Raw genomic sequence first — 56283 nt, 5'->3', positions numbered from 1 at the left:
TCCCGTCGGAACGCTGGCCATCGGCAAGGCCGGTGCGACCAACGCTGCACTTCTGGCTGCCGCCGTGCTCGCGCTTTACGACGACAAGCTCGCCACACGGCTGGATGCCTGGCGCGCCTCGCAGACCGCCAAGGTCGCGGTCGAACCGACGGATGCAGCGTGAGCCTGCCCGCCGGATCGACCATCGGCATCATTGGCGGCGGCCAGCTCGGCCGCATGCTGGCGATGGCGGCTGCTCGCCTTGGCTACCGCACGGTGGTGCTGGAGCCGCAAGCGGATTGCCCGGCAGCACAGGTCGCCAACCGGCAGATAACGGCTGCCTATGACGACCCGGCCGCACTTGCCGAGCTGGCGGCGGCGAGTTCCGTCATCACCTACGAGTTCGAGAACGTGCCGGTTGCGGCTGCGAGCGCACTGGCCGCCAAGGTTCCGGTCTATCCGCCGGCTCGCGCGCTTGAAGTCGCGCAGGACCGGGTGAGCGAGAAGACATTCCTCAATGGCATCGGCATTGCCACCGCGGATTTCCGCCCCGTCGACAATGACGACGAGCTGACGGCGGCGCTGAAAGCATTCGGCGGCAGTGGCATATTGAAGACACGCCGCATGGGCTACGACGGCAAGGGCCAGCGCGTCTTCCGCAACATGGAGGCTGGCGGTTTCGCCGGTACTTGCGAGGCGATGGGCAATGTACCGCTGATCCTGGAGAGCTTCGTGCCGTTCGAGCGCGAGATTTCGGTGATCGCGGCGCGAGGGCTGGACCGCGCCGTCGCCGCCTACGATCCGGCCGAAAATGTCCACCGCAAAGGCATACTCCACACATCGACCTTGCCGGCCGCCATTAGGCCCGAGACAGCCGTCGCGGCACAGGCGGCAGCATCGAAGATATTGTCGGCGCTCGACTATGTCGGCGTCATCGGCGTCGAGTTCTTCGTGCTGGCCGACGGTTCGCTGCTGGCCAACGAGATCGCTCCGCGGGTGCACAATTCCGGCCATTGGACGGAAGCCGCCTGCATCGTCTCGCAGTTTGAGCAGCACATCCGCGCCGTCGCCGGCTTACCGCTGGGAGACCCGAAACGCCATTTTGACTGCGTGATGGAAAACCTGATCGGTGACGATGTGCTGCGCGTCGCCGAATTGCTCGCCGAGCCCGATCTGATGCTGCATCTTTATGGCAAGGCCGAGGCCCGGCCCAGCCGCAAGATGGGCCATTTCACCCGGGTCAGCCTTCGCGCCTGACTTCACAAACGCGCGTTATTGTACGTCACCGCTCTGGTCCTCGTCAGGACTGGCGCAACTCGCGTCACCCTCCTCGCAATTGGCCGCGGCAGCGAGCTGCTTGGTGCGGTCATTGGTCAGCCTGGTCAGGCATTGCGATACTTCCATCGAATGGATCGAGCCGCCCGCGCTGGCCGCGGTAGAGTGAGCACATTCGGCGTCGCGGAAGGCGACCCAGGCGCGTTGCGCCGCCTGCAGCAACTTCTTGCTGTCGGCATCGTCCGAGCTGATGAGGTCCTGGTAGGCCTTGTTCAATCTGGCGTCGGCGGCCTGATAGTCCTCCCCGGCACAGATGTTCATCATCTGCTGGCTGTCGTCGCTGCGGTCGCATTCCTGCGCCCGGGCAGCCGAAGCTCCCGCCAGCAAGACAAGGCAGGCGGACAGGAAAATCCGGCGCATATTCATCCCCAAATCACTTCACGGCGGCCGCATCATCCCAGCCGGCCGGAGGCCGCGCAATGCCGCCAGGCCGACATGGCGGATATTTGATGATATGGCGAGGTAGAGCACGCTTGCGGTTGACACGGACAAGGCTCCTCGTTTATGAGCCACCCACAGTTCAAAGGCGCGTCTTCTGGCGCGCTTTATAATTTCGACCCGGACGGGTCCACACCGACAGGCAAGACCATGAAGATCAAGAATTCGCTCAAGGCGCTGAAGGCGCGTCATCGCGACAACCAGCTGGTTCGCCGCAAGGGCCGCGTCTACATCATCAACAAGACCGCCCCGCGCTACAAGGCACGCCAGGGCTGAGCTTTCGGCCGGAGGCTTCGTGCCTCCGCCAATTGATGCTTGTCGCCGGTCCTCCGACCTTCTCACGCTAAAATCACTTTGATGTTCCGCCGCCCGGGATTAGAGTCGGGCGATGCGGATTCTTTTTGCATTTGTGGCGATCTTTCTCGTTTCCGGTGCCGTCGCCTTACCGGCTCGGGCGGATGATCAGGCGGCTGCGCCGGCGGCCCCGGATGCCCCGCCGCCGGTGATGACGAAACAGGCCCATCTCGACCAGCTGTTCAGCGACCTGAAGCGCGAGCGCAACGAAAAGGCTGCCGAGCGCATTGCCGGCAACATCTGGAGCGAGTGGTTCCAATCCGGCAGCGCCTCGATCGACCTGATGATGATGTGGTCGCAAAAGGCCATCGAAGGCCAGAAATTCGATGTCGCGCTCGATTTCCTCGATCAGGTGGTGACCCTGCAGCCGACCTATGCCGAAGGCTGGAACCGGCGCGCCACCGTGCATTTCATGATGAAGAACTATGGTAAGTCGATGTCCGACATCGACCATACGCTGCAGCTCGAGCCGCGCCATTTCGGAGCGCTGTCCGGCCTGGCGCAGATCATGGCCCTGACCGGCCACAAGCAATCGGCGCTCGAGGCCTGGCAAAAGGTGCTGGCCATCTATCCGATGATGCGCAGCGCCCAGGACCAGGTCGCCTCACTGTCGGAAGAGCTTGCCGGCGAAGGCATTTGATGCCTCTGATCTCCGAGCCGGGGTATGCTGAGATTCAGGTCAGGCCCGGCCGTTTGCAGGCCAGCCCCACCTGAACATCAGCATGCCCCAGAACTAATTCCGCTCCAGCCCGTATTTTCCCCGCATGAACCTGATCTACGCTGCCCTCGCCTTCCTGATGGCGCTTGTCTTCGGCCTTGTCGGCGTCACCCGCGTCGGCTCTTGGCTTATCGAGCGGCGCAATCCGCCGATCGGCGACTTCGCCAACATCAATGGCGCCCGCATCCACTATGTGCATATTCCGGCGCCTGCGAATGCCTCGCTGCCGGCTATCGTCTTCATCCACGGCGCCAGCGCCAATCTCAGGGATCAGTTGCTGCCGCTGCGGCCGCTGCTCGAAGGCCGTGCCGAAATGCTGTTCCTCGACCGGCCGGGTTTCGGCTGGTCGGGGCGTGGCCCGGGCAACAACGAAAGCCCATCGGCCCAGGCCAACACCATCGCCGCGCTGATGGACCGTCTCGGCATGAAGAAAGCTGTCGTCGTCGGCCATTCCTTTGGCGCCGCTGCGACCACCGCGTTTGGCCGCGAGCATGCCGACAAGACGCTTGGGCTGGTCTTTCTTGCGCCGGCGACCCATCCTTGGCCTGGCGGTGCCACCTCCTGGTACTATGATCTGACGACCATTCCGGTGATCGGCTGGCTGTTCACCGAGACGCTGAGCTATCCCGCGGGAACGCTGCAGATGGCTGATGCCACGACCTGCGTCTTCTCGCCCAACAAAGTGCCGGACAACTATCTCGTCACGGCCTCGATCCCGCTGGTGCTGCGGCCACCGGCCTTTCGCGCCAACGCCACCGACGTCGCGGGGCTCTATCGCTATGCCCTTGGTGCCGCCCCCCGCTACGCCGAGATCAAGGCGCCGACCGTGGTCATTTCGGGCGACCGCGACAAGGTCGTCTATGCGCAGATTCACTCGGTCGGCCTCGTCCGCGACATTGCCGGCGCCGAGCTGGTCTGGGTGCACAATCTCGGCCATAAGCCGGACTGGATTGCTCCCGACCTGGTCGTCGGCGCCATCGAGAAGGCCGCCGGCAAGAATATCGACCTGCAGGGGATGGCCAGGACTGTGGAAGCGCGTATCGCCGGCGACGCTTACGGCGCCGGCAAATGCGCCGACCTCAAGGTGCCGCAGGCCGAACTCGCGCCGACCTGATCACGCTTGCTGGTCCAGGCGAACCGATCTAACGGGTGCTTTGCACGTCCGACCCGACATAGGCGATGCGCAGCATGTTGGTCGAACCGGGGGTCCTCAGTGGCACGCCGGCGGTGATGATGACACGATCGCCCGGCTTGCCGAAACCTTCGTCGAAGGCGATGCGGCAGGCGCGGTTGACCATGTCGTCGAGGTCGCTGGCATCGGGCGAGACGACGCAATGCGTGCCCCACAGCAGCGACAGCCGCCGCGCCGTGTTGAGGATCGGCGATAGCGCGATGATCGGCACCTGCGGACGCTCGCGGGCGGCGCGCAGGCCGGTGGTGCCGGACGCCGTATAGGTGATGATCGCCGACAGTTTCAGCGTCTCGGCGATCTCGCGGGCGGCCAGCGAAATGGCGTCGGCGCCGGTTGCTTCCGGCTCGGAGCGCTGCGCGTTGATGATCCCGGCATAGGTCGGATCGGTTTCGACCTTGGTGGCGATGCGGTCCATCATCGCCACCGCCTCGACCGGATAGGCACCGGCGGCGGATTCCGCTGACAGCATGATGGCGTCGGCGCCTTCGAAGACGGCGATCGAAACATCGGACACCTCGGCGCGGGTCGGCACAGGGGCGGTGATCATCGATTCCAGCATCTGCGTCGCAACCACCACCGGCTTGCCGGCGCGGCGCGCGGCGCGCGTGATCTGCTTCTGGATGCCAGGCACCGCCTCGAGCGGCATTTCGACACCGAGATCGCCGCGGGCGACCATCAGTGCATCGGACAGTTCGATGATCTCGGCCAGCCGCGCAACGGCCTGCGGCTTTTCGATCTTGGCCATGATCAGTGCCCGGCCGCGCGCGATCTTGCGCGCTTCGGCCAGATCCTCCGGCCGCTGCACGAACGACAGCGCAACCCAGTCGACGCCCGTCGACAGAACGGCATCGAGATCCTTGCGGTCCTTCTCGGTCAGCGCGCCGACCGGCAGATCGGTATCTGGCAGGCTGACGCCTTTCTTGTCGGAAATCGTGGTGCCGGCAATGACCGTGCAGACGATCGACTTGCCGTCGCTTCTCACCGCCTTCAATTCGAGCTTGCCGTCATCGATCAGCAAGCGATGACCAGCTTCTACCGAGCTCAGGATTTCGGGATGCGGCAGGTAGACCCTGGTTGATGTGCCCGGCTCGGGATTGTTGTCGAGCGTGAAGGTCTGGCCGACGGTCAGCACTTCCTTGCCATTGGCGAACTTGCCGACGCGCAGCTTGGGGCCTTGCAGGTCGGCCAGAATACCGATCGGCCGGCCGACCGCTTCCTCGACGGTACGGATGCGTCCGACCAGCGTGCGCATCAGCTCGTGATCGGTATGGCTCATATTGATGCGGAACACATCGGCGCCCGCTTCGAACAATTTCTTCAGCATCTCCTCCGACGAGGAGGCCGGACCGATGGTGGCTAGGATCTTGACCTTGCGGCTACGTCTCATTGACTGTTTGTTCCCGGGGTGGCTGGAGCGCCTCCCGTTGCGGGCTCATCGGTCAGCTGGACCATCCAGCTTGCCTGTTCGCCCGTGTCATATTCCTGGAATCCGGCGCGCTGAAAGCCCCGTGCGACGCAATCGGTTACGCCCGCGATCTTGAACTCTTTTTCAGCCACGCACATGTTGATCGGGCCGTCCCAGCGTCCACCGCGTTCGGCGTCTTCTGCATAAAGATAGTAAAACCTTGATGACAGCGGCCCTTCGATCAGCGTCTTGCAGCTCGATCCCTCGATGTGCCACCAGCCCTCGGTGATCCAGCCGGCCTTGGCGCGATAGCCGATGCCGACGCCGACCAGGTTCTGCGTGGCGTTGCAGACACGGAAATCGGCGCGCGCCGGCGAGGCCATGACCATCGCCGACAGGCCCACGGCAAGGATCAGGAGCGGCGTGGCAAAGGCAGAGCGCCCGCGCTGCCTGCCGGCGGAACCCATCCGAAAACCCCTCAAGAACCACATCTGCATCTCTCTGCGCCCCTTTTCGGAAAAGTCCGGGCGCATGTCAACGCGCCGTTTTGTCCAATTCCAATCGATTTAGAAAGGCTCCGGCGCACAATTCGCCGACTTCTGCCAGATTTCCCGGGAAACCTTGGCCAAACAACGGCATTGCGCAAGCGTCGTCTTCGTGGAATGACGATAGCACCCTCCCCGGAAGCCAGCGAACAGACCATTTCCCGCCAATGACCCGATCCACAGTTTTCGCGCCTTTCGACATCGTCGAAGGCGACCGCAAGCGAGGCATTGTGCTTCTGGGCGACCATGCCCGCCGCGATCTGCCGGAGAACTATGGCAGCCTCGGCCTGCCGGCCGCGGAGTTCGACCGTCACATCGCCTATGATATCGGCGTCGAGGCGGTGACGCGCGAACTGGCTGCCTTGCTCGGCGTGCCGGCGGTGCTCGCCAATTTCTCGCGGCTGCTGATCGACCCCAACCGCGGCGAGGACGATCCGACGCTCATTCGCCAGCTTTATGACGGCACCGTCGTGCCCGGGAATTACCCAATTGCTGCCGAGGAGCGCGAAAGGCGGCTCGACGCCTTCTACCGGCCCTATCACGACGCCGTCGGCGCCATGATTGCCTCGGTCGCGCAGGCCTCTGCCCAGACGCCCTTCATCTTCTCGGTGCATTCCTTCACCCCGGCCATGCAAGGGATCCAACGTCCCTGGCATGTCGGCATCCTGTGGGATCGGGATGACCGGGTGGCGCGGCCGCTGATCGACATGCTGGCCGCCGACAAGAGCCTCGTGGTTGGCGACAACGAACCCTATGACGGCGCGTTGCGCGGCGACACCATGTACAAGCACGCCATCATCAACGGCTTCGCCCATGCGCTGATCGAGATCCGCCAGGACCTGATATCGGACCAGACGGGCGCGATCGCCTGGGCGCAGCGCCTGGCGCCGATCGTTGACGCGATCGACCGCCGTCCCGATATACATGTGGTCAAGCAATTCGGCTCCCGCACCGGGCCGCTTTAAAGCCGCAAGGAGGTTTCGATGACCGAACTCAGCGACGAGCAGAAGCGCGATTTCGAGGCTGCCGCCTTTCGCCGGCTGGTCGAACACCTGCGCGAGCGCAACGACGTACAGAACATCGACTTGATGAACCTCGCCGGCTTCTGCCGCAACTGCCTGTCGAACTGGTATCGCGAAGCCGCTGAGGCCGAAGGCGTCGGCCTGTCCAAGGACCAGTCGCGCGAGATCGTCTACGGCATGCCCTATGCTGAATGGCAGGCGCTCAACCAGACCGAGGCCTCCGATGCCAAGAAGGCTGAATTCGAGGCGCGGCGGCCCAAGGACCACTAATTAGCCCTCGACATTACCGGCCATTTCCAAGGCTGTGTTTGGCCCAAATGCTTTTCCGAAAGACCGCTTGACTGAAAATTGAATCGATCTAATTTGCCGCGCAAAGCTATTTCTTGACCGGATTCGAGCCATGGACGCGCAAAACGCCATCCAGACTGCCATTCGCGGACGATGGGCCGTGGCAGCCATTTTCCTTGCCAACGGCTTCCTGACCGGCAGCTGGGCGCCGCAGATCCCGGTGTTTCTGACACGGCTGGAGATCACGAAGTTCACGCTCGGCCTGCTGATCCTGCTGTTCGGCGCCGGCGCGGTCACCGCTATGACCTGGTGCGGCCACCTAATCTCGAAACATGGTTCGCGCACCGTGCTGCGCTGGTTCGGTCTTTGCGGCAGCCTTGGGCTGCTGGTTGTGGCGCTGGCCCCCAACGTGCCGCTGGCGGCTATCGCCATGTTCATCTTCGGCGGCTCGATCGGCGGCATGGACGTCGCCATGAATGCCAATGCGGTGGTGGTCGAACGGCGGCTTTCGCGCGCCATCATGTCATCCTCGCACGGCTTCTGGAGCCTTGGCGGTTTCGCCGGCGGCGGCCTTGGCGGCTTTGCCATCCAGCACTACGGCCACCTCGCTCACGCTGCGGTGGTGACAGCGCTCGCCTTCGCGGTGATCGCGGTGGCGGTTCGCCATCTGGTCGCCGAGGACAGGCCGCAGGCGACCGAGCATCACAAATTCGCGCTGCCGGGAAATCCGCTGGTCTACCTCGTCGGCCTGATGGCGCTGCTGACGATGATCTCCGAAGGCGCGGTGCTCGACTGGGCGGCACTGTATCTCAGGCAGGAACTTGGTGCAGACCTTGCCGTTGCCGGTCTCGCCTATGCAGCCTTCTCAGGTGTCATGGCGATCATGCGCTTCTTCGGCGACGGCGTTCGCAACCGCCTCGGCGCGGTGATGACGTTGCGCGCGTCGGCGCTCGTCGCTGCCACCGGCATGCTGATCGCCGGGCTGTCACCCTCGCCCTGGCTTGCTATCGCGGCCTTTGCCTTGTGCGGCTTCGGCATCGCCAACATGGTGCCGATCATCTTTTCGGCTGGCGGCAACCAGGAAGGCATGTCGTCGGGCACCGGCATGAGCGTGGTCACCACCATGGGCTATTCCGGCATTTTGGTGGCACCGTCGGCGATCGGTTTCGTTGCCGAGCATTTCAGCTTCGGCCCGATCTTCATCGCCATGTCGGGGCTACTGGTCGTCGTGCTGCTGATGGCCGGGCTTGCTCACCGCGCCGAATTCGCGCCCGACGCCACGCCGGCCGAGTAGCATTTGAGTTCCTCGTAGAGGAAATCCGCCACGCGGCGGATGCGCACGCTGGTGCGCACGTCGCGATGCATGGCCAGCCATACCGGCAGCACCGGCAGCGGCAGGCCAGGCAGCACCTTTTCCATCAATGGATCACGGTCGGCCAGCGGCTCCTGGCCGAGGCCAATGCCGTTTCCCGCCCGCACAGCTTCCCACAAGACGATCTGGTTGTCGGCCCTGAAGCGGAAGCTGTTCCGGGTGACAGGGATACTATACTGGGTGAAGCCCCTGATCATCTCGTCACTGCGGTCGAAGCCGATAAGGGCGTGCTCGACAAGGTCGGCAGGCTCCAGCGGGCGGCCGCGCCTGTCGAGATAGGATTTGGCCGCGCAGGCGCAGAGCCTGATATCGCAGACCTTGCGCGCCAGCAACTCGTTCTGCCCCGGCTTGACCATGCGGATGGCGATGTCGGCATCGCGGCGCAACAGGTTCTCGACCTGGTTCGAAGCAACGATCTCGACCTCGATGCCGGGCTCCTCGATGCCGAGCCGCGCCGTTATCTCCGGCAGCACATAAGCTGCCACCACCTCGCTGGCGGCAATGCGCACCGTGCCTTCGATCGCCTCGACCGACCCCAGCGCCAGCAGCGAAAAGGCGCTTGCCTGCTCGCTCACCGCCTTGCCGCGCTCGAACAGCGTGCTGCCGGCTTCCGTCAGTTCATAGCCGCGGCGCCCACGCCGGAACAGCGTGATGTCAAGCGCCTGCTCAAGCTCGGCGATATGGCGGCCAAGCGTCGGCTGGCTGGCCGAGAGCTTCCGAGCGGCGGCCGACAGGCTGCCGGTCTCAGCCACAGTGACAAAGCTCTTGATCAAGTTCCAGTCGATTTCTTTCATTCATTTATGAATATCAAACCTCCATACATAGTCAATTTCCATTCGCCCACGAGGAGACCATATTCGAGCTGCAAAACATCGACACGGAGACAAAAAATGACCAAGATCGCAATTCTCGGTGCCAATGGCCGGCTCGGCCGTGTGGTCGCCAGGGCCTTCATCGATGCGGGTTATGACGTCCGCGCCATCACCCGCAGCGGTAAGGTGCCGGCCGAACTCAAGGGCGCCACGGCCGTTGCCGGCGACGCGCTCGACCGCGAAGCCCTGATCCGCGCCACGCAAGGCGTCGACATCATCTTCAACGGCCTCAACCCGATCTACACCGACTGGGGCAAGTGCCTGCCGATGGCCGAAAACGTCATGGCCGCCTGCCACGCGAACGGCGCGCTGCACCTCTTCCCCGGCACCGTCTACAATTACGGCTCGCCGATGCCGGCGGTGATCACCGAGGACACGCCCTTCCACCCGACGACGGAAAAGGGCCGCATCCGCTGTGCCATGGAAGACCTATTCCGCCGCGAGGCGAAGGCCGGACGTGTCCGCACCATTCTCTTGCGGGCCGGCGACTTCTTCGGCGGCACCGGCAGCGGGTCATGGTTCGATCTGGTCGTCGCCGCCAAGATGAACAAGGGCATCTATACCGCGCCCGGTCCGGTCGATCTGGTGCATGAATGGGCTTACCTGCCGGACTTCGCCGTAGGCTTCGTCGCGTTGGCGCGCAATCTCGACAAGCTCGGCTTCTATGAGGCGCTGAACTTTCCAGGCCATGCAATCACCGATCTGGAACTCAAGGCCGCGTCAGAGAAGGCGCTTGGCCGAGCACTCAAGATGACCTCGATGCCTTGGTGGGTGCTGCGTGCCGGCAGCCCGTTCGTGGCGATGTGGCGCGAGATCGTCTCGATGTCCTATCTGCGCTTCGAGCCGCATCGGCTGGTCTCGACGCGGCTGGAACATATCATCGGCGAGACTCCGCACACGCCGTTGGATCAGGCGGTCGCCGAGGCTCTCGAGGACATCGGCATCGCCACGGTGAATGGCGTTGCGAAAGCTGCGTGATAGGCACGTCGGCGGGCGCAGCTATGCCCGCCCGTCTGTCCACACCCATCTCGCCACCGAATGAGGGCGGCTCAGAGCCGCCCCATCAACAGCAGCACCAGAAGCACCACCAGCACGACACCGACAATGCCCGACGGCCCATAACCCCAGGAGCGCGAATGCGGCCAGGCCGGTATCGCGCCAATGAGGACAAGGATCAGGACGATGATGAGGATGGTGGTGATCGGCATAAAGAACTCCCCGCACTGACATTTTGCTCAAGGGACAATGCAAAAGGCCGCCCGGTTGTTCCGGGCGGCCTTTGCGTCGGAGGTTCGCAGGCAGGTCTATTCGGCTGCCTTCGGAAAGGCGATAGCCGGCTCGCTGCCCACATCCGTATCGGGCGTCTCGGTCGACGAGACCTTTCCCTTGCCGCGCCGGAATAACCGACGGAAAAACGCGTAGAAGCGGCTGTTCTTGCTGCGCGTGAAGATCATCAGCATCGACGGCGTCACCACCAGCGTCAGCAAGGTCGCAAAGGACAGGCCGAAGACGATCGCCGACGACAGCGAGATCCACCATTGCGTCGACGGCGCGTTGATGGTCGTCTCATGATGGAAGATTTCGAGACCGAGGCCAAAGGCGATCGGCAGCACGCCGAGGATCGCCGACACCGCCGTCAGCACCACGGGACGGGCCCGTTCGCGGCAGGTCTGCAGCACCGCTTCCATCTTGTCCCAGCCTTCTTCACGCAGCCGGTCATAGGTGTCGATCAGCACGATGTTGTTGTTCACCACCACACCGGCCAGCGCGATCACGCCGATGCCCGACATCACGATGCCGAAGGCCTCTCCCGTCAACAGCAGCCCCAGGAACACGCCGATCGTCGCCATGACCACGCAGGACAGCACCATCAGCACGCTGGTGAATTTGTTGAACTGCATCAGCAGTACGAGGAAGATCAGGAAGATGGCCGCGCCGAAGGCCTTGCCGAGGAAGGCGCTGGCCTCCGCACTGTCCTCGTTGGAACCGGCCAGCTTCCAGCGTATGCCGCTGCCGAGATCCATATCGGCGACAGCCTTGGTGACCTCCTGCTGCACGGCCGCGACCTGGGTGCCGGCGGCGACGTTTGCTTGGACGACCACCGTGCGGGCGCCGTCGATGCGGTTGAGGATACCAACGGTCGGTTCGGGCTTACGCACGACGAAATTCGAGATCGGCACCGAACCTTGCGAGGTCTGTACCCTCAACTCGTCGAGCGTCGACAGTGTGCGCCGGTCTTCGGGCAGGCGCAGCCGGATGTCGACGGCATCGTCGGCGCCGGCCGGCCGGTATTCCGAGAGCTTCAGGCCGTTGGTCACCAGTTGCACCACGGTTCCCACGGAAGTCGGGCTGATGCCGTACTGCGCCGCCTTGGCGCGGTCGACCTCGAGCGCCCAGTCGACGCCGGGCGGCGGCAGGCCGTCGGAAATGTCGATGACGCCGGGCACCTTGGCAATGCGCGCCGCGACGGCGCGCGCCTTGTCGTCAAGCCCCTTGGGATCGATCGCCGAAAGCCTGATCTGGATCGGCTTGCCGGTTGGCGGACCGGCTTCAGGTACACGAACCTCGACATCGACACCGGGAATGCCGGCCATGACGCCGCGCAAATCGCTCAGGATCTGGTTCGCCGACTTGCGCTCGCGCCAGTCGATGAATTCATACTGAATGACGCCGACCACGTCTTCCGGAACATCCTGCCCGCCGCCTTGCGTCTTGCCGACGCGGGTGTAGACCGATTTGATGCCGGGCCAGCCGAGCAGCCTGTTTTCGGCGGTCTTGGTCGCGGTATCCATTTCGGCCAGCGAAAGGTTGCCGCGAGCGTGCACGTAGAGCAGGCCGTAGTCTGGCTCGACACTGGGGAAAAACTCGACACCGGCGCCATATTTCGAATAGGCAAAGCCGACGCCGAACAGCAGCGCCACGGTCAGCACCAGCACGGTGATGGGGAACCGCACCGCCTGCTTGACGATGGCCATGTACCAGCCGTCGCGATTGTCATCCGCATGGTGCTCGGGTGCCTTGGCGAAGATCGCCCCCAGCGTCGGCGCGAACACCAGCGCGTAGAGCATCGACGCCGACAGCGTGACAATCAGCGTGATCGGCATGTACTTCATGAAGTCGCCGATGATGCCCGGCCAGAACAGCAGCGGCGAGAAGGCGGCGATGCGCGTCATCGTCGCGGCGATGACCGGACCGGCCATGCGCTTGGCAGCAAGCGCGAAAGCTTCCGCCTTCGGCATGCCCTCGCCCATCCGCCGCTCGGCGAATTCGGTGACGATGATGGCATCGTCGACAAGCATGCCGACCGCCAGGATCAGGCTGAACAGCACGATCATGTTGATCGTGTAACCCATCATCGCAAGCAACAGGATGCCGATCAGGAACGATGATGGAATGGCCAGGCCGATCAACAATGAGGCACGGCCGGACAGCGCGTAGAGGATGACGATGAACACCAGGATGACGGCGATCATCACATGGTTCTGCAGATCGCCGAGCAGTTGGTTGACGAAGACCGACTTGTCCTGCGTGTAGGTGACATTCATGCCTTGCGGCATGGTCTTGACGAAGGCGTCGGAGACCTCCCTGACCTTGGCGAGCGTGTCGATCAGGTTGGCGCCGATGCGCTTTTTCACTTCGATGGCGATGGCAGGCTTGCCGTTGAGGCGGGTCACCGTCTCGGCATCCTTGAAGGTGGAGCGGATCGTCGCGATGTCCTTGGCCTGAACCACGGCATTGGGGCCGGCGACCACCGGCAGCGCCGCCACATCCTCGGGCGTCTCGATCAGCGACGGCACCTTGACGGCGTACTTGCCCTCGGAGCCCTCGATATTGCCGGCGGCGACCAGGCTGTTGGAGTTGCCGACCGCACCGATCAGCTGATCGAGCTGCAGCCCGTAGGAAGACAGCTTCATCGGGTCGATGACGACCTCGACGAGGTCGTCGCGCGCGCCCTGCAGCGAGCCTTCGAGAACGCCGGGCACTTCTTCGATGCGGTCGCGCAGTTCGCGCGCGGCAGCGGTCAGCACACGCTCGGGCAATTCGCCTGACAGGGTGACGACGAGGACGGGGAATTCGGAGATATTGACCTCGGTAACAACAGGTTCTTCAGCCGCCTGCGGGAGGTCGGCCTTGCCATCCTGCACCTTGCTGCGCGTGTCCTGCAGTGCCGTCGCCAGATTGGTCTGCGGCTGGAACTCGACCAGCACGTAGCCGCCGCCCTGGAAGGCGGCTGAGCGCATTTCCTTGAGGCCCTTCAGGCTCTTCAGCTTGCTTTCCATCGGCCGCAGCAGAAGACGCTCCGAATCCTCGGGCGAAATGCCTTGATAGATCAGGCTGACATACATCATCGGAATCGGAACGTCTGGTTCCGCTTCCTTTGGCGTTGACTGATAAGCAACCCAGCCTGCGAGCAGAAGGAAGACCAGAACCGAGATGGTCAGGCGGGCATTGTTGATTGCGAGTCTGACGATATCCATGGCTAACGCCTGTTTTCGAATTTCAGGAGCTGCGTCGCAGCCGATTGTCCCCGCCCAGGGCTGGTCCGTCGCGACCCCTGCTACTGCGTCCCGGCGGTCGCCTCGCCCAGCAGCTTCCGGAGGGTCGCCTGGTCGGCCTCGACCGGATTGACCACATCGCCTTCCTTCACCAGTTCCTGGCCGGCGACGATGATGCGCGCGTCGGCCGGGATGCCGCCGAGCACAAGGCCGGTCGGTGTGTCGTCGACGAGGTCGATCGGGAAGAACGCCACTTTGTTGTCCTTGCCGACGGCACGGATGCCGAGGTCGCCCTTGTCGCCCAGCGTCACCACCGAGCGCGGCAGCACGACCGCGTCGGTCGGTTGAGCGTTGAGCGCGATTTCCGCCGTCATGCCGGCGGGCACGGAGCCGTCGCCATTGGGGATCGCCACCTCGACGCGGAAAGTGCGGGTCGCCGACGAGGCGTCGCGGCTGATGTAGCGCACGGTGCCTTCGACCGTCTGGCCGCTGACCAGCCGGACATTGGCCTTGTCGCCGAGCTTGAGGTAGCCGAGGTCGCGCTCGCTGATTTCGCCGCGGGCGATCACCGGGTCAAGCTTGAGGATGGTTGCCACCTCGCCGCCCTCCATGATGGAACTGCCGAGTTCCACCGGCACTCGGTCGATAACGCCGTCGAAAGGTGCCCTCACCTCATTGCGCTCGAGTAAGGCCTGTGCCGTTTCCAGCATCGACTGCGCAGAAGTCAGGTTCGAGCGCGCTGTATCGAGCTGCAGCTTCGGCAAATTGCCTGACTTCATCAGTCGCAGAGCTGCGTCCAACTCAGCCTGGCGCTGCACTACCAATTGCTTGGCGTTGTCGACCATGGAGATCTTTTCCTCGGCCGCAAGCATCAGCACCAGATCCCCGGTCTTGACGTGCTGGCCCTGCTTGACCGGCAACTTGTCGATGACACCGGCAACGCGCGTCCCCAGCACGGCCCGCTTGTCGGCTTCGGTCAACCCGGAAATGCGAATGGCGCGCGCATAGGTCTTGCGCGGCGGCGTCACCACCGCGACGGTGCGCAACGGGGCCTTCGGCTCGGCTTCAGCCGCCTTGGGCTTGTTCGCGTCCGGCGCCTTGCCCTTCTCGACTTCGGCAGCCTTGGCTTTGTTGGCGGCTACGCTGCCGACCGACGAAAACTCGCCCGTCGCCATCCAGGCCGCGAAACCAATGAGCACAACAACGGCTGCAAGCTTGTGAAACCTGATTCTCATCGTCGTTTTTTCCACTGCGGATTCGGCCAGCGTCCTCATAACGCGGGCGCGTCGCCGATATGGGTGCGCGCCGGGCCATCTTCAATTTGCCGTGATCGGCGAAGCGCGCTTCTACATCAAAGTTGCACCGCGATATAGCCTTAAAGTTGCAAGACCATTACGGCACAGGGCAAGGTGAACCCACCGCCATCCAGTTTTCGATCGCTTGAAAGGTTGTTTCAGCCGAACCCGGAGCCGGCTCACGGTTCGACCCCGGCGCCCAGCCCCAGCCGACCAACCTGTCGTCGCGAACATGCAGCGCGATATCGTCCAAACTGCGACCGCCATTGCGCGCCGGGTCCTTGATCTGGGCGCAGATTTCGGCGGAGGATTTCCCGAACCAGGCCATCTCGGCCGGCGCCAGGCGCCAGTTCTCGGCTCCGGGCGGCCCGTGCAATGCGTTGGAATTGCTTGAGAAATGGCAAGTCGTGCAGCGCAGACCAGGATTGCCGAAGCCCGATCCGTCGTCACCGCGCTGGACATTGAAGGCGTGCACGCGCGTGCCGCCATAATGCGCACCCGACCAGCGCGGCCGGTCGTCCGCTACATGACAATCGGCGCAGCGCGGATGTGAGAACACCGCATAAATCTTGTCCCATTCGGACAGGCCCTTGGTCGTGTCGACTGTCTGGCTCGGTGGTGTTTGGCTCTCCTGTGCGGTTGCGAACGGCGCCGCGAGGACGAGCATGGCAGCAGGCGTCAGCATGATGAGGAGCCACTTCACGCGAAGGCCACCGTTTTCGATAAAGGCAGCGTGCGGATGCGCTTGCCGGTGAGCGCGAAGATGGCATTGGCCAGCGCCGGCGCGGCCGGCGGAGTGCCAACCTCGCCGACGCCGCCGATCTTGTGGAAATTTTCCAGGATGGCGACTTCGAAGACCGGGCACTGAAAGATCCGCATGGCGTCGAAATCGTGGAAGTTCGACTGTTCGACCATACCGTCGGCGAAGGTGATCTCCTGTCCCATGGCCGCTGAAAGACCGTAGATAGCGGCGGAAATCAGCTGCGCCTCGATGATGCCCGGATCGAGCGCGGTGCCGACATCGGCGGCGATCCACACCTTTTCGATGCGGATGCCGGCCGGAGTGTCCGCCACCTGGATGATCTCGCCGACCCAACTGCCGAAGGACAGCGTGAAGGCCATGCCCTTGGCCTTGCCGGCGGGCAGCGCCTCGCCCCATTTCGCCATCGCCGCGACTTTCTCCACCACCTTCACCGCCGAGGGATAGGCGGCCATCAGCCTCTTGCGCATCTCGACCGGATCGATTTTGCCGGCTGTGGCGATCTCGTCCATGAAGCCCTCATGGAAGAAACCGTTGATCGAACTGCCGACCGATCGCCAGGAGCCGACGGGAATGGAGACAGGGGCGGCGACACCGCTCACCCGATAGTTCGGGATGGTGTAGGGCTGGTCATAGGCGCCGTCGACGATGCTTTTGTCGGGTCCAAGCGGCGATATCGAGGGGAAAAGCCGGCGCAAGGTGCTGGCTATCATGGATGGCGAGGCGATCTTCATGTCGACGGCGACCGGCATGCCGTCGTCGCCGAGCCGCGCCTGGAACTTGCCGACTGCGGCCGGCCGGTAGGCGTCGTGGCGCATGTCTTCTTCACGCGTCCACGTCACCTTGACCGGACGCCCGTCTGTCGCCTTCGCCATCAGTGCGGCGCACAGCGCGTAGTCCATCTCGACGCGGCGGCCGAAACCACCGCCCATGAAGGTGGTGTGCACGGCGACCTTGTCTTGCTCGATGCCGACCGCGTTGGCGCAAAGCTGCCGCACCAGGGTCGGCGCCTGGTTGCCGCACCAGATGTCGAGGGCACCGTCCTTGAAGCGCACCGTGGCGTTCATCGGCTCCATCGTCGCATGCGCCAGATAGGGCACCGCATAGTCTGCCTCGACCATCCTTTCGCGTGGCGCGTCGGCAAACGCGGTATCGACATCGCCATTGTCACGCATCGCCGAACCCTTGGTGCCGAGCGCCTGTTTGAGCACGTCGGAAATGGCGGCGCTGCTGAGCGGATATTCGGGATCCGCCCATTGGGCGTCGATGGCATCGGCCGCCTTGAAGGCCGCCCAGGTATTTTCCGCGATGATGCCGAAGCCATGACCGTAATTCGTCTCGAGCGCTACGATCTTGATCACGCCGGGCATTTTTTCGGCTTTGGCGAGATCCGCCTTGACCGGCTTGGCCCAGAAGCGCGGGCTCATCTTGACCGTGCCGTAGAGCATGTCTGGCAGCCTGACATCGATGCCGAAGATCGGTGCCCCGGTGACCTTGGTCAGCATGTCGATGCGCTTCTGCGGCTTTCCCAGCAGTTTCCAGTCGGCCCTGTCCTTGAGCCTGACTTCGGCCGGCGGTGCCATGGCGGCGGCAGCCGCGGCAACCGCGCCATAGGTCAGCGACTTGCCAGATGCCTTATGCAGGATCGACCCATTGGCCGTTTCCAGGTCGGCGGCGGCAACGCCGAGTTTCTGCGCCGCCGCGGCGATCAGCAATTGGCGGGCTGCGGCGCCCGCCTGGCGCATCTTGTCGAAACCGTCGCGCACCGAAGCCGAGCCGCCGGTGGCCTGGATAGCAAGGAGCTTGCCGACCACGCCGAGACCTGAGCGCACCGCCTGCGCGGTCATGCTCTCGTCGAAGAAGGCGAACGGGCCGCCCTCTTCGAGGATCGCGGCGTTGTAATAGGCATAGGAGGCCGGGCCGGGCTCGACCTTGACCTGATCGAGACCGACATCGAGCTCTTCGGCGACCATGACGGCCAGCGTCGTCGAAATGCCTTGCCCCATCTCGGCGCGCGGCGCCACGATGGTGATGGTGTTGTCGGCGCCGATCTTCACATAGGGGTTGAACGTCGCCTCACCCTTGCCGAGGTCGGTCTCGAGCGGGTTCGGAAACGGTTTGCGATAATAGTAGTAGCCGACGGCCACGCCGCCCGCCACGGCAGCCGCGCCGATCAGGAACGTGCGGCGAGCAATCTTTCCGACACTGGCCATGGTCAGCGCCCCGCCGTCTTGAGTGCGGCAGCCTTCTTGATAGCCGAGCGGATCTTCGGATAGGTGCCGCAGCGGCAGAGATTGCCGCCCATGGCGTTGTCGATGTCGGCGTCGCTGGGATCGGCGACCTCGTCGAGCAGTGCCACCGCGCTCATGATCTGGCCGGCCTGGCAGTAGCCGCATTGCGCGACCTGTTCCTCCAGCCATGCCTGCTGCACGGGATGGAGCTTGTCCGCCGTGCCAATGCCTTCAATGGTGGTGACGGCGCCGCTGACCTCGCCGACCGGGAGCGAGCAGGAGCGCACCGGTTGACCGTCGACATGCACGGCGCAGGCGCCGCAGGCGGCGATGCCGCAGCCGTACTTCGGTCCGGTCTTGCCAATGAGATCGCGCAACGCCCACAGCAGCGGCATGTCGGGATCGGCGTTGATGTCGAATGACTGCCCATCGACGGTGAGGCGCATGGGGATACCCTTTTGTTGTCGTCCACAGCCCAAAGGCGAAGCGTCCTCTTGGGTCGCTTCGTCTCGATACAGATTGACAAATTACGTCATTTTGTCAATTGAGATTTTTACAGGATAATGTTGTCTCATGAATCAGATCGAAGACATCGCCGCCGCTGACCCCAAACGCGTCCGTATCCTGGACGGCGCAATGAAGGTGTTTTTGGCTTATGGCTTCTCCCGCACCACCATGGACGACATCGCCCGCGCCGCCGACATGTCGCGGCCGGCGCTCTATCTCCTGTTCAAGAACAAGACCGACATTTTCCGCGCCATCGCCATGATGGTGCTGTCGCGCTCGGTCGAGTCGGCGAAAATGGCCCTGGCCGGCGATGGCGCTTTCACTGAACGCATGACGCGAGCCATCGACGAGGCGTTCATCTCGATGATGAGCGCGGTCGTTGCCTCGCCGCACGGCGCCGAATTGCTGGACATGAAATCGAGCCTTGGCGATCTGGTCGGCTGCTGGCGCGGCGGTCTTGTCGAACATATCGCCGCCGCGATCGACGGCGAGGCTGCCAGGAACGGCGCCGATCTCACCGCCAAGGGCCTGTCGGCGCAACTGCTTGCCGACATGCTGCTCGACGGGCTGGAGGGCATGAAGGCGCGGATCAGCGATCCAGGCGGGCAGCGGCAGGCCGCCGCCGCCCTGATCAGGGTGATCGACCTGACCCTAAAAGCTGGATGAAGCCAAGAAGCCAGGCTGTGTTTTCGGGTCAGGCGCGACGGCGCTCTGCCTCCGGGTTCTTGCGCACAGCGAGGAATTCCTTGACCCGCCGGCCAGGTGCGGGACCACGCACCGGCTTGAAGCCGTCATCGAGCTCCCCTGACAGGTCGAGCGTCGGGCGCTTGCCGACCGCATCGTAATTCTCCTCCAGCCAGTCGCTGGCGGCGGTGCGGCCGAGATCGCGCATATAGCTCAGGAACGCCCATTCGGCATTGACCTTCGACGACGCCGACAGGTCCTTGAACGCCTCGTCGGCATCGATGCGGTGCATGCGGATGTCGCGGTACTCGCCATGCGGCAGGCGGCCGGCGGCGATCAGCTCCTTGACAAAGGCGATCGAGCGGAATTCGCGCAACAGCCCGGCGTTGAAGGTGACCTCGTCGATGCGGTTCTGGATCTCGTTGGCGCTCCTTGGCGTTCCTTCCCGCACCACCGGATTGATCTGCACCAGAAGCACGTCCTCGGTCGCCGCCGTCTTGAAGAACGGATAAAGCGCCGGATTGCCGCCATAGCCGCCATCCCAATAGGGTACGCCCTTGATCTCGACGGCGCGGAACAGTTGCGGCAGGCAAGCCGAGGCCATCACCGTGTCGAGATCGATCTCGCCGTCGGAAAAGACGCGCAACTGCCCGGTTTCGACATTGGTCGCCGAAATGAACAGTTCCATCGACTTGCAAGCGCGAACATTGGCGAAATTAATCTCCTTCTGCACGACGTCACGCAGCGGGTTGAGGCCGAGCGGATTGGCGACATAAGGCGAAAATACCCGCGACATGGTGTCGAAGAAGACATAGCCCGGCGTGTTCTCGATCGACCAATTGCCCCAGGCGACATCCCACGGCATGCGCTGCACCGGGCTGAACCGGCCCTTTGCCGCCACCGCGCGCCAGAAATCATCGAGCTTTTGCCGTGCTCCCTCGACGCCGCCACGCACGAAGCCGTCGGCTAGCGCCACCGCGTTCATGGCGCCGGCGCTGGTCCCGGACACCGCTGCGATCTCCAGCCTGCCATCCTCCAGCAGCCGGTCGAGCACACCCCAGGAAAAGGCCCCGTGCGAGCCGCCGCCCTGAAGCGCGATGTTGATCTTCTTGGTTTCCTCCGCCTTGCCGTTTTTCGTCATGGCGTTCCTGTCGTTTTGGATGCTGCAGGCCTCATCACGCCCGAGGATCGGGACGGTTCGGTTACAGCGGACTTATGTTGCAGTGCAGCATATAAGTCCTGACCAAGGCAAGAACACGAACACGGTCGCGTGATCACATGAAATTTCGTTCATGAAGAACCGCCTCGCCGCTTCGGAGCGGAGGAGGCGGCATCCATCGAAACAGCCAGACAGCCTCAGGCAACGAGGTCCGGCACCGGCCCGACATAGCGCGACTGCGGCCGGATCAACCGTCCGGTCGTCTGCTGTTCACGGGCGTGCGCAATCCAGCCGGCGACACGCCCGGCGGCGAAGACGTTGCTGAATGCCTCTTTGGGGAAACCCGCCGCCTCCAGCAGCAGCGCGGTGTAGAACTCGACATTGGTCTGCAATGAGCGCGACGGCTTGGCGATCCGCAGCACGTCGAGCGCGGCCTGCTCCACTGTCTCCGCGAAGGCCAGCCGGCGACCGGTTTCGCTCTCGCCGCCGAGTTGCCGCACGACCGCTTTCAGCACGTCGGCACGCGGATCGCGCACGCGGTAGATGCGATGGCCGAAGCCCATGATGCGCTCGCCATGCGCGACCTCGTCGCGCAGCCAGCCGGCGGCATCGCCATGCGCCTCGATCGCATCCAGCATCTCGATCACCGGACCGGGCGCGCCGCCATGCAGCGGCCCCTTGAGCGCGCCGAGCCCGGCCAGCACAGACGATGTCAAGCCGGCCTGCGTCGACGCGACCACGCGGGTGGCGAAGGTCGAGGCATTGAGGCCATGATCGCAGACTGTCACCAGATAGGTGTCGAGCGCCTTCGCCAGCGCCGGCGAGGCGGCACGACCGCTGAGCATCCTCAACATGTCGGCGGCATGATCGCACAGGCTGTCCGGCGCGATGGGCGTCTCATCGCGCCGTAGGCGAAGCAGGGCCGGCGTCAGCACCGCAGGCGCCGCAACCAGCCGTAGCGCGTCCGGCAAAGTCTCGCCGTCCGGCAGCAACGCCATGCCGGCGCGCATGGCGCTGTAGACGTCGAGCGGAGTCAGCAAGGGCAATGAGGGCAAAAGCCGCTCGAACACTTCTGCGCGCGCCTGGCCCAGCGCTCGCGCCAGTTCGGCATCGCCGGGAAGGTCTTCGAAGAAGCCATCGAGCAGCAGGCTGACCACTTGCGCGTAGCTCCAGCGTCCGGCCAGGTCCCGCAGGGAATGGCCGCGGATGGTCAGATGGCCGCCAAGACCATCCACATCGGAGAGAACGGTTTCAGCCGCCACAACGTCGTCGAGCCCATTCGCCATAGCCTGCCTCCTTGATCCATTTCCGTATCAGAGATAAGGCTAGGCAATCTGCCGATCAATCTTGATCAATATAATCAATATCAGAGTTCGATATGTCCGAGTGGTTGTCGCGGGAAGAGGCGCTGGAAAGGCTCAAGGTGCGGCCCCAGACACTCTACGCCTATGTCAGCCGCGGCCGCATCGGCATGCAACCGGACCGCGCCGATCCGCGCCGCAGCCAATATCGTGCCGACGACATAGCGATACTGGCAACGCGAAGGGCGCGTGGACGCAGCCCGTCGGCCATCGCCGAAAGCGCCATTGCCTGGGGCGAACCGTCGATCGTCACCTCGATCTCGACCGTCCTGCACGGTCATCTTGTCTATCGTGGCCAGGACGCCGTTGCGCTTTCAGCGAGTGCCACGCTGGAAGAAACAGCGGCAGTGCTCTGGGCGCTGCCAGAACCGGTGGCCTTCCGGGCGCCGGCGGCGGATGCGGCCCACCAACCCTGCAGGGCCTCGGCCTTTGCGCGACTTGCCGTGCTTGCCGGCCAGGGGCGGCCTTCACTCGGGCGCAGCGCCACCTCGCTGCATGCCGATGCCACGCACGCGGTCGGCGTGTTGGCCAGCGCCTTGGGCGCATCAGCGGGACCAGACCCAGTTCATCGGCGATTGGCGCGGGACTGGTCGGTGGATGCAGCGGGAGCCGATGCGATCCGCCGCGCGCTCGTCCTGCTCGCCGACCACGAACTCAACGCATCGACCTTCGCCGCCCGCGTCGCGGCCTCGACCGGAGCGCCGATGGCCGCTTGCCTGCTCGCTGGGTTGGCGACACTGTCAGGCCCTCGCCATGGCGGCGCCGGCGAAGCGGTGATGCAACTGGCCGAGGATGCGGGGCGGCACGGTGCCGAGGCGGCGATCCGGCGCTGGCTCAGCCATGACCGGCCGCTGCCGAGCTTCGGCCATCCGCTCTATCCCGACGGCGATCCCCGCGCGGCGGCATTACTGAGCGTGATCGACATCGATGATCTCTCTCAATCGCTGCGTGATGCGGCCCTTGCCGCGACCGGCGCGCGCCCGAACATCGACTTCGCATTGGCCGTGCTGACACGTGGCCTTGGCTTGCCGCGCGATGCACCGTTCCGCCTGTTCGCACTCGCACGCAGCGTCGGCTGGGCCGCGCACACGATCGAACAATTGACAAGTGGAAGTGTCATCAGGCCACGCGGCCGCTATGAGGGATTGCTGCCGCTATAGCGGCATGTGCCGGCTAGCGGGTCTTTCGATCGGAACCGCTCACGACATCGTGTCGAGCTTGCGCTGCATGGCGGCGATCTGATCCTTCAGATCCTGAAGGTCGTCGGGCTTTTCCGGTGTTTCCTTCCTGGCCGGCTCGGCCGGGGCCGCGGCTGGCGCGGAACCCGGCGGCGGGAAGGGCGTGAACAGCCGCATTGCATTCTGGAACATTTCCATGTTGCGGCGCGTCTGCTCCTCCAGCGCCTTGATCGGCGTGGTGATCTTCATCATGTCCAGCGGCGACTTGCCGAGCGCACCCTTCATCTGCTCGCGAAAGCGTTCCTGCTCCTTGGAGAAGGCCAGCATGGACTGTTCGAGGAAGCTTGGCACGATCATCTGCATCTGGTCGCCGTAATAGGCGATCAGCTGGCGCAGGAACGGGATCGGCAGCATGTTCTGCCCATCCTTGTTCTCCAGCTCGAAGATGATCTGGGTCAGCACCGGATGGGTGATGTCGTCACCGGTCTTGGCGTCCTGGACGGTGAACTCCTCGCCCTTCTTGACCATCTCGGCGAGGTCCTCGAGCGTCACATAGGTGCTGGTGCCGGTGTTGTAGAGGCGGCGATTGGCGTATTTCTTGATGATGATCGGATCGTCTTTCGCGGCCATCTGCATCCTCCCCGGGACACCGGCGCCCCCGAGTAAGCCGCCGGTAACGATTGTGCCTTTTTTGAGGATATGCGCAAAAGCCTCACAATTCCAAGCAGTTTGTGCACTGCGGCATCATTAAATGCTGCATAGCAGGCAAAATATGCTGCGCAGCAACGGACAGAGTAGCGCCATCGCAAGGTGCGATGTGCTTGCAGCGCATGGGCGCCATGCCCATTTCCGGTTTGACTTGGGTTCTGGAAAGGGCAAGAAAAGTCCTCAACGACAGAACAACACCCTTGAAGTCTGGAGAAGAAAATGTCCGCTTCCATCGTCATTGCCAGTGCGGCGCGCACGCCGGTCGGCTCCTTCAACGGCGCTTTCGCCACCACCCCGGCGCATGAGCTCGGTGCTATCGTCATCAAGGAACTGCTGTCGCGTGCCGGTGTCGAACCAGGCGAGGTCGACGAGGTCATCCTCGGCCAGGTGCTGACCGCCGCTCAGGGTCAGAACCCGGCCCGCCAGGCATCGATCAATGCCGGCTTGCCCAAGGAAACCACGGCCTGGGGCCTCAACCAGGTTTGCGGCTCGGGCCTTCGCGCCATTGCGCTCGGCATGCAGCAGATCGCCACCGGCGATGCCAAGGTGGTCATCGCCGGCGGACAGGAATCGATGTCGCTTTCGGCGCATGCCCAGCACCTGCGCGCCGGCGTCAAGATGGGCGACTTCAAGCTGATCGACACCATGATCAAGGACGGACTGTGGGATGCCTTCAACGGCTACCACATGGGCAACACCGCCGAAAACGTCGCTCGTCAGTTCCAGATCACCCGCGACGATCAGGACCAGTTCGCGCTCGCCTCGCAGAACAAGGCCGAGGCGGCGCAGAAGGCCGGCAAGTTCAAGGACGAGATCGTCGCCGTCACCATCAAGGGCAGGAAGGGCGACACCATTGTCGACCAGGACGAGTACATCCGCCACGGCGCCACGCTCGACGCCATGACCAAGCTGAAGCCGGCTTTCGACAAGGACGGTACGGTGACCGCCGCCAACGCCTCCGGCATCAATGACGGCGCCGCCGGTGCGGTGCTGATGAGCGAAGCCGAAGCGGTGAGGCGCGGCATCACCCCGCTGGCGCGCATCGTGTCCTGGGCAACCGCCGGCGTCGACCCCCAGATCATGGGCACCGGTCCGATACCGGCTTCGCGCAAGGCATTGGAGAAGGCCGGCTGGTCGGTCGGCGATCTCGACCTGATCGAGGCCAACGAGGCCTTTGCCGCCCAGGCTTGCGCCGTCAACAAGGACATGGGCTGGGATCCCTCGATCGTCAACGTCAATGGCGGCGCCATTGCCATTGGCCATCCGATCGGTGCGTCGGGTGCCCGCATCTTCAACACGCTGGTTTTCGAGATGCGCCGGCGCGGCGCCAAGAAAGGCCTCGCCACCCTGTGCATCGGCGGCGGCATGGGCGTCGCCATGTGCGTGGAAGCGCTCTAGGGATATCACCTGAACGGGCGGCGCGAGCCGCCCGGTCGGTATGCAGTGCCTGCCAAGCCCGACAACAGGGCGATATCAAAATAGGGGAAACGCATGACCAAGGTAGCAATCGTCACAGGCGGATCGCGCGGCATCGGCGCGGCGATCTCGATCGCATTGAAGAACGCCGGCTATTCGGTTGCCGCCAACTACGCCGGCAATGACGACGCGGCGGCGAAATTCAAGGCCGAGACCGGCATCCCGGTCTACAAATGGTCGGTCGCCGACTATGATTCCTGCACCGCCGGCATCAAGCAGGTCGAGGCTGATCTCGGTCCGGTCTCGGTGTTGGTCAACAATGCCGGCATCACACGCGACGCCATGTTCCACAAGATCACGCGCGAACAGTGGAAAGAGGTCATCGACACCAATTTGTCGGGCGTCTTCAACATGACGCATCCGCTGTGGAGCGGCATGCGCGACCGCAAGTTCGGCCGTGTCATCACCATCTCCTCGATCAACGGCCAGAAGGGCCAGGCCGGACAGGTGAATTATTCCGCCGCCAAGGCCGGCGACATCGGCTTTTCGAAGGCGCTCGCCCAGGAAGGGGCCCGCGCCGGCATCACCGTCAATGTCATCTGCCCCGGCTATATCGCCACCGAAATGGTCAAGGCGATCGACGAGAAGGTGCTCAACGAGCGCATCATCCCGCAGATCCCGATCGGTCGCCTCGGCGAGCCGGAAGAGATCGCGCGCTGCGTCGTCTTCCTCGCATCCGAAGATGCAGGCTTCATCACCGGCTCGACCATCACAGCCAATGGCGGCCAATACTTCGCCTGAAGCAATTCACTTCGCCTGAAGCATCCCAGGAAAAGTGTGAAGCGATTTTCTGTCCAGACGGCAGAAGCGCCGGTGTGAGTGGCGAGATCGACGGGCCGGCAAACCGGTCCGTCTTTTGCCGGCGGCTTTATGCCTTCGGCCTGCCCCACGCCGGCTGCTGACCCAATCCGGCACGCAGAGGTTAACAGCCACCGGCCGCCTTGTGCAAAAGCGGCTCTGCAGCCTGTGGATTCTTGGTGGATAAGCTGTTCGCAACACAAGATATTGGGGTGAACAAAACGGGAAGATTCTGGCATCGCCGATTCGTAGCCGGTTCGTTCCGGCTTTGAGCGGAGTGTTAACGACGACAGCCGGAATCGCCCGTCAAATCCTTAACGCCGTTTAGGAAAGGTTAACAATTTCATAATCTTGGATGAGGCTGACCAAGGCATTCCAGTCGTTCGCCGGCAAAGGTTAACGGCAGAGCTCGCCCTGCATGAAACGGGCCAGTTCGTTGATTCAGCATGTGGTGAGACTCATGGTCACAAAATCCATATGTAGCCGTGAACAAAAGCTGAATCTGGTCGAGTCACTGATTCGTGTCCGATTCGTTCCAGACTCGTTCCAACTGTTAACCCGCAGCCAATCTGGAGCCTGACTGGAGACGACTTCGAGCCGCCGGTGGAACATTCCGCTTTCGCTTCGCGCTCGAAATCCTTATGTGTCGCCTGTCATACGCGCCACTTGAGGCACGCTCCCGACAACGAGAGACCAGAAAGCCTTATTTCCAGGTCGATGAACATCCAGTCGAAACATACCGAGCCGCTGATCCTGTCGGGCCGTGACGTGACCGCCGTGCTTGGGCCGACCAACACCGGCAAGACCCATCTCGCCATCGAGCGCATGGTGGCGCACGAGAGCGGCATCATCGGCCTGCCGCTCAGGCTGCTTGCGCGTGAGGTCTATGGCCGCGTCTGCGAAAAGGTCGGCGCCCACAAGGTCGCGCTGATCACCGGCGAGGAGAAGATCCAGCCGCCCGGCGCCAAATATTCGGTCTGCACCGTCGAGGCCATGCCGCGCGAGACCGACGCCGCCTTCGTCGCCATCGACGAGGTGCAGTTGGCCAGCGATCTCGAGCGCGGCCACATCTTCACCGACCGCATCCTGCACCTGCGCGGCCGCCAGGAAACGCTGCTGCTGGGTGCGGCCACCATGCACGGCATCCTCCAGCGCCTCTTGAAGGGCGTCTCCGTGGTGACGCGGCCGAGGCTTTCGCATCTCGCCTATGCCGGCTCGAAGAAGCTGACGCGGCTGCCGCGGCGCACGGCGATCGTCGCGTTCTCCGCCGACGAGGTCTATGCCATCGCTGAATTGATCCGCCGCCAGCAGGGCGGCGCCGCCGTCGTGCTCGGCGCGCTGTCGCCTCGCACCCGCAACGCCCAGGTGGCGCTGTTCCAGTCGGGCGACGTCGACTATCTGATCGCCACCGACGCCATCGGCATGGGTCTCAACCTTGATCTCGATCATGTCGCCTTCGCCCAGAACCGCAAGTTCGACGGCTATCAGTATCGCAACCTGACGGCGGCCGAGCTTGGCCAGATCGCCGGCCGCGCCGGCCGGCATCTTCGCGACGGCACGTTTGGCGTCACCGGCCAGGTCGATCCGCTGGACGAGGATCTGGTCAAGAAGATCGAAGGCCACGACTTCGACCCGGTGAAGGTGCTGCAGTGGCGCACCGCGCATTTCGACTTCGCCAGCCTCGACGCGCTGAAACGCTCGATCGAGACCAACGCCCCGGTCGAGGGGCTGACGCGGGCACTGCCTGCCGTCGATGCGCAGGCGCTCGAGCACTTGTCGCGCGACGAGGACATCCGCGCACTCGCCACCAACGCCAAACGCGTGGCGCTGCTGTGGGAAGCCTGCGCGCTGCCCGACTACCGCAAGATCGCGCCGGCCCAGCATGCCGACCTCATTGCTTCGATCTATACGGACCTCGCCCGGCATGGCCATGTCGATGAAAATTACATGGCCGAGCAGGTGCGCCGCGCCGACACCACCGAAGGCGACATCGACACGCTGTCGCATCGCATTGCCCAGATCCGCACCTGGACATTCGTGTCGAACCGGCCCGGCTGGCTGGCCGATCAGGCACACTGGCAGGAAAAGACGCGCGAAATCGAAGACAGATTGTCGGATGCGCTGCATGAGCGGTTGACGAAACGCTTCGTAGACCGCAGGACTTCCGTCCTCATGCGGCGCCTTAGAGAAAATACCATGCCTGAAGCCGAAATTAGTCCTACCGGAACCGTCCTTGTCGAAGGCCACCATGTCGGCGAGTTGCAAGGGTTCCGCTTCACCGCCGACCAGACCGCCGGCGGCGAAGACGCCAAGGCGGTGCGCACCGCCGCCCAGAAGGCGCTGGCCGCCGAATTCGAGGCGCGCGCCGAACGCTTCGGTGCTAGCGCCAATGGCGACATCGCACTTGGCTCGGATGGCACGCTGCGCTGGATCGGCGCGCCGATCGGCACACTGGTTGCCGGCGAAGACACGCTCAAGCCGCGCCTCGTGCTGCTGGCCGACGAACAGTTGACCGGCCCGGCGCGCGACAAGGTCGCGGCGCGTGCCGAACGTTTCGTCAATTTCCAGATCGAGTTGCTGCTGAAGCCGCTGGTCGACCTGAAGAACGGCGATCAGATTGCCGGCATCGGCCGCGGTATCGCCTTCCAACTGGTTGAGAATTTCGGCCTCATCAACCGCCGCGACATTGCCGAGGAGATGAAGTCGCTCGACCAGGAGGGCCGTGCAGCCCTTCGACGGCTCGGCGTGCGCTTCGGCGCCTACCATGTCTTCGTGCCGGCGCTGATCAAGCCGGCGCCAGCCGGACTGGTGACGCTGCTGTGGGCGCTGAAGAACGACGGCAAGGACAAGCCGGGCTTTGGCGACGTGGTCCATGCACTCGCCTCCGGCCGCACCTCGGTGGTCATCGATCCCACTTTCGACAAGACCTTCTACAAGCTTGCCGGCTACCGCAATCTCGGCCGCCGCGCGGTGCGCATCGACATTCTGGAGCGGCTGGCGGATTTGATCCGCCCGGCGACCAACTGGAAGCCTGGTCTCGGCCAACGGCCGGACGGCGCCTATGACGGCCAGTCCTTCATGGTGACGCCGCCGATGATGTCGATCCTCGGCGCCACCGCCGACGACATGGAAGAGATCCTGAAAGGTCTCGGCTACCGTGCCGAGCCGAAGCCGGCCGTCGAGGTCAAGGCGCGGCTCGAGGCGCAGGACAATGCCGCGCGCGAAGCGGCGGCGGCGAAGGCCGCGGCTGAAGAGGCCACACGGGCCGAGCAGGCCAAGGCAGCGGAAGCCACGGCGGTCGACGCGGCTGCGGAGGCGCCGGTCGAAGGTTCGGAGCCGGCTGCCGCTGTCGAGGCCACCGCCGAAATTCCTGTCGAAACCATAGCGGAAGCGGCGGCCGAGCCGGTCGCGGAAGAACAACCCGAAGCGCCGGCCGAAGCCACGGAAGAAGCAGCAACGGAGGCCGTCGCCGACGCGGTCGCCAAACCCGTGCTGGCTGCCGAGCCAGAGACGGAAGCCGAACCTGTCGCGACTGCATCGGCCGAGCCAGTTTCCGAAGCTGCGCCCGCGGCTGAAGTGACGTCGGACGAGCCTGTCGTGGTAGCCGATGCAGCCGCCAGCGAGCCCGCTCCGGAAGCCGAGGCCCCAAAGCCGATCCTGTTGTGGCGTCAGGGCCGTTTCGAACAGCGCCCCCGCCATCCCGGCCGCAACAATCGCTCGCGCAACGGACAGGCGCGCGGCCGAAACGACGCGCCTGCGGATGCTGCCGGTGCGCCGGCCGCAGCCACGCCTGGAGAACGTCCTGCCCACGAGGGGCGGCGCGACGGCACCGGCAAGCCGCGCTTCGACCGCTCGAAGTTCAAGCCCAAGCCGCAGGGCGAGGGCGAGCAGCGTCGTGAAGGCCGCCCACAAGGCGAGCGCCCCGACCGACGCGAAGGTCGGCCCGACTGGAAGGGCGGCAGGCCGGATGGCAAGGGTGGCGGCCCCGATCGAGGCAAGGGCGGCGGAAAGCCGACCTTCCAGCCGAAGCCGCGCGAGGAGCGCCCGGTGCGCTTCGATCCGGACTCGCCCTTCGCCAAGCTCGCGGCTTTGCGCGACCAGCTGAAGAAGTAGACTCAGGGCTCGCGTCGATGGTTGCCCCAACGGCTGCCCGAGACCGCCAGCGCATCGACAAATGGCTGTTCTTCTCGCGCGCCGTGAAATCGCGCTCGCTGGCGGCGAAACTTGTGGTCGCCGGCCGGGTTCGCATCAATCGCGACAAAGCAGCGCAGGCCTCCGATCTGGTCAAGCCTGGAGACGTCCTGACCATCACACTTGATCGTCGGATCTTCGTCTGGAAGGTGCTGACCGCCGGCGTGCGGCGTGGTCCGGCCGAGGAGGCACGCACGCTGTACGAGGATATCTCGCCGCCGCCCGCGCCGACGGGCGAAGCCCCTCCCGATGCAATTCCGGCGCTGCGCGAGGCCGGCAGCGGCCGCCCGACGAAGAAGGAACGCCGCCAGACCGACCGCTTGCTTGGTGATGACTGATGGGTCGGCCAAAAAGTGCGCGACGATTTTGGGGCAACGAGACGCACAAAACGAACCCTGAACCCGGCAAACAAGGCACTTCGCGGGACCTGACCGATCCCTACCGGGCCTGCAGTCTGGAATTCCATTTCGGAAACGCCGATGCCACCAGGCATGGCTGCCCTTGCAAGCGGCGGGCAAAGGCGTTACCTCACGGAAAAAGCCCAACAAAATGGGACGTCCCGGAGCCGACCGATGACCTATGTCGTGACCGACAATTGCATCAAATGCAAATATATGGACTGCATCGAGGTCTGTCCGGTCGATTGTTTCTACGAAGGCGAGAACATGCTCGTCATCCACCCCGACGAGTGCATCGACTGCGGCGTCTGCGAGCCGGAATGCCCGGCCGACGCGATCAAGCCCGACACTGAGTCAGGGCTCGACAAATGGTTGCAGATCAACACCGAATACGCCGAGAAATGGCCCAATATCACCGCCAAGAAGGAACCTCCGGCCGACGCCAAATCCTTCGACGGCGAGGCCGGTAAGTTCGAGAAATACTTCTCGGCCGAGCCCGGCGAAGGCGATTGACAACAGGTCCGCAAAGGCTGGTATTACGTTGGGTAAGAGACAGGTCACATAAAGCGCCTTGACAGGCGGCGCTTAACTGTGGCCTTCGCTTATGCAGCAAAACCTTGATTCTTCCGACTTTTTGTGTTACATCAGCCAAACATGCCGGTGACACAACGTCGATTTATGGCGCAGACGCCCCAAATCACTGAAAGGTGAAAATCTCATTCCGGACCAGAGCAATCTGGGCCAGGCGGTCGCACTATTGCGGTTTGCCGGTCCCGGCTTTTCCGGATGGGTTCATCTGTTGTGCGGCTAACGATCGGTTTCCCCGATCGCGCGAGTTCGGGCCGGCAGGACGCCGGTACCACAACAAGGAGTTCAGGGCGCAATGGCAACGATAACCCCGCAGAAGAAGTCCACCGCTGCGCGTCACGGTTTCAAGACCGGCGAGTACATTGTCTATCCGGCGCATGGCGTCGGCCAGATCGTCTCGATCGACGAGCAGGAAGTCGCTGGGCACAAGCTGGAACTGTTCGTCATCGACTTCCAGAAGGACAAGATGCGTCTGAAGGTGCCGGTCGCCAAGGCGACCTCCATCGGCATGCGCAAGCTGTCGGAAGAGGATTATGTCGAGCGCGCGCTGAAAGTCGTGCAGGGCCGCGCCCGCGTCAAGCGCACCATGTGGTCGCGCCGCGCCCAGGAGTATGATGCGAAGATCAATTCCGGCGACCTGATCTCGATCTCGGAAGTTGTGCGCGACCTCTACCGCGCCGACAACCAGCCCGAGCAGTCCTATTCCGAACGCCAGCTCTACGAGGCGGCACTCGACCGCATGGCCCGCGAGATTGCGGCCGTCAACCGGATGTCGGAAACCGAAGCCGTGCGCCTGATCGAGATCAACCTCAACAAGGGCCCTAAGCGGGGCGCCAAGGCCGATAATGAGGAAGCCGAGCAGGAAGAAGCTGCCTGAACTTTTTCAGCTTTGAATCCATGAAAAACCCGGCCTCGCGCCGGGTTTTTTGTTTCTGGGACAATAGGCTGAAGCGTGTAGCCGCCTACCCCTCGCCGCCGCCTTCCCTCTCCGCTTCTTGCTTCAGCGTCGCAATGAAACGCCTGGTCCGCTGGTGTTCCGGATTGCCGAACAGCAGGGCCGCCGGGCCTTTCTCGACGATGACGCCAGCATCGAGGAAGACCACCTCCTGGGCGATCTTGGAGGCGAGGCGCAGATCATGCGTCGCCATCACCATGGTCGTCCCTTCGCTGGCGAGCTTGCCGAGCACGTCGACCACCTCTTGCGCCAGTTCCGGGTCGAGCGCCGAGGTCGGCTCGTCGCACAGCAGCACTTTCGGCGACGGGGCGAGCGCGCGGGCGATCGCCACGCGCTGCTGCTGGCCGCCCGACAGGGTTGCCGGCCAAGCATCGGCCTTGTGTGCCATGCCGACCTTTTCCAGCAAAGCGAGCGCCCGCTCGCGCGCCCGCTCCGTTGGCCATTTCAGCACCGTCACCAGCCCCTCCATGACATTCTCGATCGCGGTGCGATGCGGAAACAGCTGGAAGTTTTGGAAGACCATGCCGGTTTGCAGACGCAGGCGCTGGATATCCCTGGACGGAACCTTGCTGCCGGGGTGGAATTCGAGCGTCTCGTCGCCGATCCGCACCGTGCCGGATGTCGGGATCTCCAGCAGGTTGATGCAGCGCAGCAGCGTGCTCTTGCCGCCACCCGAAGGGCCGACCAGCGCCGTGACGCTGCCTTCGGCGATGGTGACCGTCACGCCCTTCAGCACGAGATTGTCGCCGAAACGCTTTTCGATGTTGGTGAGGCCGATCATGAGCGCGCCTCCAGGAAGCCGCCATAGCGGTTGAGTCGTTCTTCCAGCCGCGTCTGCAAGGCCGACAGCACCGAGCTCATCGCCAGATAGAGGATCGCCGCCTCGACATAGAGGATCAGCGGCTCATAGGTTGTGGCGACGATGCGCTGCGCCGCCTGGAACATCTCCGGCACGGTGATGGCGGCGGCCAGCGACGTATCCTTGACCAGCGAGATGAAGGTGTTGGAGAGCGGCGGCACCGCGACCCGTCCGGCCTGCGGCAGTATGGTGCGCCGCATCGCCTGGCTCCAGGTCATGCCTATCGAGTAGGCGGCTTCCCACTGGCCCTTCGGCACCGAGCCTATTGCTGCGCGGATGATCTCCGACGTGTAGGCGCCGATGTTGAGCGTGAAGCCGATCAATGCGGCGGTGAAGGCGTCAAGCAGGATGCCGACCGACGGCAGGCCGTAGAAGATCAGGAACAGCTGCACCAGCAGCGGCGTGCCGCGGAATATCCAGACATAGAAGCGCACAAGCGCGACCAGCGGCTTCGGACCGAACAGCCGGGCAAGCGCTGCACCGAGTCCGACCGTCAAGCCGAGAACGAAGGACAGCAGTGTCAACGGCACGGTGAAGATCAGGGCCGCCCACAACAGCGAAGGCAGCGACTCCAGCATCAGTTGCAGCCAGTGCGGCACGTAAGACCCTCCAAATGGTCGAGGCGGCTTGATCAGAGCGCGAATGCGCTCGGCATATCACGACAAAAGCGGCGGACCGTCAAAGACGGCTCGCCGCTTGATATCTCATCAGCCGGAGACCGGCCTCACGCATGAATTACTTCGAAACGTCCTGGCCGAAATAGGTGTCGGCGATCTTCTTGTAGGTGCCGTCGGCCTTGATGTCGGCCAGCGCCTTGTTGATCGCCGCAACCAGTTCCGGATCGCCCTTGCGCACGATGACGCCGGAATAGTCGGCGTTTTCCTCTTGCGCGGCGATCTTCACATTGGCGTCGGGCTTGTGCTTCTTGAAGTCGAGGAACGACAGGCTGTCATTGATGGTGGCGTCGGCACGGCCGGTCAGAAGCAGCTGGATCGACTGGTCGAAGCCGTCGGTGCCGACGAGTTCGGCGCCGTTGGTCTCTGCGAGCTTGCCGAAATTCGAGGTCAGCGACTGCGCCGATTTCTTGCCCTTGAGATCAGCGAAGGTCTTGATGTCGGTGTTGTCGCCGCGCACGATCAGCACCGCCTTGGAGGCGATGTAGGGATCGGAGAAGTCATATTTGGCCTTGCGCGCGTCGGTGATGCCGACTTCGTTGATGACGGTATCATAGCGATTGGCGTCGAGACCGGCGATCAGCCCGTCCCACTTGCCTTCGAGGAACTCGGCCTTGACGCCGAGCTTGTCGGCAATGGCCTTGGCGATTTCGACGTCGAAGCCGACCAGCGCGCCCGAAGTGTCATGATAGGTGAACGGCGCATAGGTGCCTTCCGTACCGACCTTGATGACGCCCGCCTGCTTGATCTGGTCGAGATTGGCGCCGGCATGGCCCGACGTGACAGCCAGAGCCTGCAGTGTTCCGGCGATGATAAGCGACTTGAGCCATTTCATTTTTCTGTGATCCCGTCCTTGGCCGGCTGTCCGGCATGTTGTGAGGGTTGGAAACTGACAGATACAAGTCGAAAAAATAAGGAACAGGATTTCAAAAACAACCAACTTCTGAAATCAGATTCTCGAAATAGTGTTTTTTAGCCGCAATCGACAGGGTCGCCGATCATCGCCGAGATCCCTCAGGCAACAAATCCAGCCGCCAACGGCTACGGAACCATTTTCCTGCATGGCACGTTCTGGATTTCTAGGGCACGACGCTGCGATTTCAACCCGGGCGCCCTGCCAAGTTTGCAAAGTCATCCGCATCGCCTGAGCCAGGGAGCGCCTCATGATGGAAGACACTGCAGGACGGATCATGGTCCGCGCGGCAATGAGGGCTCCCTACCTCGAACGTGAAGAAGAGCATCGGCTCGCTTTGCTCTGGAAACAAGACAACGACCAGAACGCGCTGCATAGCATCACGGTTGCGCATATGCGGCTGGTCATTTCCATGGCTTCCAAATTCCGCCACTACGGTCTGCCGCTCGGCGATCTGATCCAGGAAGGGCATGTCGGCCTGCTTGAAGCGGCCGCCCGCTTCGAGCCTGAACGCGAGGTGCGGTTTTCGACTTACGCGACGTGGTGGATCCGCGCCTCGATGCAGGACTACATCCTGCGCAACTGGTCGATCGTGCGCGGCGGCACCAGCTCGGCGCAGAAGGCACTTTTCTTCAACCTGCGCCGCTTGCGCGCGCGGCTGGCCAACGGCACCGAACCGCTGTCCAACGCAACGCTCTATCGCGAGGTATCGCAAGCGCTCGGCGTCTCCGAGGCCGACGTGGCGATGATGGATTCGCGGCTGTCGGCGCCCGACTCCTCGCTCAACATGCCGGTTGCCGATGACGGGGGTTCGAACGAGCGCATGGATTTCCTCGTCTCGGACGATCCTCTGCCCGACGAGGTCGTCGGCGACACGATCGATGTCGAGCGCCGCTCCGTGTGGTTGAAAGCGGCGCTCGCCGCCCTCAACGCCCGCGAGCTCCGGATCATCGAGGAACGCCGGTTGAGCGACGAAGGTGCAACGCTGGAAGCGCTTGGCGAGACGCTTGGCATCTCCAAGGAACGCGTCCGCCAGATCGAGGCGCGCGCCATGGAAAAGCTCAAGGTGGCGCTGGTGAAGCAGAATCCGGAATTTCTGGCGACTGCCGCCTGACCCGCGGCAGGCGTCTTACTTGTCGGTGACGATCTTGACCTTGTCGCCGGCCGAGACTGCGGCACCTGGCGACAGCGCATTCAGCACGCGGAACAGGTCGAGCTTGCGATCGACACCAACCATCTGGGCGGAAAGCGAACCCATCGTCTGGCCGGGTTGAACGGTGACGACGCGGATATGCAGCGGCTTCAGCGCCGCCTTTTCCGCGGCACTGAGGATACGGAACGATCCGCTCACCGAACGTGCCACCGCATCCAGCGAGGTGCTGGCCGACGGCGCTGCGGTCAGCAGCCGGTAGACTTGGCCGCCGGCGCGGATCACGGCAATATCGAACTGCCAGCCCTCGGCGCCGGCATGCGCGGTCGCCGCCTCGTTGCCGTTGATCGTTTCCTGCTTGACGGTGCTGTCGTCCAGCCCAGCCACCCAGCCGCTGCGGATATAGTCGGTGAGCGCCCGGTTCTTGTCGATCGAAACACCGTCGAAACGGATTGCCATGTCACCAGGCCCGGTTGCCGTCACCGCCGCCGCCGAATTGTCGATGATGAAGCCCTGCGGCACCGAGAAGGACACGCCGAGGCCCGGATGCAGGAAGGTTTCGCCGCGCACATAGCCTTCCTCGGGCGTGTCGCCATAGAGCAGGCCGTCTATGCCGGCGAGGAAGGAATCGCGGTCGCGCGTGCCGAAGCCGGGCGCGCCGAACTGGCGGGCATGGCGCTGCGCCAGATCGATACGCTGCGGCGTGTTGGGGTGGGTGGCCAGGAAGTCGAGGCTGGCGTCGGTGGCGCCGCTGATCGAGCGGAAATCGGTATAGGCCGACATCGACTGCAGGAAGCGGCCGGCGGCGAAAGGATCGTACCCGGCTTCGCCGATCGACTTGATGCCGATGGCGTCAGCCTCCAGTTCCTGGTTGCGCGAGAATTGCGCCAGTCTCAGCTTGCCGCGGATCAAGGCCGCCTTGGCGGTCGGGCTGTCGCCGAGCACATCCGAAACCACCTTGGTCGCCAGGCCTTCCTCGGCTTCCAGCTGCTGGCGCTGCAAGCCATGGTTGGCGGTGACGTGGCCCATCTCATGCGCGATGACGGCGGCAAGCTCGGCCGAATCATTGGCCAGCGCCAGCAGACCGCGCGTGATGTAGAGATAACCGCCCGGCAGCGCGAAGGCGTTGACGTTGGGCGAATTCAAAATGGTGATGCGATAGGTCTGCGTCGGATTGGCCGACACGACGGTCAGATTGCCGACCACCTTGGCGACCATGCGCTCGAGCTTGGGATCGGAATATTCGCCACCATAGGTGGCCAGGATGCGCGGATGCTGCGCCTTGGCCAGTTCGGCGAGCTTGCTGTTGGCAGCGACATTGTCGACAGTGATCGGCCTGTCGGAAGGCTGGAAGCCGGATTCCTGAACCTCGGGAGGCGTGAACATCTGGCAGCTCGCCAGCGCCACGGCAAAGCCGGCCAACGCAAGAAAGCGCGCCAGCGGATTCATTCGTAGTTTGTCAACGCCGATCGCCAGAACGGCTTCCTTTCGGGTCCCGGCGCATGACCACGAAAATCGGGGGCGATCTTCGGAAAATGTCATGCGCTATCTCAAACTGCTGCAGCATCCGTCGCGCGTCCCCTCGGGGGCGAGCGGCGGATGCTGCAGGCAAATCACGGCCTGTGCCGGACCAGTAGGGCGGACCTAGCCACACTCCTCCAGCCATGGCAAGCAAGCGCCGCATCGCCTGGAGCCGGTTTGACCGTAAATTATGTCCGCTTCCGGGCAACATCTCGTGATACGGCATCCCCGGCACCCGTGCCGATATAGCGCCGGAACACTTCCGGGCCAGCCCCGGTGAAGAATTCGTCCGCCTTGCCGGTTGCCGCGACAACGCCATTGTCCAGAAACACCACGTGCTCGCCGATTCGGCGGGCATCCTCCGGCTGGTGGGTGACGAACAGCACCGTCATGCCTCGTTCGGCATGCACCGCGGCGACCAGATCCAGCATGTCGTCGCGCAGCGCCGGTCCGAGCGAGGCGAAGGGTTCGTCGAGCAGGAGCACTGGCCGGTCGCGCACCAGGACCCGGGCCAGGGCGACGCGCTGGCGCTCACCGCCGGAGAGTTCGCGCGGCAGGCGCTTTTCCTTGCCGGCAAGGCCGGTGCGTTCGAGCGCCTCGGCGATCGCGGCGCGGTCCGTGTCGGTCAGCAGCAAGGATGGCGAGCGGCCAAGCCCGACATTTTGCTCCACTGAGAGATGGGCAAAGAGATTGTTTTCCTGGAACACCATCGACACGGGCCGCGCGGACGGTGGCTCAGCGCTGACATCGGCCCCGCCGATCAGCACGCGGCCCGACCGCGGCGTCTCGAACCCCGCCACCAGGTTGAGCAGCGTCGACTTGCCAGAACCGCTAGGCCCCATGATGGCGGTGATTTTCGCCGCGGCGAAATCGACATCGAAAACGAGCGGCGCCTCGCCATAGCTGAACGACACCTGGTCCAGCCGCACCGGGGCGCCCTTTGCAGTCCTGATGGCCACCCCGTCAGGCATCCCGGTCCTTCTCCGTTCCCAGCCAGTGCGCCGCCATGATCAACGCGAGGCAGACGAGGCCGAGCAGGAGCGCCAGGCCGGCAGCGTCCTGCGTGCGGTAGCTGCCCATGCGCGCCAACAGAAGGTAAGGCAAGGTCTGCACGGAATCACTGCCGAACAGCGCGATGACGCCGAGATCGCCGAGCGACAGCGCCATGGCGAAAGCAAAGGCGGTGGCGAGCGGCCGCCGCAGCGACGGCCAGTCGACCAGCATCAACCGGTTCCAGCCCGTGATTCCGAGCTGAGCACAGAGCCGTTCGTGACGCTCGCTCGCCGCATCATAGGCGGGACGGACAGCGCGCAGCGCGAACGGCATTGCCATCACTGCGTTGACGGTGACGACCATGACCGGGGCGATGGCAAAGACATCGCCGACATGGCGCAGCAACAGGAACCAGCCGGCGCCGACGACGATCGGCGGCACGACGAGGACAAAACCGGCGCCGGTATCGGCGGCATGTTCGAGCATCGTCTTTGTACCGGAGCGGCGGTTCAGCGCCAGCGCCCGGCGCGCCATGGTCAGCGCCAGCGACAGCGTCACGGAAAGCAGGGCCGACAGGAAGGCGAGCACCGCACTGGTCAGCGTCGCCCGCCGAACGACGGCCTCGCCGGCCAGCCGGCCGAGATCGGCGCCAAGCCCGGCCATCACCGTGGCCGCCATCGGTCCGACGACAAACAGCAACGCCAGCACGATGATCACGACGTTCAGCAAGGTCTCGGTCCCATTGACGGCGAGGTAGCGGCGTGGCGCCACCGGCAGGTTGGTGTCGCCGACCACATTGGCGCCAAGCCGCGTCAACGCCAGCACGACGACAAACGTCAAGGCGATCTGCAGTAAGGTCAGCGTGACGGCTCGAGCGGGATCGAAATCGAAGCGCAGCGCCTGGTAGATGCCGACCTCCAGCGTCGTCGCGGCCGGCCCGCCGCCAAGCGTCAGCACGATCGTGAAGGATGTGATGCAGAGCATGAACACAAGCCCGGCGACACCCGGCAACGCCGCACGCAGCGTTGGCCATTCGATCAACCGGAACGCCGGCCGCGCGCCCATGCCGAGCTGGCTGGCCAACCGCCACTGATCGGCGGGAATGGTCTGCAATGCCTCGAGGAACAGCCGCACGCTGAACGGCAGGTTGAAGAAGACATGCGCGACGAGGATGCCTGACAGGCCATAGATGCCCGGCCAGCTCCCACCGCCGATCACTGCGAACACGCCAGCGAAATAACCGGCACGGCCATAGAGAGCGAGAATGCCGAGTGCCGCGACGATCGCCGGCAGCGCCAACGGTACGGCGAACAGTTGCAGGATGAAGGAGCGGCCAGGGAAGCGTGGATGCCGCGACAGCGCGCGCGCCACCAACAGCGCCGACCCGACCGAAAGCAGCGTCGAGAGCGCCGCTTGCAAGAGCGTGAAGCGAACGACGCGCAGCAGATAAGGATCGAAGGCTGCCCAAGCGCCAGAGAAGTCGTGAGCGCCTTCGAAAAGCAGCCCGGCAAACGCGCCGCCGATCAGCAGCGCGATGGCGGCGAGCGCGATGATGCCGGCGGTGATGCGGGGGTCAGCTGGATGGCGCGTGGGCATGTCGCGCTACCCAACGCTGTCATGGGTGTCAATTGATTGAAATGCTTGGCTAAGGTCTAGTTCCCGCCCACCCCCCTCTGTCCTACCGGACATCTCCCCCGCAAGGGGGGAGATTGCTCGTTTCGCCACCCAGGCCAAATTCCAAAATGGCAGGAATGAGCGACGCGACAGAGCTGCCGATCTCCCTCCTTGCGGGGGAGATGGCCGGCAGGCCAGAGGGGGGTGACTTGGCACAAACATATGGCGAAGCTTGAATCCTACTTGCTCATCGCCGCCAGCCACTCATCGACCCAGGCCTTGCGGTTGGCGGCGACCTCCTCGGGGCTGAACAGCAAGGTCTTGGTCGGCTTGACCAATTTGTCGAAGGCCGGGTTGAGCGGCTTGTCGGTCTTGCCGGCCGGGAACATCCAGTTGGTCTCGGGGATGGCATCCTGGAATTTCGGTCCGGTCATGAAAGCCAGGAACTTTTCCGCCAGCGGGTTCTTCGCCCCTGTCGTGGTGATGCCGGCAACCTCGATCTGCAGATATTCGCCCTCTTCGAACGACGCTGCCTGGTAGCGCTCGGTGTTCTCGGCGACCATGTGATAGGCCGGCGACGTCGTGTAGGACAACACCATCGGCGCCTCGCCCTTGGTGAACAGGCCATAGGCCTCGCTCCAGCCCGGCGTCACGGTCAGCACTTTCGACTTGAGCTTGGCCCAAGCTTCCGGCGCCTTGTCGCCATAGACCGACTTGACCCACAACAGCAGGCCGAGACCCGGGGTCGAGGTGCGCGGATCCTGGATGACGATCTTGTCGTCGGCGCTGCCTTCGACCAGGTCCTTCAGGCTCTTCGGCGGGCTCTTCAGCTTTTCAGTGTCGTAGACGACGGCGAAATAGCCATAGTCGAAAGGAACGAAAGTATCGTCGCTCCAGCCGCCCGGCACATTGACGTCGGACACCGCGCCATGCGGCGCAAACAGGCCCGTGGCCTTGGCATCGGCGGTGAGATTGGTGTCGAGGCCAAGCACGATGTCGGCCTTGGTCGATGCCCCTTCCAGCCTGACGCGGTTGAGCAGCGCGACGCCGTCGGCGACGGAGACGAACTCGACATCGCAGCCGCACTCGGCCTCGAATTCCTTCTTCACCACGGGACCTGGACCCCAGTCGGCGGTGAAACTCTCATAGGTGTAGACGGTGAGCTTGTCCTTGGCCCAGGCAGGTCCGGACAGGGCCACAACCATGGCTGCGGCAAGGGAGTAGAAAAGCGTGCGCATCGGCGCCTCCTTCATTCGAATTGAAAGGAATTGAGGCGCCGGACTGTCCGAAACGTCTAATCCCTCCGCCGGTACAAACCGGATCAGGTTCAGCGGGTTGGCGAGATTGCCTCTCAGCCGGTCCGCGAAGATCGCGTCCGGCACCCCGTTAGAGCGTTTCGAGACATAGGCCGGGCCGATCCCTCACGCAAGTGGCAGTTTGCCGGCCTTCCGTTTCCCGTGCCGGGCTGGTAAGGGCCACACGATATGAGCACATTCACCATCCTGCTTGGCGGCGATCTCATCCGCACGCCACGGCTCGACCACCAGGTCGAAGGCTCCCGCGTCATCGCCGCCGACGCCGGCATCGGCCATGCGCGGCTGCTGGGCCTTGTCCCGGAACTGTGGGTGGGTGATTTCGATTCCGTGCCGGCCAACCTGCCGGACGACCTCGCCGCCGTGCCCCGTCGGACCTTTCCGGCGGAGAAGGACCAGACCGATGGCGAACTTGCGGTCGCCGCCGCACTGGAGCGCGGCGCGACCAGCCTGGTGCTCGCCGGCGCTTTCGGCGGCAAGCGCGCCGACCACGCCTTCCTGCATCTGGCGCTTGCCCTGCGGCTGGCCGAAGCCGGAACAGAGATAGTTTTGACCAGTGGCGCGCAGGAAGGCGTTCCACTGCTGCACGGGAAAGCCGGCTTCGACTATGCCGACGGCACGTTGTTTTCGGTGCTTGGCTTTTCCGATCTTTCCGGCCTGACCGTCACCGGCGCCAAATGGCCGCTCGACCGTGTCAAGGTGGCGTTCGGCTCCTCATTGACAATCTCCAACGAGGTCAAGGGCCGCCTCGAAATCACACTCGGCCAGGGCCGCGCGCTGTTGCTCGCCCACCCTTATCCACTACCTGAAAGCTGATATGGCCCCGCCCCTTCTCAATCTCGACGGGATAAAACTGACCTTCGGTGGCACGCCGCTGATCGATGGCGCCGCCTTGACCGCTTCTGCCGGCGACAAGATCGCGCTGGTCGGCCGCAACGGGTCTGGCAAGTCGACGCTGCTGAAGATCGCCGCCGGCCTGATCGAGCCACAGGACGGCGAGGTATTCCGGCAGCCTTCGGCGACAATCCGCTATTTGCCGCAGATGCCCGACATGGAGGGTTTTGCGACGGTGCGCGCCTATGTCGAGGCCGGGCTCGGACCTGCCGACGATCCATACCGCGCCAGCTATCTCATGGAGCATCTCGGCCTGTCGGGCGAGGAGCGGCCGAACGATCTTTCCGGCGGTGAGGCCAGGCGCGCGGCACTCGCCCGCGTCATGGCGCCGGAGCCCGATATTCTGCTGCTTGATGAGCCGACCAACCATCTCGATCTCTCGGTGATCGAATGGCTGGAAGAAGAGCTCGTCCGCACCTCCTCGGCGCTCGTCGTCATCTCGCACGACCGCCGTTTCCTCGAGCACGTATCGCGCGCCACCGTCTGGCTCGACCGCGGCCAGACCCGCAGGCTGGACAAGGGCTTTGGCCATTTCGAGGAATGGCGCGACCTCGTGCTGGAGGAGGAAGAGCGCGAACAGCACAAGCTCGGCCGCCAGATCGTGCGCGAGGAGCACTGGCTGCGCTACGGCGTGACGGCACGGCGCAAGCGCAACATGCGCCGCCTTGGCGAATTGCAGACCATGCGCCAGCGTTTTCGTGGCCATCGCGGCGCCGAAGGCTCGGCAACCATGGTGGCGAGCGACGCCGCCGAATCCGGCAAGCTGGTGATCGAGGCGAAAAACATCGAGAAGAGCTTCGGCGACCTCACCGTGGTCAAGGGATTCTCGACCCGCATCCAGCGCGGCGATCGCGTCGGCCTCGTCGGGCCGAACGGCGCCGGCAAGACGACGCTGCTGAAGATGCTGACCGGTGAGTTGAAGCCCGACGCCGGGTCGGTACGGCTCGGCACCAATCTGGAGATCGCCACGCTCGACCAGAAGCGCGAAGCGGTCGATCCACAGGAGACGCTGGCGCAATATCTCACCGACGGACGCGGCGAGAACCTCGTCATCAATGGCGAGCAGCGCCATGTCGTCTCCTACATGAAGGATTTCCTGTTCAAGGCCGAGCAGGCACGCACGCCGGTGCGCGAGCTTTCCGGTGGCGAACGGGCGCGGCTCTTGCTGGCGCGCGTGCTGGCGCGGCCGGCAAACCTTCTGGTGCTCGATGAGCCGACCAACGATCTCGACATGGAGACGCTGGAATTGCTGCAGGAACTGGTTGCCGGCTTTGCCGGCACCGTCATCCTGGTCAGCCACGACCGCGATTTCCTCGACCGCACCGTGACCAGCATCATTGCGCCGGACGGAGGCGGCCGCTGGATCGAATATGCCGGCGGCTATTCGGACATGCTGGCGCAGCGCGGCGGCACCAGGCTAGACGATCGCAAGGCGCGGACGAAAGCCGAAGCCGGCGAAGCCCCGGTCGCGACCAAGAATGAAGCCGCCGCGCCAAAGGGGCCGGCGAAGAAGCTGTCGTTCAAGCAGAAATTCGCGCTGGAAACCCTGCCCAAGAAAATCGAAGCCGTGATGGGGTCGATCTCGAGGCTTGAGAACAACATCGCCGATCCGGCCTATTACGAGCGCGATCCGGCCTCGTTCCAGAAGACCATTGCCGCCCTCGACAAGGAGCGCGCGACGCTGGCCGCATTGGAGGAAGAGTGGCTGGAACTGGAGATGCTGCGCGAAGAGATGGAAGGGTAGTGGAGCGTTCGGCCGCAGGCCTATCAATCGACAACGATTTGTCGATTGAAGTGACGAACGCCCGGGGCCATAGCGAAGGGCCGGATTTCCCCAAGGCGGAAATGCGCATACATTATGCGCATGCTGTGGAGGCTACTATGCGCAAGATTGCCTTGAATGCGATCCGTCAGCCAGCAAACCTGTCGATCGATTCGAACCTCATGAGGGAAGCCAAGGGCCTTGACGTGAATGTCTCGCGCGCCGCGGAGGCTGGCATCGCGGAAGCGGTGGCGGTCGAAAAAACACGGCTGTGGAAACTTGAGAATCGCGCCACCATGGATGCGTGGAACGACTATGTCGAAAAACACGGCATCCCGCTGGAAGACTCGCGGCAGTTCTGATGGCACGTTTCGATGTCTTCGCGGGGCGCATCGAAGGCAGCTATTTGCTCGACGTTCAATCCGACTTGCTCGACAATTTCAAAACACGGGTGGTGGTTCCGCTTCTACCGGTCGCAACGGCGCCGCCGCCGATGCGAGAGCTCCATCCCACCTTCGAAATCAACGGGCGATAACTGGTCATGGCCACCCATCTGATCGCAACCCTGGCTGCCAGCGAATTGGGTGATAGTCGACTGAACCTGGCGAAGCACCACGACGTCATCGTCGCCGCGCTCGACATGCTGTTCCAGGGCTTTTGAGACAGCGGGCGCCGCGCCCGACGCCCTGCTCAGCCCGCCGTCTTCGCCTGCCAGGCCTTGATCGCCTCGTCGAACACCTTCTCGCCGGGGATGCCCTTTTCCATGGTCAGCAGCGCCCGCCGTCCGGTCTTGTAGACGACCGGCACGTCGATCCAGTCCTGCCCGCGAAGCAAGGTCATGTTGGCGTCCTCATCGGCCTTTGTGTCGTTGAGCGCAACGAGGAAGAAACCGTCGGCGATCTTGGCCGGAATGCCGATCAGCGGGCTGCCGGCATCCTGTTCTGAACTCTTCATCGCGACGCGCAGGATGTTGTCGACACCGCCGCCTTCGAAGCCGTCGGGCGTCAGGAAGATCATCTCGATGATATGGCTGGCCGGCAGTGTCTGGTCGGTGTTGCGACGGATGGTCATGCGCAACTGGATGTCCTTGCCGGGAATGGTTGCCTCAGCACGGATCGCCGGTTCCGGTGGCAGGTCGCCACCGGGCGATTCCTGCACCAGCGACCAGACGATGCTGCCGGGCTCCGCCGAACCCTGGGCGGTGCTGGTGCGCTCCTCATAGAAGATTGCCTTTTGGCCCACCGGCAACGCGGTTTCCGCAGGCGCGGCCGCCGCGGCTGCAGGTGCCGGCGCGGCGCCTGCCGGTGCTGGCGGCGGTGCTGCTGCCGGTGCTGGCGGCGTGGCGGCTGCCGGTGCTGGCGGCGTGGCGGCTGCAGCGGGCGCCGCAGGTGCGGCCTCCGCTGCAGGAGGCGTCGCCGGTGCCGGTGCCGTACCGGGTGGCGGCGTTGTGGCGGGTGCGGCCGCGGGCGGAGTGCCGGCAGCCGGCGCGGAAACCGCTGGCGCGTTCGTCGCCGAGGGCGGCGTGGTCAGCGCGGCGACCGATTCGCCTTCGCCGATGCCGCTCTGTCCGCCGGCCGGGCCGGGGTCGACTTCGCTGCCCTGCGGCGTCAGCCGCTGGGTGAATTTCGGGGCTTCGCTTTCGGTGCCGCCGGCCGCGGGTGCTGGCGGCGCTGCCGCGGCATCTGTTGCCGGCTTGGCCGGCGCCGGCTTCACCGGTTCCGTCTTCACGACCTTGGTGCTGCCGTCGAGCCCCAGCATCTTGCCGAAGGCGTCCTTGTTCAGCCAGATGCCATAGCCACCACCGGCAACGACCAGCAAGGCGACGACGACAGCGATCAAGCCGCCATAGCTGCGCCTGCGTTCGGCGGGCCTCAGGCGCTGGAAAGTGTCCGACACCGGCTCTTCGTTGGTTGAAAAGACATCGACCCCGTCGTCCTCGGCCTCCTCGCTGTCCATCCCCGCAAGGGGCGTTTCTGTGCGAGCAGAAGGCGCTGGCGTCGGCTTTTGCCAGCTTGGCTCGACCTTGGCGGCAGGTGGTGGCGCCGGTCGATAGGGTTCCGGCTTGGCCGCGGGCGGTGCCGGCCAGGTTGGCTCTTCCTTCGCCGGGTGCCGTGCATGGCTCGGCTGGTTCTTGTTGCGGTCGATCGAGGAAAAGATGTGTTCCAGCTCCGCAAGCGGGTCGGTGTCCGGGGCGCTCTTGGCATAGTCCCGCTCGACACTCGCGACAGCGTCTTCCAGGGAGCGCTTCTGCTTGGCTATGACCTCGGCGGACAGCGGCGGCGAAAACTCCGCAAGCCTCTTTTCGAGCGCGGTACGCGCACCGTCATAGATCCGCTTGCGCGTATCGAGTCCCGGCTCGCCGTGCTTGTCGAGCTGCCTTTTCAGAACAGAAACGAAATCTGCCATGCTTCGGTCGACCTGTATTTTGCTCCCGGGCCGGCCCCCGCAAATCAGCCGCGATGCCCGGAAAGGCTGAGAAACTAGTCTTGAAACGGATCGGTCACAAGTATCGTGTCATCCCGTTCCGGGCTGGTGGACAGGAGCGCGACCGGGGCGCCGATCAGCTCCTCGATGTAGCGGACATATTTGACGGCCTGGGCCGGAAGATCGTTCCAGCTGCGTGCGCCGGCGGTGGTGCCTTTCCAGCCCTCGAGCGTCTCGTAGACCGGTTCGACGCGTGCCTGCGCGCCCTGGCTGGCCGGCAGATAGTCGATCATCTCGCCGTCGAGACGGTAGCCGGTGCAGACCTTGATCTCGTCCAGCCCATCGAGCACGTCGAGCTTGGTCAGCGCGATGCCCTTGATGCCATTGACGGCGACGGCCTGGCGCACCAGCACCGCGTCGAACCAGCCGCAGCGGCGCTTGCGGCCGGTAACGACGCCGAATTCATGGCCGCGCGTGCCGAGGAACTCGCCGATCTCGTTCTTCTGCTCGGTCGGGAACGGACCTTCGCCGACGCGCGTCGTGTAGGCCTTGGTGATGCCGAGCACATAGCCGATGGCGCCCGGGCCGACACCCGAACCGGCGGCTGCCTGCCCGGCGACCGTGTTCGACGAGGTGACGAACGGATAGGTGCCGTGGTCGATATCGAGCAACGTGCCTTGCGCGCCCTCGAACAGGATGCGTTCGCCGGCGCGGCGCTTGTCGTCCAGGATTTTCCACACCCGGTCCATGTAGGGCAGGATCTCGGCCGCGACCGAGGTCAGCTCATGCATGATCGCATCATGCGTGACTTCGGCATGGCCAAGCCCGCGACGCAGCGCGTTGTGGTGCGTCAGCAGCCTGTCGACCTTCAAGGGCAGCGTTTCCAAATCCGCCAAATCCATCACCCTGACCGCGCGCCGGCCCACCTTGTCTTCATAGGCCGGGCCGATGCCACGGCGGGTCGTGCCAATCTTCGTTCCGGAATTGGAGGCGGCGTCCTCGCGGAATCCGTCCAGCTCCCGATGCAGCGACAGGATAAGCGCTGTGTTTTCGGCTATTTTCAGGCGATCCGGCGCCACTTCGACGCCTTGCGCCTTGAGCTTCGCAACTTCGGCGACGAAAGCATGCGGGTCGAAAACGACGCCATTGCCGATGATGGACAGCTTTCCCTGGCGCACGACCCCGGACGGAAGCAACGACAATTTGTAGACCTTGCCGTCGACGACCAGCGTGTGGCCTGCATTGTGGCCACCTTGGAAACGCACCACGACATCGGCGCGCTCCGACAGCCAGTCGACGATCTTGCCCTTGCCCTCGTCGCCCCACTGCGAGCCGACGACCACCACATTGGCCATGTTTCTTTTCCCTTGAGACGCCGCCGAGCGGCTTGAATATGGTTCGAAACGACAGGCCTCTATAACGTCAAGACCTCGTGAGCGCGACCTTTCTTTGCCGCCAAAATTGCGCTGAGGCACAACAATTTTCGGCTTTGACATCATTTACTTGAGCAGACGGGGGCAATAGGCCGGCAAACACCGCAGCTCACCTCTGGCGGCCGGAATCCCGCCATGCATCGACGCGCCTACATATTCCTGCTGCTCACCACCTTGCTGTGGGGCGGCAACTCGGTGGCCGGCAAGCTGGCGGTCGATCACGTTTCGCCGATGACACTCGTCTTCCTGCGCTGGGTGCTGGCCGTGGCGATCTTGCTGCCGATCGGCCTTCAGACGATCCGCAAGGACTGGCCGGTGGTGCGCAAGCACTGGCTCGTGCTGGCGGCCCTTGGCGCCAGCGGCTTCACCTTGTTCAACACGATCTTCTACACGGCGCTCAACTACACGACGGCGATCAACGTCTCGATCGAACAGGCGGCGATGCCGATCCTGATCATCGTCGCCAATTTCGTCTTCTTCCGCTTGCGCGTGAACGGGGCGCAGATTGTCGGCGTCGTGCTGACCATCGCCGGCGTGGTCCTGACCGCATGCCACGGCGACCCGCGCCGGCTGTTGACGCTGGAGCTCAATTTCGGCGACGCCATCATGCTGGTCGCGGTGTTTCTCTACAGCGGCTATTCGGTCGGGCTGCGGCTGAAGCCGGTGATGCACTGGCAGAGCCTGATCCTGGCCCTGTCGGTTGCTGCACTTGTCACCTCGCTGCCCTTCTTCCTGTGGGAGATCGCCGCCGGCAAGGTCATCGTGCCCGACGCGCGCGGCTGGCTGGTCATCGTCTATACCGCGGTCGGCGCCTCGGCCATCTCGCAGATCTTCTACATCAGGGGCAACGAACTGATCGGCGCCAACCGCGCCGGCCTGTTCATCAACCTGGTACCGATCTTCGGCACGCTGCTTTCGGTGCTCATTGTCGGCGAGACATTCCAACTCTACCAGGCGCTGGCTCTGGTGCTTGTGGTGGGCGGCATCGGGCTTGCCGAATACAGCGGGCGCAAGGCAGCGCTGCGGTCGGCCAGGACACGCTGAACAAACGAAAGGCGCGGACCAGGCCGCGCCTTTCGATCTTTCGCAGCAAGTCGCGGGGTCACATCGCGTTGACGTCGAACTGCAACCGCTTGGCCGAGTCGATCGACTTGTGCGCCTTGACCTGCTCCAGCACGTTTTCCGGGAACGGCGCATCGAGATAGAGCAGCGCGATGGCATCGCCGCCCGGCCGGTTGCGGCCAAGCTGGAAGTTGGCGATGTTGACGCCGTTCTCGCCGCACACCGTGCCGAGCAGGCCGATGATGCCCGGCGCGTCGGCATTGGTCGTATAGAGCATGTGCTGGCCGACCTCGGCGTCGAGATTGATGCCCTTGATCTGGATGAAACGCGGCTTGCCGTCTGAGAAGCAGGTGCCGGCGATCGAGCGTGTCTTGTGCTCGGTCTTGACCGTCAGCTTGATGTAACCGTCGAACACGCCGGACTTGTCGCGCTTGACCTCGGCAACGATGATGCCACGCTCCTTCACCATGATCGGCGCCGACACCATGTTGACGTCGGAGACCTGCGGCCGGATCAGCCCAGCAAGGGTGGCACTGATCAGCGCACGCGTGTTCATCGTCGCGGTCGAGCCGTCGAACAGTATCTCGACCTCCGTGATCGGGTCTTCGGTGACCTGGCCGACAAAGGCGCCGAGCACTTCGGCGAGCTTGACGAAGGGCTTCAGCCGCGGCGCTTCCTCGGCGGTGATCGACGGCATGTTGATGGCGTTGGAGACGGCTCCCTTGATCAGGTAGTCGGCCATCTGTTCGGCGACCTGCAGCGCGACATTCTCCTGCGCTTCCGCCGTCGAGGCGCCGAGATGCGGCGTTGCCACCACATTCTCCATGCCGAACAACGCGTTCTGCTCGGCCGGCTCGACCTCGAAAACGTCGATGCCGACACCAGCCACCTTGCCGCTCTTCAGCGCCGCGATCAGGTCGGCTTCGACGACCAGCCCGCCACGCGCGCAGTTGATGATGCGCACGCCGTTCTTCATCTTGGCGATCGCAGCTGCGTCGATGATGTTTCGCGTCTTGTCGGTCAGCGGCGTGTGCAGCGTGATGAAGTCGGCGCGGGCGAAAAGCTCATCCAGCTCGACCTTGTCGACGCCAAGCTCTTCGGCCCGCTTGTCCGACAGGAACGGGTCGAAGGCAATGACATGCATCTTGAGGCCGACGCCGCGCGTGGCGACGATCGAGCCGATGTTGCCGCAGCCGATGATGCCCAGCGTCTTGCCGGTGATCTCGACGCCCATGAAGCGGTTCTTTTCCCATTTGCCGGCATGGGTCGAGGCGTTGGCTTCCGGGATCTGGCGCGCCAGCGCGAAGATCATCGCCACCGCATGTTCGGCGGTGGTGATCGAATTGCCGAAGGGCGTGTTCATCACGATGATGCCCTTGCGGCTCGCCGCCGGGATATCGACATTGTCGACGCCGATGCCGGCGCGGCCGATGACCTTGAGATTGGTGGCGGCATTGATCAGCTTTTCGGTGACCTTGGTCGCCGAGCGGATGGCGAGGCCGTCATACTGGCCGATCACTTCGGCGAGCTTTTCCTTGTCCTTGCCGAGGTCGGGCAGATAGTCGACCTCGACGCCGCGATCCTTGAAGATCTGCACGGCGGTGGGAGAAAGTTTGTCTGAGACGAGAACGCGAGGCATGGATTTGATCCTTTGCGATTGGCGTCCCTCCACTTTGAGGGGAGGGTCGGCGCGAAAGCGCCGGGATTGGGTCCTTGTGGCCGAATATGGCCTGATCTTCTGGATGTTGGATCGTTGAGCTGGGTGGAGGCGACCCCACCCGGCCCTTCGGAGTCAGGCCGCGGCCTTGAGCGAGGCCTTTTGCGCGGCAAAGGCCCAGTCGAGCCAGGACAGCAGCGCTTCGAGATCGGCGGTCTCCACCGTCGCACCGCACCAGATGCGCAGGCCGGGCGGTGCGTCACGATAGGCGCCGATGTCATAGGCGACACCTTCCTTGTCGAGCACTGAGACCAGCCCCTTGGCGAAAGCCGCCTGCCCGTCGGCGTCGAGCGCGGACACGTCCGGGTCGCTGAAGGACAGGCAGACCGAGGTGTTCGACCGCGTCGCCGGCTCGACGGCGAGATGACCGAGCCATGAGGACTCGCCGACAAAGCGATCGATGACGGCGGCATTGGCATCGGCCCTGGCGATCAGCGCCTCGAGGCCGCCGATCGACTTCGCCCAGTGTAGCGCGTCGAGGTAATCCTCGACGCACAGCATCGACGGCGTGTTGATCGTCTCGCCCTTGAAGATGCCTTCGATAAGCTTGCCGCCCGAGGTCAGGCGGAAGATCTTCGGCAGCGGCCAGGCCGGCTTGTAGGTCTCCAGCCGCTCGACGGCGCGAGGCGACAGGATCAGCATGCCATGCGCGCCCTCGCCGCCCAGCACCTTCTGCCAGGAGAAGGTGACGACATCCAGCTTATGGAAGTCGAGCCTTTGCGCAAAGGCGGCCGAGGTCGCGTCGCAAATGGTCAGGCCCTTGCGATCCGCGGGAATGAAATCGCCGTTAGGCACCCGCACGCCCGACGTGGTGCCGTTCCATGTGAAGACCACATCGCGATCGAAGTCGATCTTCGCCAGGTCGGGCAATTGGCCGTAGCCGGCCTCGATCTTGCGCACGTCGGCAAGCCTGAGTTGCTTGACCACATCGGTGACCCAACCGGAGCCGAAGCTCTCCCAGGCGACCATGTCGACGCCGCGCTCGCCGAGCAGCGACCACAGCGCCATCTCGACCGCGCCGGTGTCCGACGCCGGCACGATGCCGATGCGGTAGTCCGCCGGAACCTGGAGAATTTCCCGCGTCAGCTCGATCGCCTGTTCAAGCTTGGCCTTGCCGATCTTGGCGCGGTGCGAACGGCCGAGCGCGGCAGCTTTCAGCGCCTCGACCGACCAGCCGGGGCGTTTTGCGCAGGGACCTGAGGAGAAATTGGGATTTGCCGGACGGAGTCCGGGCTTCGTATGTGCCGTCATCGTGGTCTATCCTTCCAGATAGTGGCCCCTCGTTGGGGAGGGGTGGCCCACGGACGGCGATATGCGTTCAGGCTTCGGGCGTCAAGAGGAAAGTTTTTGTCGTTGGCAGGATACCGGCGATCCGTGATCAGGATGTCGCGACCTCGAACGCAAACGGCGGATCCGAAGATCCGCCGCCAGTGTTTTGATGTGTACCGAGCCTGCTACCAGAGATCGTAGCGTAGCCCGAGCTTGAGCTGGTGATTGCTGATCCCCTTGTGGACCGGGAAGGAAGTCAGGCTTTCGGCAGTCACATATTCCGCGTCGGGGGCGGAAAAATACTGATAGCCCAGATCGACGGAAACATTCTTGGACACCTGATAGGCAAGGCCCGCATTCAACGTGTAGGCCAACGAGTACTTGGTCTGGTCATCCTGCTGGATCAACTGGCTGGTCGGGTCATTGTTGTCGATGAAGCTAGCCGAAAGCTTGCGCGTGCTGCGGACAACGCCGATACCGGCGCCGAGGTACGGCGTGATCCCGACATAGGTACCAAGGTCGACATAGCCATTGAGCATGCCCGAGAAGGCGTAGTTCTTCAGCGATGCCGATGCCACGGTCGACTCTACCGGCGGCGTCACGATTGCTGAATTGTCATAGCCGACGCTGATCTTGTTGCCGGGCAGGTAGCCGAGATTGAGATCGGCACGCAGATAGTCGTTGAAATGGTAGCCAAAGCCGATGCTGACAAAGATGGGATCTTCCTTGTCGTCGTAGCTCGCCGGCGTGAAGGTGAAATCCTCATTTTCGAAGCTCTTCTGCACCAGATAGGAGACATCGCCGCGCAGATACCAGCCCGAGCCGACCTCGACGGGCACATAGTCCGGCGCCTGGTCGACGTAGATCGGCGGATCATAGTCGGCGGCGAGCGTGGGCGTCAGCGGCATAAGGGCAAGTGCGCCGAGCGCCAGCGCTATACGCGAAGTAACTGTCATGGACCCGACTCCCGAATTTGGCGCCGCCAGCTATTGCAACGGCAGCCATCGTTTCAGGAAGCATTGTTAACCATAGTGGTTAAGTGCCGGTTAAGGCTAACAGAGCGTTAGCAAATTCATTTCCGGCGGAAACTTTCATTGCAGGCGACCCACGAGAAATTCCAGGAAAAGTGTCAAACGGATCGCGTCAAGACAAAGAGATAGAGCGGTTCTGCGTTTCCATGAAACGCAGAACCGCTCAAACGAAAACCGCCCGGTCGATGCCGGGCGGTTCGCGAACTTGCTGGGAATGCTAGCGTTACTTGGTGTAGACCGGCTCGGGTTCAGGCTGATAGGCAACCACCGGCGCCGCGCAACCGTTGTTCCCGCCGAACTGATAGCGCAGGCCACCGCGCACCTCGTGGGTGTTGATGCCGCCGTCGAAGCCAGGGCCGGCGCTGCTTGCGTCCCATTCGAACATGCGACCGCCCTGGATGTGGCTGTAGCGATAACCGGCATCAAGGATGATCTTGTCGGTCAGGCAGTAGGAAGCACCGGCCATCAGAGCGTAGGCGAAGCGCCAGTTGGACGAGCCGGAGTTGAACTCGGTGGTGTTCGGGTCCCTGAGATCATCCCATTTGACATGCGCGCCGCCGATGCCGGCGCCGACATAGGGTGTGATGCCATGGTATGTGCCGAGATCGGCATAGGCGTTTGCCAGCAGGAGCAATGCGCTCATCTTTGACTCTTCGGTCGATGTCGAGACGGCATCCGAAGTGCCGCCGTCGAAGTTCGACTTGAACCAGTAGTCGGCAGTCAAGTCCGTGCGGAAGTAATCATTGACCTTGTAACCAACACCGCCGCCGAGCGAGAAACCGCCCTTGAGATTGGCGAAATCGAAGCTCTTGTTGCCGGGTGTGATCAGGCAATTACAGGGATCGATGGAGTAAGTCATGTAGTCGACGCCGCGCACATCCGACTTGTGATAGTCGATATCGCCGCGAATATACCAGCCGCCAATATCGGCCGGCTGCTCGTAGACCGGCGGCGGAGCCTCTTCGACCACCGGGAGGTCGGCTGCGAAAACCGGCCCGGTCAGCCCCGCGAACAGCGTAGCGAGCAGGGCCTTTCTTGCTGTATTGAACATGCTTGTCACCCCTAGGAAGTTCGGAACGGCGATCGTGTCCGAAATGCGATTGCTTTCAGTCGTGGATAATGAATTGCAAAGGTTAAAAGGCGTTTAACCCTGTTGCTTAACCACGAATCTCTACACTTCGAGGAATCGGGGCGCGACTTTCGAGACCGGGAGCGACTGCTGGCCAACAAAAAGCCCGCCAGAAGGGCGGGCCTTTTTTGCGGGTGGATATGCTGAGGCGCGACGCCTGCGTGGGCGCTTGGCGACGCCCTTCGGGCGCGCTGGGCGCGACGCCCTTCGGGCGCGCTAGGATCAGGCGGCGCTGCGTGTTTCCGAGATGACTTCGACGATGTCGTTGACGACGGCCTCGACCAGTTGCGGGTCGTCGCCCTCGGCCATGACGCGGATCAGCGGCTCGGTGCCGGATGGCCGGATGACCAACCGCCCGGCCTTGCCCAGGCGGTGACGGGCGTCCTCGATGGCTGCCTTGACGGGCGCTTCCTCGAGGGGCTTGCCGCCGGAAATATGGACGTTCTTTAGAAGCTGCGGCACCGGTTCGAATTTCTTCGACAGCTCGCTGACCGGCCGACCCTGCCGTTTGATGCAGGCCAGCACCTGCAGCGCCGAAACGAGGCCGTCGCCGGTGGTCGAGAAATCCGACAGCACGATATGGCCCGACTGTTCGCCGCCGACATTGAGCCCATGCGCGCGCATATGCTCCACGACATAGCGGTCGCCGACCTTGGTGCGGTGCAATTGCAGCTTCATGTCGCCGAGGAAACGTTCGAGGCCGAGATTGGACATGACCGTCGACACGACGCCGCCGCCGGCAAGCCGCCCGCTCTGGTGCCAGGATTCGGCGATTAGCGCCATGATCTGATCGCCATCGACGATCGCCCCGTTCTCATCGACAATGACCACACGGTCGGCATCGCCGTCGAGCGCGATGCCGATGTCGGCGCGCACTTCGTGCACTTTCTTCTGCAGACCCGCGGGATGGGTCGAACCGCATTCCTTGTTGATGTTGAAGCCGTTGGGTTCGACATTGATGGCGACGACTTCGGCACCCAGTTCCCACAGTGCCTCGGGCGCCACCTTGTAGGCGGCGCCATTGGCGCAGTCGACGACGATCCTGAGGCCCGAAAGCGACATCGAGCGCGGCAAGGTGCGTTTGGCGAATTCGATGTAGCGGTCATGCACGCCGTCGACGCGCTTGGCGCGGCCAAGCCCGTCTGAATCGGCGAGCGTCAGTTCGATGTCCTTGTCGAGCATGCCCTCGATGCGCTCTTCGATCTCGTCGGAGAGCTTGTAGCCGTCGGGGCCGAACAGCTTGATGCCGTTGTCGTAGTAGGGATTGTGCGAGGCCGAGATCATGACGCCGATATCGGCACGCAGCGAACGCACCAGCATGGCGACGGCTGGCGTCGGGATCGGGCCGAGGAGGAACACGTCCATGCCGGCTGCGCACAGGCCGGACACCATCGCATTCTCGATCATGTAACCCGAAAGCCTGGTATCCTTGCCGAGCACGACGCGATGACGATGACTGCCGCGCTGGAACGAGAGGCCGGCGGCCATGCCGACCCGCATCGCGATTTCAGCGGTCATCGGAAATTTGTTGGCGCGCCCGCGAATGCCGTCCGTGCCGAAATAATTCCCTGCCATGCTTACCAGATTCCTCGACAGTTCTTTGCCGGCACGTCATGCCACAATTGGCCAGGGCGCCATGATCACATTGTGTGATTGTATGTTACCAATCCTTAGAAAATCATTGTTGTGCACTGCACACAGCATGACTGCAACCCAATTGCTGAGACTGCCACGCTGCACTATACCAGTCATGCGAGCATTTCAGCGCGGATGCACCTGGAAAAATCTTGCTCGCAATCCAGCAACAGGCAACAATTTCATCACCTTATCGGGAGGAGCCAGCTTTGGGCGGTATATACGCCACTTAGCATCTGGCGCAACCGACCGTTGAGCGTTATTGATTTGCAGGGACGTATCATGGGCTGCTGCAACGGAGAAACGCTATGCTCATCCACCGACTTGCCACTTTGACCGGCCTCGCCGTCGCGACCTTGTTCCTGGCTTCGCCAGCCAACGCGCTGACGATGGCCGAGTGCAGCACGAAGTATAACGCCGCCAAGGACGCGGGGACACTCGCCGGAGCGACCTGGAACCAGTTCCGCAAGGCGCAATGCGGCACCGATGCCGCCGCGACAACCGATACCAAGCCAGCCGACACCAAGAAGGCAGCTGAAACGAAGCCGGCCAAGGCAGCCAAGACGACCACCGCCGCGGCAACCG

Annotated in this window: 50 protein-coding genes, 1 pseudogene and 1 riboswitch (2 of these 52 running past the window's edge); of the genes and pseudogenes, 24 read left to right on the top strand and 27 right to left on the bottom strand. The window is 63.6% G+C overall.

What is annotated here, in order from left to right:
- A protein-coding gene (gene purE / locus AC1DYW_RS22960; RefSeq protein ID WP_477227715.1) for a 5-(carboxyamino)imidazole ribonucleotide mutase crosses the window boundary here: on the top strand, positions 1–163 show its 3' end. The gene continues 335 nt to the left of window position 1, outside the view; the window shows 163 of its 498 coding nt (coding positions 336–498); its start codon lies off the left edge, out of view; its stop codon occupies positions 161–163.
- A complete protein-coding gene (locus AC1DYW_RS22955; protein WP_477227714.1) occupies positions 160–1236 on the top strand; it encodes a 5-(carboxyamino)imidazole ribonucleotide synthase in 1077 nt (358 codons plus the stop codon). The genes purE and AC1DYW_RS22955 overlap by 4 nt, the downstream gene beginning before the upstream one ends.
- Positions 1237–1251: 15 nt before the next feature.
- Here AC1DYW_RS22955 and AC1DYW_RS22950 read toward each other — a convergent pair whose 3' ends face one another.
- The gene (locus AC1DYW_RS22950) at positions 1252–1674 is read right to left on the bottom strand and encodes a lysozyme inhibitor LprI family protein (protein WP_477227713.1); all 423 of its coding nucleotides are present in this window, start codon (positions 1672–1674) and stop codon (positions 1252–1254) included.
- Between the two features lie 228 nt (positions 1675–1902).
- Here AC1DYW_RS22950 and ykgO point away from each other — a divergent pair, with 228 nt between their 5' ends.
- The 3 genes from ykgO to AC1DYW_RS22935 all read left to right on the top strand — a co-directional run bounded on the left by ykgO (position 1903) and on the right by AC1DYW_RS22935 (position 3938).
- Positions 1903–2028, top strand: a complete 126-nt coding sequence (gene ykgO, locus AC1DYW_RS22945; RefSeq protein ID WP_006327841.1) for a type B 50S ribosomal protein L36 — start codon at positions 1903–1905, stop codon at positions 2026–2028.
- A gap of 112 nt (positions 2029–2140) precedes the next feature.
- Positions 2141–2746: a tetratricopeptide repeat protein gene (locus AC1DYW_RS22940; RefSeq protein ID WP_477227712.1), complete on the top strand. Its 606-nt coding sequence runs from the start codon at positions 2141–2143 to the stop codon at positions 2744–2746.
- Between the two features lie 124 nt (positions 2747–2870).
- Positions 2871–3938, top strand: a complete 1068-nt coding sequence (locus tag AC1DYW_RS22935) for an alpha/beta fold hydrolase (RefSeq protein ID WP_477227711.1) — start codon at positions 2871–2873, stop codon at positions 3936–3938.
- Positions 3939–3966: 28 nt separating this feature from the next.
- On the opposite strand, the gene pyk is transcribed toward AC1DYW_RS22935, so the two are convergent.
- Together pyk and AC1DYW_RS22925 are read right to left on the bottom strand one after the other, a co-directional pair.
- On the bottom strand, positions 3967–5403 hold the full coding sequence (pyk, locus tag AC1DYW_RS22930; protein WP_095089422.1) for a pyruvate kinase: 1437 nt from the start codon (positions 5401–5403) through the stop codon (positions 3967–3969).
- The gene (locus tag AC1DYW_RS22925) at positions 5400–5810 is read right to left on the bottom strand and encodes a DUF1036 domain-containing protein (protein ID WP_477227838.1); all 411 of its coding nucleotides are present in this window, start codon (positions 5808–5810) and stop codon (positions 5400–5402) included. Before AC1DYW_RS22925 ends, pyk begins: the two co-directional genes overlap by 4 nt.
- A gap of 323 nt (positions 5811–6133) precedes the next feature.
- On the opposite strand from AC1DYW_RS22925, the gene AC1DYW_RS22920 reads away from it, so the two are divergent.
- The 3 genes from AC1DYW_RS22920 (at position 6134) to AC1DYW_RS22910 (ending at position 8570) form a co-directional block, all read left to right on the top strand.
- Positions 6134–6931, top strand: coding sequence for an N-formylglutamate amidohydrolase (locus AC1DYW_RS22920; protein WP_457153226.1), 798 nt, complete (start codon positions 6134–6136; stop codon positions 6929–6931).
- A gap of 18 nt (positions 6932–6949) precedes the next feature.
- Positions 6950–7258, top strand: a complete 309-nt coding sequence (locus AC1DYW_RS22915; RefSeq protein WP_095089427.1) for a DUF1244 domain-containing protein — start codon at positions 6950–6952, stop codon at positions 7256–7258.
- A gap of 130 nt (positions 7259–7388) precedes the next feature.
- Positions 7389–8570: an MFS transporter gene (locus tag AC1DYW_RS22910; RefSeq protein WP_457153228.1), complete on the top strand. Its 1182-nt coding sequence runs from the start codon at positions 7389–7391 to the stop codon at positions 8568–8570.
- Here AC1DYW_RS22910 and AC1DYW_RS22905 read toward each other — a convergent pair.
- Entirely contained in the window at positions 8528–9442 is a 915-nt protein-coding gene (locus AC1DYW_RS22905) for a LysR family transcriptional regulator (RefSeq protein ID WP_457153229.1), read from the bottom strand. The two genes, AC1DYW_RS22910 and AC1DYW_RS22905, sit on opposite strands and share 43 nt — an antisense overlap.
- A gap of 96 nt (positions 9443–9538) precedes the next feature.
- Here AC1DYW_RS22905 and AC1DYW_RS22900 point away from each other — a divergent pair, with 96 nt between their 5' ends.
- The gene (locus AC1DYW_RS22900) at positions 9539–10498 is read left to right on the top strand and encodes an SDR family oxidoreductase (RefSeq protein WP_477227710.1); all 960 of its coding nucleotides are present in this window, start codon (positions 9539–9541) and stop codon (positions 10496–10498) included.
- A gap of 71 nt (positions 10499–10569) precedes the next feature.
- On the opposite strand, the gene AC1DYW_RS22895 is transcribed toward AC1DYW_RS22900, so the two are convergent.
- The 6 genes from AC1DYW_RS22895 to AC1DYW_RS22870 form a co-directional block, all read right to left on the bottom strand.
- Entirely contained in the window at positions 10570–10728 is a 159-nt protein-coding gene (locus tag AC1DYW_RS22895; protein ID WP_095089435.1) for a DUF3309 family protein, read from the bottom strand.
- A 96-nt stretch (positions 10729–10824) separates the two neighbouring features.
- Positions 10825–13998, bottom strand: coding sequence for an efflux RND transporter permease subunit (locus AC1DYW_RS22890; RefSeq protein ID WP_477227709.1), 3174 nt, complete (start codon positions 13996–13998; stop codon positions 10825–10827).
- 80 nt (positions 13999–14078) lie between these two features.
- Complete coding sequence (locus tag AC1DYW_RS22885; RefSeq protein ID WP_457151511.1) at positions 14079–15251, bottom strand: efflux RND transporter periplasmic adaptor subunit; 1173 nt, start codon at positions 15249–15251, stop codon at positions 14079–14081.
- A gap of 157 nt (positions 15252–15408) precedes the next feature.
- The gene (locus AC1DYW_RS22880; RefSeq protein WP_477227708.1) at positions 15409–16014 is read right to left on the bottom strand and encodes a hypothetical protein; all 606 of its coding nucleotides are present in this window, start codon (positions 16012–16014) and stop codon (positions 15409–15411) included.
- On the bottom strand, positions 16011–18284 hold the full coding sequence (locus AC1DYW_RS22875; protein ID WP_477227707.1) for a xanthine dehydrogenase family protein molybdopterin-binding subunit: 2274 nt from the start codon (positions 18282–18284) through the stop codon (positions 16011–16013). The genes AC1DYW_RS22880 and AC1DYW_RS22875 overlap by 4 nt, the downstream gene beginning before the upstream one ends.
- A 2-nt stretch (positions 18285–18286) precedes the next feature.
- Positions 18287–18748, bottom strand: a complete 462-nt coding sequence (locus AC1DYW_RS22870) for a (2Fe-2S)-binding protein (RefSeq protein ID WP_457151514.1) — start codon at positions 18746–18748, stop codon at positions 18287–18289.
- 127 nt (positions 18749–18875) lie between these two features.
- Here AC1DYW_RS22870 and AC1DYW_RS22865 point away from each other — a divergent pair, with 127 nt between their 5' ends.
- Positions 18876–19475 carry a TetR/AcrR family transcriptional regulator gene (locus tag AC1DYW_RS22865; RefSeq protein WP_457151515.1) on the top strand — a complete coding sequence of 200 codons (600 nt, stop codon included), beginning with the start codon at positions 18876–18878 and terminating at the stop codon, positions 19473–19475.
- A gap of 28 nt (positions 19476–19503) precedes the next feature.
- On the opposite strand, the gene AC1DYW_RS22860 is transcribed toward AC1DYW_RS22865, so the two are convergent.
- Positions 19504–20634, bottom strand: coding sequence for a patatin-like phospholipase family protein (locus AC1DYW_RS22860; protein ID WP_477227706.1), 1131 nt, complete (start codon positions 20632–20634; stop codon positions 19504–19506).
- Positions 20635–20849: 215 nt separating this feature from the next.
- Positions 20850–21938 carry a citrate synthase/methylcitrate synthase gene (locus AC1DYW_RS22855; RefSeq protein ID WP_457151516.1) on the bottom strand — a complete coding sequence of 363 codons (1089 nt, stop codon included), beginning with the start codon at positions 21936–21938 and terminating at the stop codon, positions 20850–20852.
- Between the two features lie 92 nt (positions 21939–22030).
- Here AC1DYW_RS22855 and AC1DYW_RS22850 point away from each other — a divergent pair, with 92 nt between their 5' ends.
- The gene (locus AC1DYW_RS22850; RefSeq protein WP_477227705.1) at positions 22031–23173 is read left to right on the top strand and encodes a citrate/2-methylcitrate synthase; all 1143 of its coding nucleotides are present in this window, start codon (positions 22031–22033) and stop codon (positions 23171–23173) included.
- A 39-nt stretch (positions 23174–23212) separates the two neighbouring features.
- Here the strand turns inward: AC1DYW_RS22850 and phaR are convergent, their stop codons facing one another.
- On the bottom strand, positions 23213–23821 hold the full coding sequence (gene phaR, locus AC1DYW_RS22845; protein ID WP_457151518.1) for a polyhydroxyalkanoate synthesis repressor PhaR: 609 nt from the start codon (positions 23819–23821) through the stop codon (positions 23213–23215).
- Positions 23822–24118: 297 nt separating this feature from the next.
- Here phaR and AC1DYW_RS22840 point away from each other — a divergent pair, with 297 nt between their 5' ends.
- The 6 genes from AC1DYW_RS22840 (at position 24119) to AC1DYW_RS22815 (ending at position 32227) form a co-directional block, all read left to right on the top strand.
- Positions 24119–25297 carry an acetyl-CoA C-acetyltransferase gene (locus tag AC1DYW_RS22840; protein WP_457151519.1) on the top strand — a complete coding sequence of 393 codons (1179 nt, stop codon included), beginning with the start codon at positions 24119–24121 and terminating at the stop codon, positions 25295–25297.
- A 93-nt stretch (positions 25298–25390) separates the two neighbouring features.
- Positions 25391–26116 (top strand): acetoacetyl-CoA reductase, encoded by a 726-nt coding sequence (gene phbB / locus AC1DYW_RS22835; protein ID WP_477227704.1) that lies wholly within the window; start codon positions 25391–25393, stop codon positions 26114–26116.
- A 774-nt stretch (positions 26117–26890) separates the two neighbouring features.
- On the top strand, positions 26891–30286 hold the full coding sequence (locus AC1DYW_RS22830; protein WP_457151521.1) for a helicase-related protein: 3396 nt from the start codon (positions 26891–26893) through the stop codon (positions 30284–30286).
- Positions 30287–30303: 17 nt separating this feature from the next.
- Positions 30304–30702 (top strand): RNA-binding S4 domain-containing protein, encoded by a 399-nt coding sequence (locus tag AC1DYW_RS22825; RefSeq protein WP_095089461.1) that lies wholly within the window; start codon positions 30304–30306, stop codon positions 30700–30702.
- A 234-nt stretch (positions 30703–30936) separates the two neighbouring features.
- Positions 30937–31275, top strand: a complete 339-nt coding sequence (fdxA, locus tag AC1DYW_RS22820; protein WP_095089463.1) for a ferredoxin FdxA — start codon at positions 30937–30939, stop codon at positions 31273–31275.
- Positions 31276–31645: 370 nt separating this feature from the next.
- A complete protein-coding gene (locus tag AC1DYW_RS22815; RefSeq protein ID WP_457155799.1) occupies positions 31646–32227 on the top strand; it encodes a CarD family transcriptional regulator in 582 nt (193 codons plus the stop codon).
- An 85-nt stretch (positions 32228–32312) separates the two neighbouring features.
- Here the strand turns inward: AC1DYW_RS22815 and AC1DYW_RS22810 are convergent, their stop codons facing one another.
- The 3 genes from AC1DYW_RS22810 to AC1DYW_RS22800 all read right to left on the bottom strand — a co-directional run bounded on the left by AC1DYW_RS22810 (position 32313) and on the right by AC1DYW_RS22800 (position 34673).
- Positions 32313–33086 (bottom strand): amino acid ABC transporter ATP-binding protein, encoded by a 774-nt coding sequence (locus AC1DYW_RS22810; RefSeq protein ID WP_457155751.1) that lies wholly within the window; start codon positions 33084–33086, stop codon positions 32313–32315.
- Positions 33083–33763 (bottom strand): amino acid ABC transporter permease, encoded by a 681-nt coding sequence (locus AC1DYW_RS22805; RefSeq protein ID WP_095089467.1) that lies wholly within the window; start codon positions 33761–33763, stop codon positions 33083–33085. The genes AC1DYW_RS22810 and AC1DYW_RS22805 overlap by 4 nt, the downstream gene beginning before the upstream one ends.
- A gap of 136 nt (positions 33764–33899) precedes the next feature.
- A complete protein-coding gene (locus AC1DYW_RS22800; RefSeq protein WP_477227703.1) occupies positions 33900–34673 on the bottom strand; it encodes an amino acid ABC transporter substrate-binding protein in 774 nt (257 codons plus the stop codon).
- 328 nt (positions 34674–35001) lie between these two features.
- Here AC1DYW_RS22800 and AC1DYW_RS22795 point away from each other — a divergent pair, with 328 nt between their 5' ends.
- Entirely contained in the window at positions 35002–35865 is an 864-nt protein-coding gene (locus AC1DYW_RS22795) for an RNA polymerase factor sigma-32 (protein WP_457153255.1), read from the top strand.
- 15 nt (positions 35866–35880) lie between these two features.
- On the opposite strand, the gene AC1DYW_RS22790 is transcribed toward AC1DYW_RS22795, so the two are convergent.
- From AC1DYW_RS22790 to thiB, 4 genes are all read right to left on the bottom strand, one after another.
- The gene (locus AC1DYW_RS22790; RefSeq protein WP_457153256.1) at positions 35881–37350 is read right to left on the bottom strand and encodes a M48 family metalloprotease; all 1470 of its coding nucleotides are present in this window, start codon (positions 37348–37350) and stop codon (positions 35881–35883) included.
- Between the two features lie 260 nt (positions 37351–37610).
- On the bottom strand, positions 37611–38393 hold the full coding sequence (thiQ, locus tag AC1DYW_RS22785) for a thiamine ABC transporter ATP-binding protein (protein ID WP_477227702.1): 783 nt from the start codon (positions 38391–38393) through the stop codon (positions 37611–37613).
- Positions 38386–40011 (bottom strand): thiamine/thiamine pyrophosphate ABC transporter permease, encoded by a 1626-nt coding sequence (gene thiP / locus AC1DYW_RS22780; protein ID WP_477227701.1) that lies wholly within the window; start codon positions 40009–40011, stop codon positions 38386–38388. The genes thiQ and thiP overlap by 8 nt, the downstream gene beginning before the upstream one ends.
- Before the next feature lie 257 nt (positions 40012–40268).
- The gene (gene thiB, locus AC1DYW_RS22775) at positions 40269–41267 is read right to left on the bottom strand and encodes a thiamine ABC transporter substrate binding subunit (RefSeq protein ID WP_477227700.1); all 999 of its coding nucleotides are present in this window, start codon (positions 41265–41267) and stop codon (positions 40269–40271) included.
- Between the two features lie 43 nt (positions 41268–41310).
- A riboswitch (TPP riboswitch) is annotated at positions 41311–41425 on the bottom strand.
- Positions 41426–41513: 88 nt separating this feature from the next.
- Here thiB and AC1DYW_RS22770 point away from each other — a divergent pair.
- The 4 genes and pseudogenes from AC1DYW_RS22770 to AC1DYW_RS22755 all read left to right on the top strand — a co-directional run bounded on the left by AC1DYW_RS22770 (position 41514) and on the right by AC1DYW_RS22755 (position 44659).
- Entirely contained in the window at positions 41514–42158 is a 645-nt protein-coding gene (locus tag AC1DYW_RS22770; protein WP_477227699.1) for a thiamine diphosphokinase, read from the top strand.
- Between the two features lies 1 nt (position 42159).
- A complete protein-coding gene (locus tag AC1DYW_RS22765; RefSeq protein ID WP_477227698.1) occupies positions 42160–43980 on the top strand; it encodes an ABC-F family ATP-binding cassette domain-containing protein in 1821 nt (606 codons plus the stop codon).
- 137 nt (positions 43981–44117) lie between these two features.
- Positions 44118–44360: a type II toxin-antitoxin system CcdA family antitoxin gene (locus tag AC1DYW_RS22760; RefSeq protein WP_457152508.1), complete on the top strand. Its 243-nt coding sequence runs from the start codon at positions 44118–44120 to the stop codon at positions 44358–44360.
- Positions 44360–44659: pseudogene (locus tag AC1DYW_RS22755) on the top strand (CcdB family protein). The gene AC1DYW_RS22760 and the pseudogene AC1DYW_RS22755 overlap by 1 nt, the downstream one beginning before the upstream one ends.
- Before the next feature lie 29 nt (positions 44660–44688).
- Here AC1DYW_RS22755 and AC1DYW_RS22750 read toward each other — a convergent pair.
- Complete coding sequence (locus tag AC1DYW_RS22750; RefSeq protein WP_477227697.1) at positions 44689–46404, bottom strand: hypothetical protein; 1716 nt, start codon at positions 46402–46404, stop codon at positions 44689–44691.
- A gap of 74 nt (positions 46405–46478) precedes the next feature.
- Positions 46479–47777: an adenylosuccinate synthase gene (locus tag AC1DYW_RS22745; protein WP_095089490.1), complete on the bottom strand. Its 1299-nt coding sequence runs from the start codon at positions 47775–47777 to the stop codon at positions 46479–46481.
- Between the two features lie 213 nt (positions 47778–47990).
- On the opposite strand from AC1DYW_RS22745, the gene AC1DYW_RS22740 reads away from it, so the two are divergent.
- Positions 47991–48899: a DMT family transporter gene (locus AC1DYW_RS22740; RefSeq protein ID WP_457152503.1), complete on the top strand. Its 909-nt coding sequence runs from the start codon at positions 47991–47993 to the stop codon at positions 48897–48899.
- A gap of 58 nt (positions 48900–48957) precedes the next feature.
- Here AC1DYW_RS22740 and serA read toward each other — a convergent pair whose 3' ends face one another.
- From serA to glmM, 5 genes are all read right to left on the bottom strand, one after another.
- The gene (gene serA, locus AC1DYW_RS22735; protein WP_457152502.1) at positions 48958–50556 is read right to left on the bottom strand and encodes a phosphoglycerate dehydrogenase; all 1599 of its coding nucleotides are present in this window, start codon (positions 50554–50556) and stop codon (positions 48958–48960) included.
- 153 nt (positions 50557–50709) lie between these two features.
- Complete coding sequence (locus AC1DYW_RS22730; RefSeq protein WP_457152501.1) at positions 50710–51885, bottom strand: phosphoserine transaminase; 1176 nt, start codon at positions 51883–51885, stop codon at positions 50710–50712.
- 203 nt (positions 51886–52088) lie between these two features.
- Positions 52089–52859 carry an outer membrane protein gene (locus AC1DYW_RS22725; protein WP_477227696.1) on the bottom strand — a complete coding sequence of 257 codons (771 nt, stop codon included), beginning with the start codon at positions 52857–52859 and terminating at the stop codon, positions 52089–52091.
- Between the two features lie 298 nt (positions 52860–53157).
- Positions 53158–53985: an outer membrane protein gene (locus tag AC1DYW_RS22720; RefSeq protein WP_457152489.1), complete on the bottom strand. Its 828-nt coding sequence runs from the start codon at positions 53983–53985 to the stop codon at positions 53158–53160.
- Positions 53986–54285: 300 nt separating this feature from the next.
- Positions 54286–55638 carry a phosphoglucosamine mutase gene (glmM, locus tag AC1DYW_RS22715; RefSeq protein ID WP_184872352.1) on the bottom strand — a complete coding sequence of 451 codons (1353 nt, stop codon included), beginning with the start codon at positions 55636–55638 and terminating at the stop codon, positions 54286–54288.
- Positions 55639–56006: 368 nt separating this feature from the next.
- Between glmM and AC1DYW_RS22710 the strand changes: the two genes are divergently transcribed.
- Positions 56007–56283, top strand: partial view of a hypothetical protein gene (locus AC1DYW_RS22710; RefSeq protein ID WP_457152488.1) — the 5' end (the start) only. 563 nt of this gene lie beyond the right edge of the window; the window shows 277 of its 840 coding nt (coding positions 1–277); the start codon lies at positions 56007–56009; its stop codon lies off the right edge, out of view.

Source organism: Mesorhizobium sp. P2_D5, from assembly GCF_056404355.1.
The sequence above is the reverse complement of the archived record's forward strand: the minus strand, read 5'-3'. Positions and strand labels throughout refer to the sequence as shown.

What these genes read in the sequence shown, in the direction of transcription:
- AC1DYW_RS22725 (WP_477227696.1), bottom strand. Translation starts at nt 52,859, where the DNA reads ATGACAGTTACTTCGCGTATAGCGCTGGCGCTCGGCGCACTTGCCCTT.
- AC1DYW_RS22840 (WP_457151519.1), top strand. Translation starts at nt 24,119, where the DNA reads ATGTCCGCTTCCATCGTCATTGCCAGTGCGGCGCGCACGCCGGTCGGC.
- AC1DYW_RS22810 (WP_457155751.1), bottom strand. Translation starts at nt 33,086, where the DNA reads ATGATCGGCCTCACCAACATCGAAAAGCGTTTCGGCGACAATCTCGTG.
- AC1DYW_RS22760 (WP_457152508.1), top strand. Translation starts at nt 44,118, where the DNA reads ATGCGCAAGATTGCCTTGAATGCGATCCGTCAGCCAGCAAACCTGTCG.
- AC1DYW_RS22890 (WP_477227709.1), bottom strand. Translation starts at nt 13,998, where the DNA reads ATGGATATCGTCAGACTCGCAATCAACAATGCCCGCCTGACCATCTCG.
- AC1DYW_RS22940 (WP_477227712.1), top strand. Translation starts at nt 2,141, where the DNA reads ATGCGGATTCTTTTTGCATTTGTGGCGATCTTTCTCGTTTCCGGTGCC.
- thiP (WP_477227701.1), bottom strand. Translation starts at nt 40,011, where the DNA reads ATGCCCACGCGCCATCCAGCTGACCCCCGCATCACCGCCGGCATCATC.
- AC1DYW_RS22920 (WP_457153226.1), top strand. Translation starts at nt 6,134, where the DNA reads ATGACCCGATCCACAGTTTTCGCGCCTTTCGACATCGTCGAAGGCGAC.
- AC1DYW_RS22730 (WP_457152501.1), bottom strand. Translation starts at nt 51,885, where the DNA reads ATGACGGCACATACGAAGCCCGGACTCCGTCCGGCAAATCCCAATTTC.
- AC1DYW_RS22790 (WP_457153256.1), bottom strand. Translation starts at nt 37,350, where the DNA reads ATGAATCCGCTGGCGCGCTTTCTTGCGTTGGCCGGCTTTGCCGTGGCG.
- AC1DYW_RS22875 (WP_477227707.1), bottom strand. Translation starts at nt 18,284, where the DNA reads ATGGCCAGTGTCGGAAAGATTGCTCGCCGCACGTTCCTGATCGGCGCG.
- AC1DYW_RS22895 (WP_095089435.1), bottom strand. Translation starts at nt 10,728, where the DNA reads ATGCCGATCACCACCATCCTCATCATCGTCCTGATCCTTGTCCTCATT.
- AC1DYW_RS22770 (WP_477227699.1), top strand. Translation starts at nt 41,514, where the DNA reads ATGAGCACATTCACCATCCTGCTTGGCGGCGATCTCATCCGCACGCCA.
- AC1DYW_RS22815 (WP_457155799.1), top strand. Translation starts at nt 31,646, where the DNA reads ATGGCAACGATAACCCCGCAGAAGAAGTCCACCGCTGCGCGTCACGGT.
- AC1DYW_RS22865 (WP_457151515.1), top strand. Translation starts at nt 18,876, where the DNA reads ATGAATCAGATCGAAGACATCGCCGCCGCTGACCCCAAACGCGTCCGT.
- phbB (WP_477227704.1), top strand. Translation starts at nt 25,391, where the DNA reads ATGACCAAGGTAGCAATCGTCACAGGCGGATCGCGCGGCATCGGCGCG.
- thiQ (WP_477227702.1), bottom strand. Translation starts at nt 38,393, where the DNA reads ATGCCTGACGGGGTGGCCATCAGGACTGCAAAGGGCGCCCCGGTGCGG.
- AC1DYW_RS22855 (WP_457151516.1), bottom strand. Translation starts at nt 21,938, where the DNA reads ATGGCGAATGGGCTCGACGACGTTGTGGCGGCTGAAACCGTTCTCTCC.
- serA (WP_457152502.1), bottom strand. Translation starts at nt 50,556, where the DNA reads ATGCCTCGCGTTCTCGTCTCAGACAAACTTTCTCCCACCGCCGTGCAG.
- AC1DYW_RS22745 (WP_095089490.1), bottom strand. Translation starts at nt 47,777, where the DNA reads ATGGCCAATGTGGTGGTCGTCGGCTCGCAGTGGGGCGACGAGGGCAAG.
- AC1DYW_RS22800 (WP_477227703.1), bottom strand. Translation starts at nt 34,673, where the DNA reads ATGAAATGGCTCAAGTCGCTTATCATCGCCGGAACACTGCAGGCTCTG.
- pyk (WP_095089422.1), bottom strand. Translation starts at nt 5,403, where the DNA reads ATGAGACGTAGCCGCAAGGTCAAGATCCTAGCCACCATCGGTCCGGCC.
- AC1DYW_RS22950 (WP_477227713.1), bottom strand. Translation starts at nt 1,674, where the DNA reads ATGCGCCGGATTTTCCTGTCCGCCTGCCTTGTCTTGCTGGCGGGAGCT.
- glmM (WP_184872352.1), bottom strand. Translation starts at nt 55,638, where the DNA reads ATGGCAGGGAATTATTTCGGCACGGACGGCATTCGCGGGCGCGCCAAC.
- fdxA (WP_095089463.1), top strand. Translation starts at nt 30,937, where the DNA reads ATGACCTATGTCGTGACCGACAATTGCATCAAATGCAAATATATGGAC.
- AC1DYW_RS22885 (WP_457151511.1), bottom strand. Translation starts at nt 15,251, where the DNA reads ATGAGAATCAGGTTTCACAAGCTTGCAGCCGTTGTTGTGCTCATTGGT.
- AC1DYW_RS22740 (WP_457152503.1), top strand. Translation starts at nt 47,991, where the DNA reads ATGCATCGACGCGCCTACATATTCCTGCTGCTCACCACCTTGCTGTGG.
- AC1DYW_RS22870 (WP_457151514.1), bottom strand. Translation starts at nt 18,748, where the DNA reads ATGCGCCTCACCGTCGATGGGCAGTCATTCGACATCAACGCCGATCCC.
- AC1DYW_RS22830 (WP_457151521.1), top strand. Translation starts at nt 26,891, where the DNA reads ATGAACATCCAGTCGAAACATACCGAGCCGCTGATCCTGTCGGGCCGT.
- AC1DYW_RS22860 (WP_477227706.1), bottom strand. Translation starts at nt 20,634, where the DNA reads ATGACGAAAAACGGCAAGGCGGAGGAAACCAAGAAGATCAACATCGCG.
- AC1DYW_RS22750 (WP_477227697.1), bottom strand. Translation starts at nt 46,404, where the DNA reads ATGGCAGATTTCGTTTCTGTTCTGAAAAGGCAGCTCGACAAGCACGGC.
- AC1DYW_RS22720 (WP_457152489.1), bottom strand. Translation starts at nt 53,985, where the DNA reads ATGTTCAATACAGCAAGAAAGGCCCTGCTCGCTACGCTGTTCGCGGGG.
- AC1DYW_RS22795 (WP_457153255.1), top strand. Translation starts at nt 35,002, where the DNA reads ATGATGGAAGACACTGCAGGACGGATCATGGTCCGCGCGGCAATGAGG.
- phaR (WP_457151518.1), bottom strand. Translation starts at nt 23,821, where the DNA reads ATGGCCGCGAAAGACGATCCGATCATCATCAAGAAATACGCCAATCGC.
- AC1DYW_RS22765 (WP_477227698.1), top strand. Translation starts at nt 42,160, where the DNA reads ATGGCCCCGCCCCTTCTCAATCTCGACGGGATAAAACTGACCTTCGGT.
- AC1DYW_RS22825 (WP_095089461.1), top strand. Translation starts at nt 30,304, where the DNA reads ATGGTTGCCCCAACGGCTGCCCGAGACCGCCAGCGCATCGACAAATGG.
- AC1DYW_RS22925 (WP_477227838.1), bottom strand. Translation starts at nt 5,810, where the DNA reads ATGGTCATGGCCTCGCCGGCGCGCGCCGATTTCCGTGTCTGCAACGCC.
- ykgO (WP_006327841.1), top strand. Translation starts at nt 1,903, where the DNA reads ATGAAGATCAAGAATTCGCTCAAGGCGCTGAAGGCGCGTCATCGCGAC.
- AC1DYW_RS22935 (WP_477227711.1), top strand. Translation starts at nt 2,871, where the DNA reads ATGAACCTGATCTACGCTGCCCTCGCCTTCCTGATGGCGCTTGTCTTC.
- AC1DYW_RS22850 (WP_477227705.1), top strand. Translation starts at nt 22,031, where the DNA reads ATGTCCGAGTGGTTGTCGCGGGAAGAGGCGCTGGAAAGGCTCAAGGTG.
- AC1DYW_RS22905 (WP_457153229.1), bottom strand. Translation starts at nt 9,442, where the DNA reads ATGAAAGAAATCGACTGGAACTTGATCAAGAGCTTTGTCACTGTGGCT.
- AC1DYW_RS22910 (WP_457153228.1), top strand. Translation starts at nt 7,389, where the DNA reads ATGGACGCGCAAAACGCCATCCAGACTGCCATTCGCGGACGATGGGCC.
- AC1DYW_RS22915 (WP_095089427.1), top strand. Translation starts at nt 6,950, where the DNA reads ATGACCGAACTCAGCGACGAGCAGAAGCGCGATTTCGAGGCTGCCGCC.
- AC1DYW_RS22900 (WP_477227710.1), top strand. Translation starts at nt 9,539, where the DNA reads ATGACCAAGATCGCAATTCTCGGTGCCAATGGCCGGCTCGGCCGTGTG.
- thiB (WP_477227700.1), bottom strand. Translation starts at nt 41,267, where the DNA reads ATGCGCACGCTTTTCTACTCCCTTGCCGCAGCCATGGTTGTGGCCCTG.